At 55.7% G+C, this 57671-nt stretch carries 47 protein-coding genes and 12 pseudogenes (1 of these 59 running past the window's edge); 26 read left to right on the top strand and 33 right to left on the bottom strand.

Annotated features, from left to right (window positions below):
• The 5 genes and pseudogenes from CES87_RS23060 to CES87_RS23040 all read right to left on the bottom strand — a co-directional run.
• Positions 1-254, bottom strand: the 5' end (the start) of a protein-coding gene (locus CES87_RS23060; protein ID WP_128607907.1) for an efflux transporter outer membrane subunit. 1216 nt of this gene lie to the left of the window's left edge; only the first 254 of its 1470 coding nucleotides appear in the window; its start codon is at positions 252-254; its stop codon lies off the left edge, out of view.
• Positions 251-724 carry a MarR family winged helix-turn-helix transcriptional regulator gene (locus tag CES87_RS23055; RefSeq protein ID WP_128607906.1) on the bottom strand — a complete coding sequence of 158 codons (474 nt, stop codon included), beginning with the start codon at positions 722-724 and terminating at the stop codon, positions 251-253. Before CES87_RS23055 ends, CES87_RS23060 begins: the two co-directional genes overlap by 4 nt.
• Before the next feature lie 234 nt (positions 725-958).
• Positions 959-4585 (bottom strand): translocation/assembly module TamB domain-containing protein, encoded by a 3627-nt coding sequence (locus CES87_RS23050; protein ID WP_128607965.1) that lies wholly within the window; start codon positions 4583-4585, stop codon positions 959-961.
• 59 nt (positions 4586-4644) lie between these two features.
• Positions 4645-6371, bottom strand: a pseudogene (locus CES87_RS23045) (autotransporter assembly complex family protein).
• 78 nt (positions 6372-6449) lie between these two features.
• On the bottom strand, positions 6450-7100 hold the full coding sequence (locus CES87_RS23040; protein ID WP_128607905.1) for a GNAT family N-acetyltransferase: 651 nt from the start codon (positions 7098-7100) through the stop codon (positions 6450-6452).
• Positions 7101-7448: 348 nt separating this feature from the next.
• On the opposite strand from CES87_RS23040, the gene xthA reads away from it, so the two are divergent.
• Together xthA and CES87_RS23030 are read left to right on the top strand one after the other, a co-directional pair.
• Complete coding sequence (gene xthA / locus CES87_RS23035; RefSeq protein ID WP_128607904.1) at positions 7449-8261, top strand: exodeoxyribonuclease III; 813 nt, start codon at positions 7449-7451, stop codon at positions 8259-8261.
• Positions 8262-8448: 187 nt separating this feature from the next.
• Complete coding sequence (locus CES87_RS23030) at positions 8449-9789, top strand: substrate-binding domain-containing protein (RefSeq protein ID WP_128607903.1); 1341 nt, start codon at positions 8449-8451, stop codon at positions 9787-9789.
• A 129-nt stretch (positions 9790-9918) separates the two neighbouring features.
• On the opposite strand, the gene CES87_RS23025 is transcribed toward CES87_RS23030, so the two are convergent.
• Complete coding sequence (locus tag CES87_RS23025) at positions 9919-11148, bottom strand: acyl-CoA dehydrogenase (RefSeq protein WP_128607902.1); 1230 nt, start codon at positions 11146-11148, stop codon at positions 9919-9921.
• A gap of 164 nt (positions 11149-11312) precedes the next feature.
• Here CES87_RS23025 and CES87_RS23020 point away from each other — a divergent pair, with 164 nt between their 5' ends.
• From CES87_RS23020 to CES87_RS23005, 3 genes and pseudogenes are all read left to right on the top strand, one after another.
• Positions 11313-12242: a LysR family transcriptional regulator gene (locus tag CES87_RS23020; RefSeq protein WP_128607901.1), complete on the top strand. Its 930-nt coding sequence runs from the start codon at positions 11313-11315 to the stop codon at positions 12240-12242.
• Positions 12243-12420: 178 nt separating this feature from the next.
• Positions 12421-12821 (top strand): annotated as a pseudogene (locus tag CES87_RS23015) (MerR family DNA-binding transcriptional regulator).
• A gap of 139 nt (positions 12822-12960) precedes the next feature.
• On the top strand, positions 12961-13860 hold the full coding sequence (locus CES87_RS23005; protein ID WP_128607900.1) for a hydroxymethylglutaryl-CoA lyase: 900 nt from the start codon (positions 12961-12963) through the stop codon (positions 13858-13860).
• Between the two features lie 679 nt (positions 13861-14539).
• Here CES87_RS23005 and CES87_RS22995 read toward each other — a convergent pair.
• Entirely contained in the window at positions 14540-16237 is a 1698-nt protein-coding gene (locus CES87_RS22995; RefSeq protein WP_128607899.1) for an AMP-binding protein, read from the bottom strand.
• A gap of 249 nt (positions 16238-16486) precedes the next feature.
• Here CES87_RS22995 and CES87_RS22990 point away from each other — a divergent pair, with 249 nt between their 5' ends.
• The 4 genes and pseudogenes from CES87_RS22990 to CES87_RS22975 all read left to right on the top strand — a co-directional run bounded on the left by CES87_RS22990 (position 16487) and on the right by CES87_RS22975 (position 22176).
• Entirely contained in the window at positions 16487-17650 is a 1164-nt protein-coding gene (locus tag CES87_RS22990) for an isovaleryl-CoA dehydrogenase (RefSeq protein WP_046032531.1), read from the top strand.
• Between the two features lie 12 nt (positions 17651-17662).
• Entirely contained in the window at positions 17663-19270 is a 1608-nt protein-coding gene (locus CES87_RS22985) for a carboxyl transferase domain-containing protein (protein WP_128607898.1), read from the top strand.
• A gap of 136 nt (positions 19271-19406) precedes the next feature.
• Complete coding sequence (locus CES87_RS22980) at positions 19407-20222, top strand: gamma-carboxygeranoyl-CoA hydratase (protein WP_128607897.1); 816 nt, start codon at positions 19407-19409, stop codon at positions 20220-20222.
• Positions 20222-22176, top strand: a pseudogene (locus CES87_RS22975) (biotin carboxylase N-terminal domain-containing protein). Before CES87_RS22980 ends, CES87_RS22975 begins: the two are co-directional and overlap by 1 nt.
• A 42-nt stretch (positions 22177-22218) precedes the next feature.
• Here CES87_RS22975 and CES87_RS22970 read toward each other — a convergent pair.
• Complete coding sequence (locus tag CES87_RS22970) at positions 22219-22857, bottom strand: LexA family transcriptional regulator (RefSeq protein ID WP_128607896.1); 639 nt, start codon at positions 22855-22857, stop codon at positions 22219-22221.
• Between the two features lie 842 nt (positions 22858-23699).
• On the opposite strand from CES87_RS22970, the gene CES87_RS22965 reads away from it, so the two are divergent.
• The gene (locus tag CES87_RS22965; RefSeq protein ID WP_128607895.1) at positions 23700-23930 is read left to right on the top strand and encodes a hypothetical protein; all 231 of its coding nucleotides are present in this window, start codon (positions 23700-23702) and stop codon (positions 23928-23930) included.
• A 395-nt stretch (positions 23931-24325) separates the two neighbouring features.
• On the opposite strand, the gene CES87_RS22960 is transcribed toward CES87_RS22965, so the two are convergent.
• The 3 genes from CES87_RS22960 to CES87_RS32425 all read right to left on the bottom strand — a co-directional run bounded on the left by CES87_RS22960 (position 24326) and on the right by CES87_RS32425 (position 25819).
• Positions 24326-24547 (bottom strand): hypothetical protein, encoded by a 222-nt coding sequence (locus tag CES87_RS22960; RefSeq protein ID WP_128607894.1) that lies wholly within the window; start codon positions 24545-24547, stop codon positions 24326-24328.
• Positions 24548-24649: 102 nt separating this feature from the next.
• The gene (locus CES87_RS22955; RefSeq protein ID WP_128607893.1) at positions 24650-25549 is read right to left on the bottom strand and encodes a hypothetical protein; all 900 of its coding nucleotides are present in this window, start codon (positions 25547-25549) and stop codon (positions 24650-24652) included.
• A gap of 102 nt (positions 25550-25651) precedes the next feature.
• Positions 25652-25819, bottom strand: a complete 168-nt coding sequence (locus CES87_RS32425; RefSeq protein WP_178081471.1) for a hypothetical protein — start codon at positions 25817-25819, stop codon at positions 25652-25654.
• A gap of 11 nt (positions 25820-25830) precedes the next feature.
• Between CES87_RS32425 and CES87_RS22950 the strand changes: the two are divergent.
• From CES87_RS22950 to CES87_RS22940, 3 genes and pseudogenes are all read left to right on the top strand, one after another.
• Positions 25831-25935 (top strand): annotated as a pseudogene (locus tag CES87_RS22950) (integrase core domain-containing protein); the annotation flags it as partial.
• Positions 25936-26101: 166 nt separating this feature from the next.
• A complete protein-coding gene (locus tag CES87_RS22945; RefSeq protein WP_128607892.1) occupies positions 26102-26326 on the top strand; it encodes a hypothetical protein in 225 nt (74 codons plus the stop codon).
• A gap of 105 nt (positions 26327-26431) precedes the next feature.
• The gene (locus CES87_RS22940) at positions 26432-27172 is read left to right on the top strand and encodes a hypothetical protein (protein WP_128607891.1); all 741 of its coding nucleotides are present in this window, start codon (positions 26432-26434) and stop codon (positions 27170-27172) included.
• A gap of 600 nt (positions 27173-27772) precedes the next feature.
• Here CES87_RS22940 and CES87_RS22935 read toward each other — a convergent pair.
• From CES87_RS22935 to CES87_RS22925, 3 genes and pseudogenes are all read right to left on the bottom strand, one after another.
• The gene (locus CES87_RS22935) at positions 27773-27988 is read right to left on the bottom strand and encodes a hypothetical protein (protein ID WP_128607890.1); all 216 of its coding nucleotides are present in this window, start codon (positions 27986-27988) and stop codon (positions 27773-27775) included.
• A gap of 144 nt (positions 27989-28132) precedes the next feature.
• A pseudogene (locus CES87_RS33550) lies at positions 28133-28279 on the bottom strand (ParA family protein); the annotation flags it as partial.
• 128 nt (positions 28280-28407) lie between these two features.
• The gene (locus CES87_RS22925) at positions 28408-28881 is read right to left on the bottom strand and encodes a CBS domain-containing protein (protein ID WP_256591054.1); all 474 of its coding nucleotides are present in this window, start codon (positions 28879-28881) and stop codon (positions 28408-28410) included.
• An 832-nt stretch (positions 28882-29713) separates the two neighbouring features.
• Between CES87_RS22925 and CES87_RS22920 the strand changes: the two genes are divergently transcribed.
• Together CES87_RS22920 and CES87_RS22915 are read left to right on the top strand one after the other, a co-directional pair.
• Positions 29714-30034, top strand: coding sequence for a hypothetical protein (locus CES87_RS22920; RefSeq protein ID WP_128607889.1), 321 nt, complete (start codon positions 29714-29716; stop codon positions 30032-30034).
• Positions 30035-30346: 312 nt separating this feature from the next.
• Positions 30347-30781 carry a hypothetical protein gene (locus tag CES87_RS22915; protein ID WP_128607888.1) on the top strand — a complete coding sequence of 145 codons (435 nt, stop codon included), beginning with the start codon at positions 30347-30349 and terminating at the stop codon, positions 30779-30781.
• A 126-nt stretch (positions 30782-30907) separates the two neighbouring features.
• Here CES87_RS22915 and CES87_RS22910 read toward each other — a convergent pair whose 3' ends face one another.
• The 7 genes and pseudogenes from CES87_RS22910 to CES87_RS22870 all read right to left on the bottom strand — a co-directional run bounded on the left by CES87_RS22910 (position 30908) and on the right by CES87_RS22870 (position 39399).
• Entirely contained in the window at positions 30908-31147 is a 240-nt protein-coding gene (locus CES87_RS22910) for a DUF1652 domain-containing protein (RefSeq protein ID WP_128607887.1), read from the bottom strand.
• 819 nt (positions 31148-31966) lie between these two features.
• The gene (locus CES87_RS22895; RefSeq protein ID WP_322784173.1) at positions 31967-32164 is read right to left on the bottom strand and encodes a hypothetical protein; all 198 of its coding nucleotides are present in this window, start codon (positions 32162-32164) and stop codon (positions 31967-31969) included.
• A gap of 369 nt (positions 32165-32533) precedes the next feature.
• Positions 32534-33754 (bottom strand): annotated as a pseudogene (locus tag CES87_RS22890) (IS3 family transposase).
• A 327-nt stretch (positions 33755-34081) separates the two neighbouring features.
• Positions 34082-35851, bottom strand: coding sequence for an ABC transporter ATP-binding protein (locus CES87_RS22885; protein ID WP_128607885.1), 1770 nt, complete (start codon positions 35849-35851; stop codon positions 34082-34084).
• Positions 35841-36995, bottom strand: a pseudogene (locus CES87_RS22880) (beta-glucosidase). Before CES87_RS22880 ends, CES87_RS22885 begins: the two are co-directional and overlap by 11 nt.
• Entirely contained in the window at positions 36992-38236 is a 1245-nt protein-coding gene (gene glf / locus CES87_RS22875; protein ID WP_128607963.1) for a UDP-galactopyranose mutase, read from the bottom strand. Before glf ends, CES87_RS22880 begins: the two are co-directional and overlap by 4 nt.
• Complete coding sequence (locus CES87_RS22870; RefSeq protein ID WP_128607884.1) at positions 38224-39399, bottom strand: glycosyltransferase family 1 protein; 1176 nt, start codon at positions 39397-39399, stop codon at positions 38224-38226. The genes glf and CES87_RS22870 overlap by 13 nt, the downstream gene beginning before the upstream one ends.
• A gap of 281 nt (positions 39400-39680) precedes the next feature.
• Here CES87_RS22870 and galE point away from each other — a divergent pair, with 281 nt between their 5' ends.
• Positions 39681-40709, top strand: coding sequence for a UDP-glucose 4-epimerase GalE (galE, locus tag CES87_RS22865; protein ID WP_128607883.1), 1029 nt, complete (start codon positions 39681-39683; stop codon positions 40707-40709).
• On the opposite strand, the gene CES87_RS22860 is transcribed toward galE, so the two are convergent.
• The 3 genes from CES87_RS22860 to CES87_RS33545 form a co-directional block, all read right to left on the bottom strand.
• Entirely contained in the window at positions 40682-41215 is a 534-nt protein-coding gene (locus CES87_RS22860; protein WP_128607882.1) for a hypothetical protein, read from the bottom strand. The two genes, galE and CES87_RS22860, sit on opposite strands and share 28 nt — an antisense overlap.
• A gap of 529 nt (positions 41216-41744) precedes the next feature.
• Positions 41745-41966, bottom strand: a complete 222-nt coding sequence (locus tag CES87_RS22855; RefSeq protein ID WP_128607881.1) for a hypothetical protein — start codon at positions 41964-41966, stop codon at positions 41745-41747.
• 97 nt (positions 41967-42063) lie between these two features.
• Positions 42064-42357, bottom strand: coding sequence for a hypothetical protein (locus CES87_RS33545; RefSeq protein WP_128607880.1), 294 nt, complete (start codon positions 42355-42357; stop codon positions 42064-42066).
• Between the two features lie 376 nt (positions 42358-42733).
• Here CES87_RS33545 and CES87_RS34525 point away from each other — a divergent pair, with 376 nt between their 5' ends.
• Entirely contained in the window at positions 42734-42886 is a 153-nt protein-coding gene (locus tag CES87_RS34525; protein ID WP_128607879.1) for a DUF1652 domain-containing protein, read from the top strand.
• 237 nt (positions 42887-43123) lie between these two features.
• Positions 43124-43564, top strand: coding sequence for a hypothetical protein (locus tag CES87_RS22840; RefSeq protein WP_128607878.1), 441 nt, complete (start codon positions 43124-43126; stop codon positions 43562-43564).
• A gap of 276 nt (positions 43565-43840) precedes the next feature.
• On the opposite strand, the pseudogene CES87_RS33540 reads toward CES87_RS22840, so the two are convergent.
• A pseudogene (locus CES87_RS33540) lies at positions 43841-43933 on the bottom strand (LysR family transcriptional regulator); the annotation flags it as partial.
• Between the two features lie 343 nt (positions 43934-44276).
• Between CES87_RS33540 and CES87_RS22830 the strand changes: the two are divergent.
• The 6 genes and pseudogenes from CES87_RS22830 to CES87_RS22800 all read left to right on the top strand — a co-directional run bounded on the left by CES87_RS22830 (position 44277) and on the right by CES87_RS22800 (position 52874).
• Positions 44277-45752, top strand: a complete 1476-nt coding sequence (locus tag CES87_RS22830) for a HAMP domain-containing sensor histidine kinase (RefSeq protein WP_128607877.1) — start codon at positions 44277-44279, stop codon at positions 45750-45752.
• A gap of 502 nt (positions 45753-46254) precedes the next feature.
• Positions 46255-48438: pseudogene (locus CES87_RS22825) on the top strand (FdhF/YdeP family oxidoreductase).
• Between the two features lie 572 nt (positions 48439-49010).
• On the top strand, positions 49011-49685 hold the full coding sequence (locus CES87_RS22815; protein ID WP_128607876.1) for an HAD family phosphatase: 675 nt from the start codon (positions 49011-49013) through the stop codon (positions 49683-49685).
• Between the two features lie 74 nt (positions 49686-49759).
• Entirely contained in the window at positions 49760-50005 is a 246-nt protein-coding gene (locus tag CES87_RS22810) for a hypothetical protein (protein ID WP_128607875.1), read from the top strand.
• Between the two features lie 207 nt (positions 50006-50212).
• A pseudogene (locus CES87_RS22805) lies at positions 50213-51157 on the top strand (glycogen-debranching protein); the annotation flags it as partial.
• 418 nt (positions 51158-51575) lie between these two features.
• On the top strand, positions 51576-52874 hold the full coding sequence (locus CES87_RS22800) for an Nramp family divalent metal transporter (RefSeq protein ID WP_218196377.1): 1299 nt from the start codon (positions 51576-51578) through the stop codon (positions 52872-52874).
• A gap of 65 nt (positions 52875-52939) precedes the next feature.
• Here the strand turns inward: CES87_RS22800 and CES87_RS22795 are convergent, their stop codons facing one another.
• Positions 52940-53161 (bottom strand): hypothetical protein, encoded by a 222-nt coding sequence (locus tag CES87_RS22795; RefSeq protein ID WP_128607874.1) that lies wholly within the window; start codon positions 53159-53161, stop codon positions 52940-52942.
• Positions 53162-53464: 303 nt separating this feature from the next.
• On the opposite strand from CES87_RS22795, the gene CES87_RS22790 reads away from it, so the two are divergent.
• Positions 53465-54346 (top strand): manganese catalase family protein, encoded by an 882-nt coding sequence (locus tag CES87_RS22790; RefSeq protein WP_128607873.1) that lies wholly within the window; start codon positions 53465-53467, stop codon positions 54344-54346.
• Between the two features lie 54 nt (positions 54347-54400).
• Positions 54401-54727 (top strand): hypothetical protein, encoded by a 327-nt coding sequence (locus CES87_RS22785; protein WP_128607872.1) that lies wholly within the window; start codon positions 54401-54403, stop codon positions 54725-54727.
• Positions 54728-55068: 341 nt separating this feature from the next.
• Here the strand turns inward: CES87_RS22785 and CES87_RS22780 are convergent, their stop codons facing one another.
• The 7 genes and pseudogenes from CES87_RS22780 to CES87_RS22755 form a co-directional block, all read right to left on the bottom strand.
• Positions 55069-55215: a DUF2934 domain-containing protein gene (locus CES87_RS22780; RefSeq protein WP_128607871.1), complete on the bottom strand. Its 147-nt coding sequence runs from the start codon at positions 55213-55215 to the stop codon at positions 55069-55071.
• A gap of 153 nt (positions 55216-55368) precedes the next feature.
• Positions 55369-55596, bottom strand: coding sequence for a PLD nuclease N-terminal domain-containing protein (locus CES87_RS22775; RefSeq protein ID WP_128607870.1), 228 nt, complete (start codon positions 55594-55596; stop codon positions 55369-55371).
• Positions 55597-55687: 91 nt separating this feature from the next.
• A pseudogene (locus CES87_RS22770) lies at positions 55688-56133 on the bottom strand (DUF421 domain-containing protein).
• Positions 56134-56140: 7 nt separating this feature from the next.
• On the bottom strand, positions 56141-56350 hold the full coding sequence (locus CES87_RS34520; RefSeq protein WP_322784198.1) for a hypothetical protein: 210 nt from the start codon (positions 56348-56350) through the stop codon (positions 56141-56143).
• Positions 56351-56408: 58 nt separating this feature from the next.
• Complete coding sequence (locus CES87_RS34515) at positions 56409-56657, bottom strand: hypothetical protein (RefSeq protein WP_322784197.1); 249 nt, start codon at positions 56655-56657, stop codon at positions 56409-56411.
• A gap of 5 nt (positions 56658-56662) precedes the next feature.
• Positions 56663-57163 carry a CinA family protein gene (locus tag CES87_RS22760; RefSeq protein WP_128607869.1) on the bottom strand — a complete coding sequence of 167 codons (501 nt, stop codon included), beginning with the start codon at positions 57161-57163 and terminating at the stop codon, positions 56663-56665.
• Positions 57164-57303: 140 nt separating this feature from the next.
• Positions 57304-57551, bottom strand: a pseudogene (locus CES87_RS22755) (hypothetical protein).
• Positions 57552-57671: the final 120 nt, after the last annotated feature.

Here is a 57671-nt window from a genome sequence, read left to right as displayed (position 1 = left end):
TGCATGTCCGGGCTGTCGTGCAGGGCTTCGCGGATCAGACCGTCGAGCTGCGGATCGCCGAGGCTTTTCCACCAGTCGCTTTTCGGCCAGGCGGCCTGCGACAGCGTCACACCGCCGAGGGATTGCCCGGCCTTGAGGTTTTTCGCATCGAGGCTGACGCCTTCGGTGCTCAGACCGCTGTAACTGGCGCAACCGGCCAGGCTCATGGCCAACAGCACCAGGCTCAGGCCGGTGCGCAAGGTTTTGCTGCTCATTTGTCACCTACCCGCAGCAAGGTGATCGCATCACCGGCTGCCACCAAGATTTTCTTCAGGATCTGTTCCAGTGTTTTCAGCTCATCGGGGGTGATGCCGCCGGCCAGTTCATTCATGGCTTCGGCACCGATGTGCGGCAGACGATCGGCCAGTTTCTGGCCCTCCTGCGTCAACACAAGCTGAACCTGCCGGCGATCCGCTTCGGAGCGTTGGCGGGCGAGAAAACCTTTCTGTTCCAGACGATCGAGCATGCGGGTCATCGAACCGCTGTCCAGGGACAGGTGACGGCACAGCTCGCCCGGTGAATCGACGCCGAACTGGGCCATGATGATCAGCACTTTGAACTGCGCGGCAGTGATGCCGTGGGGTTCCATGTGCGTATCGATGATCCGGTCCTTGAGCAGCGCGGCGCGTCCGAGCAACAGACCAAGATGGCAATTGTGGAAATCGTCTGGGGTGAAATGCTTCATCTGATCACCAGTTAGCTGCCTAGGCAGTGAATGTATGACGAGATGTTACTGCCTAGGCAGCGAATGTCAACGTAATAGTTAGCATGCTTGCTAAATAGTTGACCAATGGTGTCGGGATTTGTGGCGGCAACGCGGACGCCTTCGCTGGCAAGCCAGCTCCTACAGGGATCACACGGACCTGTAGGAGCTGGCTTGCCAGCGAAGGCCGCGACTCGGTTTTGGAAAGAGCGGGACTTAGAAATCCCGCTTGTAGAAGATGTCCAGCGAACTGGCCACGCCGCCAGCGGCTTCGAGGTAGACTTTTTTGCTCAGCTTGTAGCGCAAGGCAATGGTGTTCGCCGGTTCAAACACGCCGACGCCATAGCGCAGGCTGAGCTTCTCGGAGAGGTTGCCGCTGGCGACCACGCTGGTGGTGTTGCCGCTGCCCTGGGTATCGAGCTGGAAATCCTCGATGCCCAGGTTCTTCGCCAGGCCGCCGGTCACCCCGGAACTGCCCATCAGACCCAACCCGAGTGCCGCCTGGGCGAGCATGTTGTTGTCCTCGCCGTTGGTGCTCAGCGGACGTCCCAATACCAGGTAGGACAACGCCTGCTCCTGGCTCATGGCCGGTTCGGAGAAGATCTGTGTGGTCGGTTGCTCGGCGCTGCCGCTCAAGCGAATCCCGGCAATCACGTCGTCGGTCTGGCGGACGGCTTCGATATCCAGATACGGCTGGTCGATGGGACCTGCAAACAGCAGACGTGCACGACGCACCGTCAGGCGCTGGCCGTAGGCACGATAACGCCCATCGTTGAGCCAGAGTTCGCCGCGGGTATCCAGGTTGTCGCCGATGTGCACATGCCCCTTCAGGTTCGCCGTAAGACCAAACCCGGCAAAACTCAGTTTTTCATCACCCACCACCACATCAATGTCCATGACCGTGGCCATCGGCGGTTTGCCCTGCTCGGTCTGCTGGCCGACGATCACCGTGTCACCGGAAACCTTGACCGTCGACGGCGGCAACTCGCGAATAGTGATGTCACCCTTGGGCACCAGTACTTTGCCGGCGACCGCCAGCTTGTCGTCCTTGATCGAGATTTTCAGGTCAGGCGCCACTTCGAGCTTGGCGTAAGGCTCGACGGTGACCGGCAACTGCGAGCCCTTGAGCGCCAGGTCCACCACCAGTGCCTGGCCCCAGGCGATATTGCCGTTGAGGCTGCCCTGCCCGGTCTTGCCGCTTTTCCAATCGCCATTGAGCTGCACGGTTTCACCAGCGATCACCGCCCGCAGTTGCAAGGCTTGAATCTCCAGCGGCAACTCAGGCCCGGAAACCTCGCCGTCGCTGAGCAGCAGGTTGCCGTTGACCTGCGGTGCCAGCAGCGTACCTGCAATCGTGCCGCTGCCGTTCAAACGCCCGGTCAGTTTCTCGACCATGGGCACGAACGGACGTGCCACCGACAGGTCCAGGCCGCTCAAGCGGAATGAGCCAGTCAGGGGTTTGTTTTTTGGCAGCGGATTGATCTGGGTCTGCACCATCAATTCACCGAGTTTGCCGCCGACAAAGTTCAGGTCGGTGTCGATGCGCTTGGGCGTGAGTTTGCTGGTGAGTTTCAGCGTCTGGTAGGGAAACTCCAGCCACTGGTCCTTTTCCTTGACCCGCAACGTGCCGCCGCTGGCATCGATGCTGATCTGACCATTCGGGCCGCTGGCCGGTACGTCCAGTTGCACGTCAGCATTGAGTCGGCCCTGCCAGGCGAAATCCTTCGGCAGCCACTGGGCAAGGCTGTCGATCGGGAATTGCTTGAGGTGATAACGCAGCTTCGGTTCAGGCATCAGCCGCTGATCTTCACCGCACAAACTGGCCGGGCCGGACATCCAGCAATGGGCGCCGAAGTTGATTTTGCCGTCCGCCAGTCGCTCAAGTTTTGCCGGGCCTTGCAGCTTCCAATCCTGGCCACCGGCCTGGATATCGCCGCTGGCCAGACGTCCGCGCCAGCTGCCCTTGTCCAGCGCGCCCTCCAGCCCGAGGGCCAGTTTCAGCTTCGGCCCTTGCAAGTCGAGGCTCAGCTTCTGGTTCTTGATATCACCCTGGCCGCTGGCGGTCAGGGTGCCGAGCGACGTATCACCGGCCTGGATGCCGCTGCCCTTGAGATCAATTTTCGCCCGTTGCGCACTGTCGAGGGTGGCGTCCAGGTTCAGGCTTTGCAGGCGATTGTCGGCGAACGCCAGTTGTGTACCTTGCAGTCCGAGCTTGCCTTGGGGGGCCTTGAGCGTGCCAGCGACATCGACCCGACCATTGATCTGGCCGCGCAATTGCGGCCAGAGCTGGGCCAGACGCGGCAATTTGATGTCGATCTGCCCGGCGAGCTTCTGTTGCAGGCTGCCCTTGCCATTGATGCTGTTGTCACCGAGACGGATTTGCAGCGCATTCAGGTTCCATTGCTCGCCGGCGCCATCGGCCTTGGCTTGCAGGACGGCCGGTTGGCCACGCAGTTTGCCCTTCAGATCGAGGTCGGCCGTCAGACTGAACTTCTCATTCTTCAACTCGCCTTTACTGCGCAACGGTCCGGCAAGAATGCCCGGTAGCTCGGCAACCCAGTACGCCGGGTTGATCGCAGAAAGATCCAGCGCGGTGTCCCAGGCAACGCCATCGGCGAATTGCAGGTTCAGGTGCCCTTCCGCCTTGCCCTGCCCGGCGGTGAGTTGAATCTGTTGCAGGTAGATTTTCGTCAGGTCGCCGGCGAACGGGCTGGTCAGGCTGAATGCGCCCGCCGGGCCATCCAGCGCAGCATCGAAGTGGCCGAGGTATTTGCCGTCGGTGTAGGAGACTTCGCCTTTGAAGTTACGCAAGGCCACTTCCGGTTCGTCGATCAACGGATAGAGACGGTGCCAGGGGAAGTCCAGCCAATCGACTTTCGCCTCAGCACTCAAGCCTTTGCTCCAGTCCAGAAGCCCTGTGAGTTTGAGGCTTTGCTTGTCGTTGGCCGTCAGGTCCAGCGCGGCGATCTGCGCGCCGTTGGCGTCGACCTTGCCCTGCAGCAGCAGCGCGACCGGGCCTTGTTCGGCAGGCAATGTGGCTTTTCCGAGCAACTGATAACCGTTTTTCAGATCGCCATCGCCGGTGAGCTCCAGTTGATTGAGTTGCAAAGTGTCCGGCAGATCGGCGCTAGGCTTGAAGCCATCAGCGGTGATGCGCACCTTGGCCGGCAGGTGTTCCACCAACGGTTGCAGTTCGCCGGTCAGTTGCCCGTTCAGGTAACCGCTGCTGTCGGCTTTCAGATTCAGGGTTTTCAGCAGGTCGCCATCAACTGTCAGGGCCAGCGCCCATGGCTCGGTGCCCGGCGCAGGCAAGGTCAGTTTGCCTTCAGCCTTGAGCGGCCAGTTACCGGTCGGCTGCAGCAGGCCGGACAGATTCAGGCTCAACTCATCGCGCTGCAATTTCAGCGAGTCGATCTGCAAGCCGTTGACCGTCCAGTGCGCCGCCAGTTGTAGGCCCTTGAACTGCTCACTGCCGTTGAACAGCAGGCTGCCGACCTGAACGTCGCCCAGTTCCAGAGCCACAGGCAGCTGCAAATCCGGCAGGCTGATCGGCCCGCTGCTTGCTTCTTCAGCACTCGGCGGGAATTGCAGGCTGACTTGATCGGCCTTCAATTGCTCGATGCACAAGGTCATGCGCGTCAGGCACAACGGCGACCAGGCGAATATCACCTTGTTCAGCTCGACCCGGCTGCTGTCCTGCTGCCAGAGCACATGGTCAGCGCTCCACTGTCCACCTAAATGCCCCTGGAAATTCTCCAGGCTCAAACCCGGCACAAACCCGAGCGCCCAGCGACTGCCATTCGTCGTACCCAGCACCGTGGCCAGCGTCAGGAGCACCAGCATCAGCAGCGCCAGAATCGCCAGCAGCGTTATTGTCAAGCCACGCTTTACAAAACCAGGCTTCACAGTTCAGGCCCCATGGAAAAGTGCAATCGAATGCCGCCATCGTCGTCCAGCGCATGGGCCAGGTCGAGGCGGATCGGCCCTACTGGCGAGACCCAGCGCACGCCGATACCGACCCCGGTCTTGAGGTTCGGCAATTCAAGGGTATTGAAGGAGTTGCCCTGGTCGACGAAGGTCGCGACCCGCCATTTTTCGGCAATGGAGTACTGATACTCGACGCTGCCGGCAACCATGTAGCGGCCGCCGATGCGGTCACCTTCGTTGTTTTCCGGGGACAGGCTTTGATAATCGTAACCGCGCACGCTCTGGTCGCCACCGGCGAAGAAGCGCAGCGACGGCGGGATCGAGTTGAAGCCGTTGGTGGCACTGCCGCCGACCTGCACGCGACCGAGGAAACGGTGTTTATCGAAGACCGTCGTCAGGCCTTTGACCAGCGCCGTGCCGTACACCAGGTTGTTGTCCGAACCCAAACCCTCCTTGGCCACTTTGGTTTCGAATGCCAGGCGATAACCGTTGTGCGGATCGATGCGGTTGTCGCTCTTGAGGTACGAATAACTCACGCCCGGCATCAACAACGTACTGAGTCCGGAGTCATCGCCAAGCCGATATTCCTCGCGCTGCCACTTGAGCGAGACCACTCGCTGCCAGCCGCTGGGCAACTTGCTGTGCCACTCGGGGCCCAGGGTCAGCATCTTGCTGAGGCTGTCCTTGTCGGCGATTTCTTCGTTCTGATAGCCGCCGGCAAAGCGCAGTTTGTCGGTCAGCGGCGGGTCCAGGGGAATGTCGTAGAACACTCCGACGTTTTGCCGTGGCGCCGAGACTTCGGTCTCCCAGCCATAGCTGTGACCCTGCGGGTTGACCCAGTGCCGGGTCCAGTTGGCCTTGACCCGTGGGCCGACGTCGGTGGAATAGCCAAGACCCAGGCCCATGGTGCGCGGCTTGCGGGTTTCCAGTTTGACATCCACCGGGATCACGTCATTTTTCGATGCCGTGGGCGCAGCATCGACCCGCACGCCCTCGAAATAACCGCTCGATTGCAGCGCCTGGTTAAGTTCGGCGATCAGTTCCGAGTCATACGGCGTGCCGGCCTTGAACGGCACCATGCGTTGCAGCAGGTCTTCGTCGAACGGCGTGTCGCCTTCGAAACTGACCTTGCCCAACGAGTAACGCGGGCCGCTGTCGTAGATCAGTTCGATATCGGCCACGCCGGCTCGCGGGTCGACCGACAGTTTCGAACGGGTGAAACGGCCGCTAAAAAGCCGTAGCGCGAGGCCTGATTCTGGATCAGCCGCTTGGCATCTTCGTATTGACCATGGTTAAGCACGGCACCGGTTTGCAGTGCATGGCTCTTGGGTACATGAAAGGATTTGAGAGTGGCCGCCGGGCCGTCGACGCGGATGGTGACGTTGCGCAAATGCACCGGCTCGCCGGGGTCGATGGTGAGTATCAGGCGCGGCGACTTGCCGCCCTTCACGTCGCTGTCGATCTGCGGCTGGTAATAACCCAAGGCCTGGGCGGCTTTGCGCGCCTGTTCCTCGGCGCCACGACTGAAGCGCAACAAGGCTGCTTCGTCACGATCGCCGAGGCTGCCAATATAGCCCTCTATATTGGCCTTGAGTTCATCGTTGGACGGTTTGATCCGCACATCCAATTCACTTTGGGCCAGTGCCGCACAGCTGGTAATCAGCATGAGCACGCCACTGGTAATTCTTCCTGGAAACTTCATAGGCGCGGATGCTATCACGAGCTGGTTCGTAAACATTGGGAGCGTGATAGAGCGTGGCGCGCCCCGAAAGTTCGTCGCTCAGGCCGTGGCGGTTTGTACCACCTGGGGGTTGGCGTGGAAAAACACGTGTTCACGTATCGGTCCTACAGCCACCTCGCCGATTTCCTCATAGCCCTGACGCTTGTAGAACTCCAGGTAACGCGGATCCCCGGTATCAAGAATTACGCCCTGAGAGCTCTCATCCACCGCGCACCAGTTATGCACCGCTTGCAGCAACTGCTCGCCGAAATGCTTGCCTTGAAATTGCGGATGAATCCCCAGTAACGGCAGGACATGCACCGCATCGGACGGCGCACATGCCGCGACCGCATCGTGATACTCAAGGTAGCGGCGCGTGCAGCGAAAACCGGTGCTTAACACCATCCGCAAACGCCAGGCCCAACTTTCGGTGATACCCAGCCGACGTTGCGGCGGTGCGATCAGGGCGATGCCGATCAAACGGTCGTTGACCAGCAGGCCGATGGCCGGCAAGTCCTGCAAAAAGTGTTGCTTGACCAGCTCCCGCACAGTCGCGCGCACCCGCTGTTCATAGCCGGGACGTTCTGCTTCGAACAGGTAACCGAACGTCGGCTCGTGCCGGTAAGCCTGGTACAACAAGGAACGCGCTTCGCGGGAATAGCCGCTGTCGAGCATGTGGATATCGGCGATGGCGGTGGAGTTTTCGGGCATGACGGTTGATCTCCCCGGCACAGCTCGGGTGGCTGCGCTCTTGTTGGTACGAGCCTCTGGGTGGCAACACAGTTCCCCCACAGGTATAGACCAGACTCATTCATTGTGGGAGCAAGTTGGCTCCGGGAATACATCAGTCAGTCAATTATGAGGCCGGCTGCACTGGCCTCTTCGCGGGCAAGCCTCGCTCCTACGGGGATCGTAATTTCTTGTAGGAGCGAGGCTTGCCCGCGAAGAGGCCCGAAATGCCAATAAAGATCTGACAGCACACAATGAATCCCCTCACCCCAACACTGGCCCCATTCCGACATGTCAGCTAGCATCGCCCTTTTGCCAGGACTGCCGACCATGAAGATTGTCTCCTTCAACATCAATGGGCTGCGCGCGCGTCCTCATCAGCTGGCGGCGCTGATCGAAAAGCACCAGCCCGATGTGATCGGCTTGCAGGAAACCAAGGTCCACGACGACCAGTTCCCCCTCGAAGAAGTCAGAGCCCTGGGCTACCACGTGTATTTCCACGGGCAAAAAGGTCATTACGGCGTCGCCCTGCTCTCGCGCCAGGAACCGATTGCTTTGCACAAAGGTTTCGCTACCGATGAAGAAGACGCGCAACGTCGCTTTATCTGGGGCACATTCGCCGATGCCAATGGCGTGCCGGTGACCATCATGAACGGCTATTTCCCACAAGGTGAAAGCCGCGACCACCCAACCAAATTCCCGGCCAAGCAACGCTTTTACAGCGACTTGCAGCAACTGCTGGAAAGCCAGTTCAAGAACGACCACTCCCTTGTCGTCATGGGCGACGTGAACATTTCGCCGGAAGACTGCGACATCGGTATCGGCCCGGACAACATGAAGCGCTGGTTGAAAACCGGCAAATGCAGCTTCCTGCCGGAAGAACGCGAGTGGATGGCCCGTTTGAAAAACTGGGGCCTGGTGGACAGCTTCCGCCACCTCAACCCGGATGTGGCCGATCGCTTCAGCTGGTTCGACTACCGCAGCCGCGGATTCGAAGACGAGCCCAAGCGTGGATTGCGCATTGACTTGATCATGGCGTCCCATGGGCTGTTGCCACGGGTCAAGGATGCGGGTGTGGACTACGAACTGCGTGGCATGGAAAAACCATCGGATCATGCGCCGATCTGGCTTGAATTGAGCTGATCAAACTCTACACAAATCCAATGTGGGAGCGGGCTTGCTCGCGAAGGCGGAGTGTCAGGCGACATTCATTTATCTGACACACCGCTTTCGCGAGCAAGCCCGCTCCCACATTGGAAAACTGTCATCTTTTAGAAACCTTACTGACTTAATCTCCCGGCACCTCCTTTTGGCTATATAAGGTGCTGGCATGACGCTGCGCGGTCTGTTCCTGTTGATGCTCTGCGCGTGGCTGCCGCTTACGGCTTCGGCTGGCGACTTACCTGCGCCCGAACAAGGCCCGGTGCTGCGCATCCAGGGTTCCAACACCATCGGCGCGGCATTGGGCCCGGCGCTGGTCGAAGGCTTGTTGCGCCAACAAGGCCTTATCAAAGTACACAGCGAAACCCCGGACAAGGCCAATGAACTGCGCATCGTTGGTGAAACCGGCCAGGGACGCCGGGTCGAGGTGGAGCTGGCGGCCCATGGTTCCAGCACCGGCTTCAGCGCGCTGAAAACCGGTAGCGCCGATCTCGCTGCTTCATCACGCCCGATCAAGGACCGCGAGTTGGCTGACCTCCAGGCGCTGGGTGATCTGAAAAGCCCCGGTGCCGAACAGGTCATCGCGATCGACGGACTGGCAATCATCCTTCACCCACAAAATCCGCTGAACCAACTCGACACCGTGCAATTGGCGCGCATTTTCAGTGGCGAAGTCAAAACCTGGGAAGAAGTCGGCGGCAGCGGTGGGACGATTCATCTGTATGCGCGGGATGATCAGTCCGGCACCTACGACACCTTCAAGGAATTGGTCCTCAGCGGTCGTGGGAAAAACCTGAGCGGCGCTGCGAAACGGTTCGAATCCAGCGAGCAGTTGTCCGACGCGGTCAGCCTCGACCCGCAAGGCATCGGTTTCATTGGCCTGCCCTATGTGCGCCAGGCCAAAGCCGTGGCGATTGTTGATGGCCAATCCCAAGCGATGCTGCCGCTCAGCAGCCTGATTGCCACCGAAGACTATCCGTTGTCCCGCCGGCTGTTCTTTTACCTGCCGCCTGAGGGGAAAAACCCCTGGGCCGAGGCGCTGGTCGCGTTCGCCCAAAGCAGCGAGGGCCAGGCGATTGTTGCCGCCAACGGCTTTATCGCCCAAACCGTGCAGGCCATGGCCGTCACACCGAACGCGCTGATGCCCGAGGGCTACCAGGGACTCAGTCGTCACGCCCAGCGCCTGACGGTGAACTTCCGTTTCGAAGAAGGCAGCGCCAGCCTCGACAACAAGGCCCGACAAGACCTGTCGCGGGTACTCGACTATATAAAGCTGCATGACAAAACCGATCGGCAGGTGACGCTGGTGGGATTTGGTGATGCCAAGAGCGACCCGGCGCGCGCCGACCTGTTGTCGAAACTGCGGGCCATGGCGGTACGGCGGGAGCTGGTGAAAAGCGGCGTGGTGATGCGCGAGGTACGCGGCTTCGGCGCCGTAATGCCGGTGGCGGCCAATAGCGCGGATGAGGGGCGGATCAAGAATCGGCGGGTTGAGGTTTGGGTGTATTGAATCTGATGTTGCTGTGGTGAATGTGATGACGCCTTCGCGAGCAAGCCCGCTCCCACAGGGGAATGCATTCCAAATGTGGGAGCGGCGGTGCGGCGATCCGACTTGCTCGCGAAGAACGATAACGCGGACTTATTGGCTGCTACGCAGCATCTCTTTCGGCACGTACTTGCCGATCTCGAACTTGCCGATCGCCGCGCGGTGCACTTCATCCGGGCCGTCGGCCAGGCGAAGGGTGCGCTGCATGGCATACATGTAGGCCAGCGGGAAATCATTGGAAACCCCGGCCCCGCCATGAATCTGGATCGCCCGGTCGATCACCCGCAAGGCCACGTTCGGCGCTACCACCTTGATCTGCGCGATTTCGCTCTTCGCCACTTTATTGCCGACGGTGTCCATCATGTACGCCGCCTTCAACGTCAGCAGGCGTGCCATGTCGATTTCCATCCGCGAGTCGGCAATTTTGTCGATGTTGCCGCCCAGTCGTGCCAGGGGTTTACCGAACGCCGTGCGGTTTACCGAGCGTTTGCACATCAGTTCCAGTGCGCGTTCAGCCATGCCGATCGAGCGCATGCAGTGGTGAATCCGGCCAGGGCCAAGCCGACCTTGCGCAATCTCGAAGCCGCGCCCTTCGCCCAACAGGACGTTTTCGTACGGCACACGCACGTTGTCGAACAGCACTTCGGCGTGGCCGTGTGGTGCATCGTCATAACCGAACACCGGCAGCGGACGCACAATCTTCACGCCGGGGGTATCGATCGGTACCAGAATCATCGAGTGCTGGGCATGGCGTGGCGCGTCGGGGTTGCTCAGGCCCATGAAGATCAGGATCTTGCAGCGCGGATCACACGCGCCGGAGGTCCACCATTTCTTGCCGTTGATCACCCACTCGTCGCCATCACGCACCGCACGGGCGGCCATGTTGGTGGCGTCGGAGGACGCTACGTCCGGTTCGGTCATGGCGAACGCCGAGCGGATCTCGCCGCGCAGCAGCGGTTCCAGCCAGCGTTGTTTCTGCTCTTCATTGGCGTAGCGCACCAGCACTTCCATGTTGCCGGTGTCCGGCGCCGAGCAGTTGAACGGCTCCGGGCCCAGCAGCGAGCGGCCCATGATTTCAGCCAGAGGCGCGTATTCGAGGTTGGTCAGGCCGGCGCCGAGTTCCGACTCAGGCAGAAACAAATTCCACAGGCCTTCGGCCTTGGCCTTGAGTTTGAGTTCTTCCATGATCGCCGTCGGCTGCCAACGGTCACCTTCTGCGACCTGGCGCTCGAACACGGCTTCGGCGGGATAAACGTAGGTGTCCATGAACGCGGTCACGCGCTCACGCAGTTCCTGAACCTTGGGCGAATAAGCGAAATCCATGGGCAGCTACCTTCTTGCGGGAGGTTGTTTAGGTCATGCAATCGATGCTAGAACAGCGTTGATAATTTACCTAGCCTATTCTCGGCGTGTATTAACATTCATCACCGATATATGATCGACTGATAGCCAAGGCTACCCGTCCACACAATAAGAGAGCCGCGTAAATGAATCTGAGCAAGGTCGACCTCAACCTTTTCATCGTCTTCGACGCGATCTACACCGAAGCCAATCTGACCCGCGCCGGGCAGATTGTCGGCATTACCCAACCGGCGGTGTCGAACGCCCTGGCCCGTCTGCGCGAGACCTTCAACGATCCGTTGTTCGTACGCACCGCCCAAGGCATGGTGCCCACGCCGATGGCACAGAACATCATCGGCCCGGTGCGCAACGCCCTCTCGCTGCTGCGGGTATCGGTGCAGGAAAGCCGCATTTTCAACCCGCTGCAGGCGGTCAAGACCTATCGCATCAGCATGACCGACCTTACCGAAGCGGTGATTCTGCCGCCGCTGTTCCAGCGCCTGCGCCGCCTCGCGCCGACGGTGATCATTGAGAGTTTCCTGTCCAAGCGTCGCGAAACCACCAAGGAACTGGCGGCCGGTCGCCTCGATTTCGCCGTGGATGCGCCACTCAACACCGACCCGCAGGTGCGCCACGTCAAGCTGATGGAAGACCGCTACGTCTGTGCGATGCGCAAGGGGCATCCGCTGGCGACCAAGGATAAATTCACCCTGGATGATTACCTGGGCCTGACCCACATCCATATTTCCAGCCGTCGCAGCGGTCTCGGCCATGTCGATCTGGCTTTGGGCAAGATGGGTATCCAGCGCAAGATCGCATTGCGCTCCCAGCATTACCTGATGGCCTCACAAGTGTTGCAGCAGACCGACATGGTGATGACCGTGCCGGAGCGCTTCGCCCGCCGTAACGATCTGCATGCCTTCAGTTTGCCGGTCAACGATGTGCCGCCGGTGGAAACCCACCTCTATTGGCACGAAAGCACCGACCAGGACCCGGCCAACCGCTGGATGCGCGAGCAGATGATCGAGTTGTGCCAGCAGGTTACGGCGCATGAGAAGAAGCTCGAGAAGGTGTAGGGCTCTACACCGCATTATCGTTCTTCGCGGGCAAGCCTCGCTCCTACAGACGGTGGGGATCTTGTAGGAGCGAGGCTTGCCCGCGAAGAGGCGCGCAATGACGATGAAAACCCCCGCCCCTTGACGTAAACGTCAACCTGCCATTAGCTTAGCGCCATGACCTTTTGCGAGCGCTTCCATGAGCAGCCAGACCTACAGCATTTCCGACCTCGCCCGCGAGCTCGACATCACCACCCGGGCCATCCGCTTTTATGAAGAGCAAGGCCTGCTCAGCCCCGAACGCCGTGGTCAGGAACGCATCTATTCACCCCGTGACAAGGTCAGCCTGAAGCTGATCCTGCGGGCAAGCGCATCGGCTTTTCGCTGGCCGAATGCCGTGAGCTGATCGAGCTCTACGACCCATCCAGCGGTAACACCAAGCAACTACACAGCATGCTGGCAAAAATCAGCGAACGCCGGGAACAGCTGGAACAGCAGCTGCTGGACATTGAACAGATGAAACTGGAACTTGATACCGCCGAAGAGCGCTGTGTGCAAGCGCTGGAACAGACCATCAAGAGCCAGCAGGCCATTCAATAATCAACGCCCCCTGTAGGAGCGAGCATGCTCGCGATGGTCGTGAACGATGACGCGGGCCGTCTGAATGCCCGCGTTGTCCGGACGTTTTTCGCGAGCTTGCTCGCTCCTACAGGGGTCTTAACTACACAGGTCGAATCCCATGTCCCTCCCCACCCAAGTACGCATTGTCGAAGTCGGCCCCCGCGATGGTCTGCAAAATGAAGCACAACCCATCAGCGTCGCCGACAAGGTGCAACTGGTCGACGCACTCACGGCCGCTGGCCTGGGATATATAGAAGTCGGCAGTTTCGTTTCGCCCAAGTGGGTGCCGCAGATGGCGGGTTCCGCCGAGGTCTTCGCGCAGATCCAGCGCAAACCGGGCGTCACCTACGGCGCACTCGCGCCCAACCTGCGCGGCTTTGAAGACGCCCTCGCCTCTGGGGTCAAGGAAGTCGCGGTGTTCGCCGCAGCGTCCGAAGCGTTTTCCCAGCGCAATATCAATTGCTCGATCAGCGAAAGCCTGGAGCGTTTCGTACCCATCATGGACGCCGCCAGACAACACGGCGTGAGTGTGCGCGGTTACGTGTCCTGTGTGCTGGGCTGCCCTTATGAAGGTCACGTCGCACCCGAGCAAGTCGCCCGGGTCGCCCGTGAGCTCTACGCCATGGGCTGCTATGAAGTCTCGCTGGGCGACACCATCGGCACCGGCACCGCTGGCGCGACCCGCAGAATGTTCGAGGTGGTATCGGCCGATGTGCCGCGAGCAAAACTGGCCGGGCATTTCCACGACACTTACGGCCAGGCCATGGCCAACATCTACGCCAGCCTGCTGGAAGGGATCTCGGTGTTCGACAGTTCCATCGCCGGCCTCGGTGGCTGCCCTTACGCCAAGGGCGCCAGCGGTAACGTCGCCACCGAAGACGTGGTTTACCTGCTCAACGGCCTCGGCATCGAAACTGGAATCGACCTGGACGCCCTGATCCTGGCCGGCCAGCAAATTTGCAATGTGCTGGGGCGCCCGACGGGTTCGCGCGTGGCGAAGGCTCGTAGCGCACAGTGAGTGTGCGGGTGTGTCCGGGTGTTACCGCAAAAGCCGGATCGTGGGGCGAAAGCGAGTAACACGGAAACAAATTGTCAGGGATTCCCTGAGAGAGAAATCCTAAAAAATATTAAGCCATTGAATTTTAAGGGTTTTTAAAAGTTGGCACAGCTCCTGCTATCTCTATGGCATAACAAGAATAAAAAAACGCGACACACCCAATAAAAACAAGACGTAACGACTCTGACATAACAAAAACAACACGGCAGAGACGCAGCTAACAGATTTTTTTGGAGAAGGTGTGCTTTTCAGGGTGCTTTTCGGAGTAACCCGCAACCGGGCAGAGAACAATAAAACTACCCTCAGGTAGCTCCCGAACTGGTTGGATCGCTCAGCGAGAAAGTAGATCAGCGCTCAAAAAAATACGTTTGCTCTTGATCCCGGATGGGGATCGCCAAAAACAGCGGTAAAGGGCAACGGTTGCCAAAAACAAAAACAGACCGACCCTCAATAATAAAAAAAGAGCACGCGCAACGACAAAATTAAAGGGGAGCTTCGGCTCCCCTTTGTGCTGTCTGGCATTCAGCAAAACCGGTATCTGTGTAGGAGCGAGGCTTGCCCGCGAAGGGAACGCCGCGGTCTCACAAGAATTCCGCTTCATCGTTCTTCGCGGGCAAGCCTCGCTCCTACAGGGGAATTGTCAGGCCTTGTTGATGCGCAACTCCTCGATACTGATCTCGCGCATGCGAAATTTCTGGATCTTGCCAGTCACAGTCATCGGGAACTCCTCCACGAACTTGAAGTAACGCGGCGTCTTGAAGTGCGCGATGCGCTCCTTGCACCAGGCTTGCAGCTCTTGCTCGGTAGCGCTGTGGCCGGGGTGGAACTTGATCCAGGCGACGATCTCTTCGCCATAGCGCGAGCATGGAATGCCGATCACCTGCACGTCCGCCACGGCCGGGTGGGTAAAGAAGAACTCTTCCAGCTCTCGTGGGTAAACATTCTCACCGCCACGGATGATCATGTCCTTGTTGCGTCCGGCAATGCACACATAACCTTCGTCGTTCATGCTCGCCAGATCACCGGTGTGCATCCATCCCGCCTGATCGATCGCTTCGGCAGTGCCTTGCGGGTTGTTCCAGTAGCCGAGCATCACGCTGTAGCCGCGGGTACACAGTTCGCCAATGGTGCCACGCGGCACCAGATTGCCCGCCTCGTCGATGATTTTGCTTTCCAGCTGCGGCTGAGTGCGGCCGACGGTGGTGACGCGCAACTCCAGATCGTCCGACGGACCGGTCTGCAACGACACCGGACTGGTTTCCGTCATGCCGTAGGCAATCTGCACTTCGCTCATGTGCATTTCATTGATGACCCGGCGCATCACCTCGATAGGGCATGTCGCCCCGGCCATGATCCCGGTGCGCAGGCTCGACAGGTCGAATTCGGCGCGTTGCGGTTGATCGAGCATGGCGATGAACATGGTCGGCACGCCGTAGAGCGCAGTGGCTTTTTCTTCTGCAACGGTGCTCAGGGTCAGCAATGGATCGAAGGCATCGTTGGGGTAAATCATGGTGCTGCCGTGGGTGATGCAACCCAGATTGCCCATGACCATGCCGAAGCAGTGATACAACGGCACCGGGATCACCAGGCGATCAGCGGCAGTCAGGCCGAGACTTTCGCCGACCATGTAACCGTTGTTGAGAATATTGTAGTGACTGAGGGTCGCGCCCTTGGGGAAACCGGTGGTGCCGGAGGTGTACTGAATGTTCACCGCCTGATCGAAATGCAGGCTGCCCTGACGTTCGTGCAGTTGCTCGACCGACACGCTGCCGGCCAGATCGGCCAGTTGCGACCACGGCAGGAAACCGCTTGGCGGTTGCGCGTCCAGACTGATGACACCACGCAACTCGGGCAGGCGCTCGCTGTGCAACTTGCCAATGGACTGCTCCGCCAGCTCCGGCACCAGGCCTTGCAACATGGCGTGATAGTTGGACGTCTTGAAGGCCCCGGCGCACACCAGCCACTGGCAGCCGGACTGCTTCAACACGTATTCGAGTTCGGAGCTGCGGTAGGCCGGGTTGATGTTGACCAGGATCACGCCGATTTTCGCGCTGGCGATCTGACTGATGCACCACTGGGCGCAATTCGGCGCCCAGATGCCGAGACGGTCACCGGTCTGCAGACCCAGCGCCAGCAGTGCCCTGGCGTGCAGGTCCGCAGTCTCCGCCAGTTGCCGCCAGGTGTAGCGCAACTGTTGATGGCGCACGACCAGCGCCTCCCCGGTCGGATACTGAGCTACCGTGTTATCGAACGCTTGGCCGATGGTCATCGCCAACAAGGCTTTGTCCTGGGAACCACGGGTGTAGCTGCGCTGCGGATTTACACTGGGTTGATCCATGACGACCCCTATTGTCTTTATTCTGTAGGAGCGAGCTTGCTCGCGATGAACGTCAGGACACCGCATTTCTTCAGACGGTACGCGTCATCGTTAACGTCCATCGCGAGCAAGCTCAGCTCCTACAGAATCACCTAAGTTGACGTTAACGTAAAGGGTGATTGACAGCCATTCGTCACAGGCTTACGTTAACGTAAAGGTGAGAGCCGATTGACTGTCTCACCAACCGACAAAAAAGCCAAAAGGTGACCCATGAGCTACCCATCCCTGAATTTTGCCCTCGGTGAAACCATCGACATGCTGCGCGATCAGGTTCAGTCCTTCGTCGCCAAAGAGATCGCCCCCCGCGCCGCTCAGATCGACATCGACAACCTGTTCCCCGCCGACCTGTGGCGCAAATTCGGCGACATGGGCCTGCTGGGCGTTACCGTGCCGGAAGAATACGGTGGCGCTGGCCTGGGTTACTTGGCGCACGTGGTGATCATGGAAGAAATCAGCCGTGGTTCGGCGTCTGTCGCCTTGTCCTACGGCGCGCACTCCAACCTCTGCGTCAACCAGATCAACCGCAACGGCAATCACGAACAGAAATCCAAATACCTGCCGAAGCTGATCAGCGGCGAGCACATCGGCGCCCTGGCCATGAGCGAGCCGAACGCCGGTTCAGACGTGGTATCGATGAAATTGCGCGCCGATAAACGCGGTGACAAATACGTTCTGAACGGCAGCAAGACCTGGATCACCAACGGTCCGGACGCCAACACCTATGTGATCTACGCCAAGACCGACCTGGAAAAAGGCCCGCACGGGATCACCGCTTTCATCGTCGAGCGCGACTGGAAAGGCTTCAGCCGCAGCAACAAGTTCGACAAGCTCGGCATGCGTGGTTCGAACACCTGCGAACTGTTCTTCGATGACGTCGAAGTGCCGGAAGAAAACATCCTCGGCGTGCTCAATGGCGGTGTGAAGGTGCTGATGAGCGGCCTCGACTACGAGCGCGTCGTGCTCTCGGGCGGCCCGACCGGGATCATGCAGGCCTGCATGGACCTGATCGTGCCGTACATCCACGACCGCAAGCAGTTCGGCCAAAGCATCGGCGAGTTCCAGCTGATCCAGGGCAAGGTCGCCGACATGTACACCCAACTCAACGCCAGCCGCGCCTACCTGTATGCCGTGGCCCAGGCCTGCGAGCGCGGCGAAACCACGCGCAAGGATGCAGCCGGCGTGATCCTCTACAGCGCCGAACGCGCCACGCAAATGGCCCTCGACGCGATCCAGATTCTCGGCGGCAACGGTTACATCAATGAATTCCCGGCCGGTCGTCTGCTGCGTGACGCCAAGCTGTACGAAATCGGTGCAGGCACCAGTGAGATCCGTCGCATGCTGATCGGTCGCGAACTGTTCAACGAAACCCGCTAAACGGAGCTGCCCATGGCTATCCTGCATACCCAGCTCAACCCCCGCTCAGCGGAGTTCGCCGCCAACAGCGCGGCGATGCTCAAACAGGTCGACGCGCTGCACACCCTGCTCGCCCAAGTGCAGCAAGGTGGCGGTCTGAAAGCACAAGAACGCCATACCTCGCGGGGCAAACTACTGCCTCGTGAGCGGATCAATCGCCTGCTCGACCCAGGTTCGCCGTTTCTCGAGATCAGCCAGTTGGCGGCTTACGAGGTTTATGGCGAAGACGTTCCGGCCGCCGGCGTGATTGCCGGGATTGGCCGCGTGGAAGGCGTCGAATGCATGATCGTCGCCAACGATGCCACGGTAAAAGGTGGCTCGTACTACCCACTGACCGTGAAAAAACACCTGCGCGCCCAGACCATCGCCCAGCAGAACCGCCTGCCGTGCATTTATCTGGTGGACTCTGGTGGCGCCAACCTGCCGCGTCAGGATGAAGTGTTTCCGGACCGTGAGCACTTCGGCCGGATCTTCTTCAACCAGGCCAACATGAGCGCCATGGGCATTCCGCAAATCGCCGTGGTCATGGGCTCCTGCACCGCTGGCGGCGCTTATGTGCCGGCGATGGCCGACGAAGCGATCATGGTCCGCGAGCAAGCGACGATTTTCCTCGCCGGCCCGCCGCTGGTGAAAGCCGCGACCGGTGAAGTGGTCAGCGCCGAAGACCTTGGCGGGGCCGATGTGCACTGCAAAATTTCCGGCGTGGCCGACCACTATGCCGAGAGCGATGAACACGCCCTGGCCATTGCCCGACGCAGCATCGCCAACCTCAATTGGCGCAAGCTTGGTGAAGTGCAGCAACGCACGCCAATCGCCCCGCTCTACAGCAGCGACGAGTTGTACGGCGTGGTGTCGGCCGATGCCAAGCAGCCGTTTGACGTGCGTGAAGTGATTTCACGGTTGGTGGATGGCTCGGTGTTCGACGAGTTCAAGGCCTTGTTCGGGACCACGCTGGTATGTGGCTTTTCCTACCTGCACGGTTACCCGATCGCGATCCTGGCCAACAATGGCATCCTCTTCGCCGAAGCGGCGCAGAAAGGCGCGCACTTTATCGAGCTGGCCTGTCAGCGCGGCATCCCGTTGCTGTTCCTGCAAAACATCACCGGCTTCATGGTCGGCCAGAAATACGAGGCCGGCGGCATCGCCAAGCACGGCGCAAAACTGGTGACCGCCGTGGCGTGCGCCAAAGTGCCGAAGTTCACCGTGATCATCGGCGGCAGTTTCGGTGCCGGTAACTACGGCATGTGCGGTCGCGCCTACGATCCGCGCTTCCTGTGGATGTGGCCGAATGCGCGGATTGGCGTGATGGGTGCCGAACAGGCGGCCGGCGTACTGGTACAGGTCAAGCGCGAGCAGGCCGAGCGAAGTGGCCAGGGTTTCAGCGCCGAGCAGGAAGCCGAGATCAAGCAACCGATCCTCGACCAGTATGAGGAACAGGGCCACCCTTATTACTCCAGCGCTCGCTTGTGGGACGACGGCGTCATTGACCCGGCACAAACCCGCGATGTCCTGGGTCTGGCCTTGTCGGCGTCGCTGAATGCGCCAATCGAACCGAGCCGCTTCGGCGTGTTCCGGATGTGATCCGACCTTTGTAGGAGCGAGCTCGCTCGCGATGGACGTTAACGATGATGCGGGCTTTCTGAATGAACGCGCCGCCCTTTAGTTCATCGCGAGCGAGCTCGCTCCTACACAGAATAGAGATGTGGAGACGGACAATATGAGCGACTTCAACACCCTCGAACTGCTGAGCGATCCAAGAGGTTTCGCGACCCTGTGGCTCAGCCGCGAAGAAAAGAACAACGCGTTCAACGCCCAAATGATCCGCGAACTGATCCTCGCCCTGGACCAGGTGTCGAGCGATGCCAGCCTGCGTTTCCTGCTGGTACGCGGCCGTGGCAAGCATTTCAGCGCTGGCGCTGACCTTGCGTGGATGCAGCAATCGGCTGAACTCGATTACCACACCAACCTCGACGACGCCCGGGAACTGGCGGAGCTGATGTACAACCTGGCCAAACTGAAAATCCCGACCCTGGCCGTGGTGCAAGGAGCGGCCTTTGGCGGTGCGTTGGGCTTGATCAGTTGCTGTGACATGGCCATCGGCGTCGATGACGCGCAGTTCTGCCTGTCGGAAGTGCGCATCGGATTGGCTCCGGCCGTGATCAGCCCGTTCGTGGTGCAAGCCATCGGCGAACGCGCCACCCGGCGCTATGCCTTGACCGCTGAACGCTTCGGCGGGCAACGGGCACGGGAACTGGGTCTGTTGTCGGAGAGCTATCCATCCTCTGAACTGGAACAGCGAGTCGAACAATGGATCGATAATCTGCTGCTCAATAGCCCGGCGGCCATGCGTGCCAGCAAAGACTTGTTGCGTGAAGTCGGCGACGGCTCATTGACCCCGGCATTGCGCCGCTACACCGAAAACGCCATTGCCCGCATCCGCGTCAGCCCCGAAGGCCAGGAAGGCCTGCGCGCCTTTCTGCAAAAACGCCCGCCGAGCTGGCAAGCCGAAATCACTCCCAAGGAGCCGCGTTGATGAGCGCACCTGTCCTCACCACCCTGCTGGTGGCCAACCGCGGCGAAATCGCTTGCCGGGTGATGCGCACCGCCAAGGCCCTGGGCCTGACCACCGTGGCCGTGCACAGCGCAACCGATCGTGATGCCAGGCACAGCCGCGAAGCCGATATCCGCGTCGACCTCGGTGGCAGCAAAGCCGCTGACAGCTATTTGCAAATCGACAAACTGATCGCCGCCGCCAAAGCCAGCGGCGCCCAGGCGATCCATCCCGGTTATGGCTTTCTTTCGGAGAACGCCGGATTCGCCCGCGCCATTGAAAACGCTGGCCTGATTTTCCTCGGCCCACCCGCCTCGGCCATTGACGCCATGGGCAGTAAGTCCGCGGCCAAAGCCCTGATGGAAACCGCCGGCGTGCCGCTGGTGCCGGGCTATCACGGCGAAGCGCAAGACCTCGACACCTTCCGCGATGCTTGCGAACGCATCGGCTACCCGGTGCTGCTCAAGGCTACGGCTGGCGGCGGCGGTAAGGGCATGAAAGTGGTCGAGGAAGTCGGCCAACTCGCCGAAGCCCTGGCCTCGGCCCAGCGCGAAGCCCTGTCTTCGTTCGGCGATTCGCGGATGCTGGTGGAAAAATACCTGCTCAAACCACGCCATGTGGAAATCCAGGTGTTTGCCGATCAACACGGCAATTGCCTGTACCTCAACGAACGCGACTGCTCGATTCAGCGCCGGCACCAGAAAGTCGTCGAAGAAGCACCCGCCCCCGGCCTGAGCCCTGAACTGCGTCGTGCCATGGGCGAAGCCGCCGTGCGTTCGGCGCAAGCCATCGGGTACGTCGGTGCCGGCACCGTGGAGTTTTGCTGGACGCTCGTGGCGAGTTCTTCTTCATGGAGATGAACACGCGCTTGCAGGTCGAACACCCGGTCACCGAAGCCATCACCGGCCTCGACCTGGTGGCGTGGCAGATTCGTGTGGCCCGTGGCGAAGCATTGCCGATGACCCAGGCTCAGGTGCCGCTGATCGGCCATGCGATTGAAGTACGGCTGTATGCCGAAGATCCGGGCAATGACTTCCTGCCGGCTACCGGTCGCCTGGAGCTTTATCGCGAGTCCGCGCCGGGCGAAGGTCGTCGGGTAGACAGCGGTGTCGAAGAAGGCGATGAGATTTCGCCATTCTATGACCCGATGCTCGGCAAACTGATTGCCTGGGGCGAGGATCGTGAGCAGGCGCGTTTGCGGTTGCTGAGCATGCTCGATGAGTTCGCCATCGGTGGCCTCAAGACCAATATCAGCTTCCTGCGCCGGATCATCGGCCATCCGGCATTTGCCGCCGCCGAACTGGATACCGGGTTTATCCCGCGCTATCAGGAACAACTGCTGCCGGCCCCTTCCGAGCTCAGCGATGAATTCTGGCAAGCCGCCGCCCAAGCGTTTGTGCAGAGCCAGCAAAGTACACCACGTAGCGATGACCTGAGTTCGCCGTGGGCCATCGGCAACGGTTTGCGCGTCGGATTGCCATCGGAAATAACCCTGCACCTGAGTTGTGAAGGCCAGGACCGCGCATTGACGTTGGGCGCCCCCAATACCCACAGCGCAAAACTCAAGGGCGAACAGTTGCTGACCGAACACGACGGCATGCGCCGCCAGCACCGGGCGATTCGCCGTGGCGACTTCGTTTACTTGCAATGGGAAGGTGAGCTGCGCCGCATCGAGTCCTACGACCCGATCAGTGCCGTGGAAGCCAGTCACAGCCATCACGGCGGACTGACCGCGCCCATGAACGGCAGCATCGTGCGGGTGCTGGTGGAAACCGGGCAATCGGTCGAAGCCGGAGCGCAACTGGTGGTGCTGGAAGCGATGAAGATGGAGCACAGCATTCGCGCGCCCCACGCCGGGGTGATCAAGGCGCTGTATTGCCAGGAAGGCGAGATGGTCAGCGAAGGCAGTGCGCTGGTCGAGCTGGAAGAGGCTTGAAATGAAGATCGGTCCTACGCCCCCTCCCCAGGACCGATCTGATTAGAATTTGGCTGTCGCCTGAACCACCACGCCGATAATTCGGCACTCTTGAGTGTAAAGGGCTTTCGGATACGTCGGATTGAGCGGGACCAGGTAACGCTGCCCGCCCTCTTCGATCAACTTGCGGAATATCGCCTCGCTGCTGTCCGGCCATTGCGCGATGACCAATTTGCCAGGCTCGGCTTCTACGTCCGGGTCCACCAGAATCAACATGCCCTCGGCGATGCTCAGACCACTCGGTGCAGTCATCGCGTCCCCCACGACCGTCAGCCAGAAGGCTGCGCCCTGAGCGTGATAATCGGACAGTTCGAAGCGGTACGGTGCCTGTTCGCCATCGCGGACTTCTCCTGTTTCCCGCCAGTCGCTGACCGGGTAGCGGAAGTACGGGTTGTACTTCTGCGTCAGGGAAATTTCGTCGCCTGGCGCGTCTTCAGGCTCGCGAATCACCAGTGCCACCTCGAGAAAATCCATTCCAAGCGCCTTCAACACACGGTTCATGTTGTCGACGCCAGGTTCGCGACGCTTATTCAGCCAATGGCCAACGCCACCCTGGGACATCCCGAGGCGCTCGGCGAGTATCTCTTGAGTGATTTTGAGTTCACTCATCTTGGCCTTGACCAATTCAATCCATTTATCCATGTGCGGCACGATACGTGGACGTCTCCAGCCATCAAAACACAAAATGTAGTATTTAATTTATGGTCACAAATACAGATTGTACTAGGCGACGAGTACCATTAAAAGTTGAAACAGAATCATCAAAAACTGAATCGCTTCGAAGTTTTTAAGCCCTACTACATCTGATGCTTCCAATTACGACAGGCAACTATGGCCGATTCTGTTGAAAAAGTCGGCCATGGTTTCCATTGAAGAAAAGTAGGCGCTTTAGATTCAAATTTTTACGTTTAGCAGAGGGTTCCTGGCTCAGATTTCGCGTAGCTGCGCGCAAAATAGCCGTTTCTAGCAGTCAGTAGACGGGCAGTCTGAAAGGACCGACGTTGAACAAAATCGACCCAATATGCCGGTGACGACATGTAGAACTCGGCCAGATGTGGTCACTCCTCGAATCAACAGCTGCGGGCGTGGTGCGGGAGCCGATGGATGACACGGGGGCTGAAAACAAGCTTTGGGGCGAGAGTTGCAAGTATTTAGCGCGTTTCACACAGCCTGGACCCATTGCAGTCGGTCCTCTTGCATGCCTCATGCATGCCCACTGAAAACTATTGTCAGAAAATTTAGCACCGTAAATGGAGCTGTAATCAGTTTCAAGGGCGCATCAGTTTGTTTCAATCGAAGTGATGACCAGCGTGTTGCCGCTGACCAAAACACTTCCGCGAGTAAGTACCGAAATTAGCCTTCATGTCAAAAATTGAGACAGCCATCGCTGGAAGAATGGTATGGACAAGTTGTAGAGAACCTCGACCAATTGAATAAGGATATACAAACGATGAAACACGATCAGCAGATCGAGGCGTTTCTCGATGTTCTGGGGTGCCAGTCATATGCGAAAGACACAAGCGATACTTGCCCAGGCGCGTAGGACAGCTACCGTTGCCGATTATGAAAAAGCCACTCAAAAATTCAATGCTGAAGCCCGCAAGGTCTGGATGATGTTTCTGATCCCCTCCGTGATCACTGGTGTGCTGGCTGCCATCATGCTAGTAGGGTTCTTTTCCAAGGAGCTGGTCTGCACTGCTCGGGTATGTAACTAGCCCGCTAATCAGTCACCACGGTGCTGGTGTTTCTCTTGATACCGAATGCTGGTGCATTTTGGATAAGTTGCGCAGCGGTAGATTGTTCTTCCGATCCCGTAGCGTTGCGGGCGCTTCACCATAGTGACGCCGCAGTCCGGGCATAGGTGCGGCTCGCCACTGACGCCTGTTGGTGGGGGCTGGTCGCTGGTGGATTTCGCCCCGAGCAGCCTAGCGAAAAAACTGTACGCCAGTGCCAGTGCAACGAGCCCGCCGATAACCAGAAGGGCTGTATCAGTGGGGGCGCCTCCATGTCCTCGCACACCTCTGGCAGACGCTTCTACTATGGATAGCATGGTGACGAAAGCTGTCAGCACCGTTCTTTTGCTCATTGTCCCCCCAGAACTCTGTCCGCTTTAATCGCCCCGATGCTGCAGCACCAGCTTGGCCAGGCCCTGCCGGATGTGCCCCTCGTTCTCACCTATCGCTTGCAGGGCGCCACGGACGCTCTCGCCGGCCTCTATGTGGCCCTGCTGTTCGACCAGCAGCGTCAGCTCCATGATCGCAGCTTCCAGCGCCAGCTGGTTGTTGTAGATGCGTTCGAGGGTGTCAGGCAGAGAGTATTCGAGTGCGGGCATGGCTTCGACTCCATTCGAGGAAACCGGAAGCGTAGCAGCGGTGCGCGAGGGGAGCTAGGCGCAAACGGCAGGCAAGGGCGCCACGGAGAGCGCCCTTTGTTTTTAAGACATATCTTGATGCATGTGATCCGCGGTTGGCTCGCCGAAGGTCCGAACCATGAAGCGGTTAAATGACTTCACAAGATCCTCCAGCCACACCTCGATAAAACGCATCTCATTCAAGCGGCCTCTCGGCACATGCACAGTATTTACGGTTAGATGCTCCGCGCCAATCATGCCGAAAGCCGCAGCGACAGGGAAGTGGTGAGCAAACGAGTTTCGGATGTCAGTGAGCACCTTGAAAAAAACCGGGTCTTCCTCTCGCATATTTATCAAATGCGTTTTGGTCAGTCCAGCTGGTAGTTTGTCGATGTCCTGCATTTCACACACCCTAATGATGCGCTCGTCAGCAAATTGCAGACCTCCGCCCTCAAGAAGAATCCATTCATTCATGAAAACCTCATCGATAACCCGTTTCATTTGAAATACCAGATTTTCGGTGGCGAGCTTTTCGTAGAAGTTGACGTTGGGGTCAATCAAATCAAAGCGGCGGCTGTAGAGGTAAATAATCTCTTCGACTCGCGTCTGCATGTAGGCCAGCCGACCGGAAAGTGCCATTGCGAAAATAAATGGTTCCATCACTCTAGGGATGCCTGGGTACTTTAGGAGTCCGCCAAATGGGTGATATTGGATGATGCTGAACTCTCCAGTCACGGGGTTGCCAAGCTCTGGTTGGTCACGGTGCTCAGGTGGTTGCCAGAAATCTCTGGCGGCCATCATCCAGCCTATTTCTTCGCTGACAAACACAGCTATTTGCTCGCCCTCGGTTTCGAATGAAGGCGGTGCTTGTAACGTAGCAGAGCCAGGTATTAGTGATTCACCTGTGATTGCGCAGATGTCTGCATCAGTAACACCACGGTAGAATTTATCGGTTCGATCGAAGTGATAAACAAGAGTCGTCATTGGGAATTAGCCGTCCTAGCATTCAGTCTCCGGCATAGTAATCCGCCGACCACCAGCACAACGAGCGCGAGCTGCATGCCGCGCCCGATCCATTCGAACCAATCAATTTTCATGATCGGACACCTCGGCTTTCGGGCCGTCGTCGGCCTGCACGGTGAACAGTCGAACGCCTGTGTTCAGGTGCTCAACACGCTGCGCGGGTGTGGCTGCTTTCCACTGCTCGGCATTGCGGTGCAGGTAAACCCGTAGGACCGGGGTTCTCTCCGCCATCTTGAGGGTTTTCCCTGCCAATTGCCTTCGAGCATTACAATGAGCAGCATCCGCACAGCGCGCTGAACTATCGCTCACCTAGGGAATTCAGGCGTTTGGCAGCGGCATCAATTTAACGGGGAGTTGGTGTCCGGTTTTATAGGGGCAAGTCCATGTTCCAGGTAGCCACTCTCGTGGCTTGCGATCAATTGAACGACACTTACCCATAACCATGAAGGTAAAACGCTAGAATCGTTTATCGTTGGCGATGAGAAGGATGTTGAGGCATATCCTGACTTTCTTATGACTTCCGCCCATAAGTTAAAAGGGCTGGAATCCCCTGATTTCATTCTGCACGAAGACTTCCCAGATGTTCTTGATCCACAAATGCCGTCTTCTAAGCAGGAGGACGAACTAAACTTTTTTTATGTAGCTGTGACCCGTACGATGCGAAATCTAGTGCTCAGCGCGACAGTTAAGCTTGTATTAAAAAATGCATATGAAAAGCAAAAGAAGTTGGCCGGGTAAGGAAAGCTAAGATTGGATTGCCAACGGCGGTTTCTTGCTCAGCTCTTGATCTCTCAAGCCAATATGTGAAAATTAACAACTTTTACGAATCGAAGGGATGCGATCATGACACTGAGAAAGCTTTTTTCGTTGAGCGTACTTTCGATGACGCTTGTAGGTTGCGCATCTATGCCGCATGAAGAAGCTCCCTCTCGCGCAATGCAGATCACGAATGAGGCGGGGATTCAGGGGGTGCGTGACGTGTCTTATAAGAAGGTTCAACAAGGTGATGGTCGCAACCAAGTCGCGTCTAAAACACGAGTGTTTGACAGCGCGCTCGATTATTACGCCATCGGTTGGGCAGGCGGGATTTCCGGTCTGATTGGTCCAGCCGTTTCCGGTCGTTATGGCCAGTTCGTAGCCTGGGTCCCCGAGTCTGAGGCATCCAGTGGTGAAGAAGCGGTCGCAAAGACCAAAGCTCTACTGGAAAATCGCGCCTTCTGGCCAGAACTTGAGAACAACCTAAAGCACAAGTGGAATTGGCAAGCACAGCCAAGACGGATGCCTTATGGCGATAATCAGATGAACACATTGTTAAACCCGGTAAAGTCTTTTGTCTTCACTCCCCCGCCGTTGGTTGACGCTCCGGCATTTGTGGGTGGCAAGGCGTATGGCCCAATCTATTTTTTGGCACCGAACATCCCCGACTGGAACAAAAAGAAAACAAACATCGAAAATTTTTCAAGAATTTCAAGCGCCCTTCCCGACTGGATCTATCTGTACCAGCCCGTACTGGAATCTGATAAGTTAGTTCCAGCAATGTATAACAAGGGAGAAATACTTGTGTTCGTAACGCAGCCGAAGTAGTTACAAAGCGGCGGTCCACACGCGTTCACCACCCAACAGCAGAATTGAGGCCACTTTATAGCTATTTGCCTGAAGTGGCCTTTGGGCTTCTGAATTCCAAATGGAAAGGCGTGTTTACAGCTTAGCAGAGGTCAAGGGGTAAGCGTCCGCCCAACTTACCTTGTGTACGTCAGGAAGGCATCCACTGATGCGGCAGCAGTTGGTCGATATCGCTTGTCCGCTGCGTCGGCATCATCGCCTATGTGCCCAATCCGATGACCTCTGGAGCCAAAACATAACGAACGTGGTCAGGACACTACCAGCGTCGTTTTGATATTTCACTACAATTTTGGATAAACGTGTTCGATCAGCAAAGCATCAGGGAGAACGTTGGATACGTGCGTCCTTTAACCGATTGCAGCAGGGTTCAGGCTTGCAAGCGATCAGTTGGCCACAGAGATGAAAAGAAAAGATGTGACTCGCAGGCCAAGCGAGCCGGACTCGTCGATTTATGGTGAGATGCGACCAGCATCATCCGGCCTAGCTTCCTGCAGCAGAAAACAAGGTTTTAGCCGGGCCTCGTTGGCCCGAAGGCGCGACGAATAAACGTCTCCGAGACGATCACGCGAGCTTTATGGCTCCGCCCTGAATATCGTCACGCGCCATTCGCAAATCATGGGCGTCCTGGTTGAGCCTGTGAATCATGTTAAGCAACCGTTGACGAAGCACCTCGTCTTGAAGCTGCTCTGCTGCGCGCATCACATCGAGCGCCGCTACCTCATTATTTGTTGCAACGGAGTCGAGCAGCTTGCGCATGCTTCTTGATGGCCGATTCATCTCCAATCCCTTAGGTTTCGATGGCGCGAATCATATGGCTGAAATGTTTCGTCAGTGTTTCAGCAGCAAAAACGGATGTTTAGTCGCCGGTGCTGGCTCATTTGGCGCGCTCAGGAGGGGACGGCCTTAAGAGCCGATAAATAGTTAAGCGGCCCGTTCCAAGGCATCCAACAATCCCCAAAAAGCCCCTGATAGCTTATGCCGAGGCGCCAAATGAATGATAGGGACTGAAGCCTCGTGAGATCCGCGCATCTTGACGGAACTGCTTAAGTAAACCGGAAGCAGAGGCAAACTTTCGCCCACTCGCGACGCCTTACTTGGCCATATCAAATGCTCCCTGATTAATACCTGCTCTACGAGCATCCCATTTGAGAACTTCATGTGCCCGTGACTCCTACATCCGCAGCAATTTCGGTCGCTTAATGTCCGCGAATATAGTGTTCCAGTTGTCGGATCAGGTCCGCCTGCTCGACGATGGCTTCTTTCACCAGATCACCAATCGACAAGAGGCCAATCAGTTGATTACCTTCCACAACCGGTAAATGGCGCAGATGACTATCGGTCATGACCGTCATGCAACGCTCTATGCTTTGCTGACTGTCTGCCGTCACGACGGGAGCGCTCATGATGGCCCGGACTGGAGTACCGACCGAAGATCGCCCCTGTAGAACGACCTTGCGGGCATAGTCGCGCTCGCTTATTACGCCAACCACCTGTCCACCCTCTATCACCGGTAGAGCACCTACATTCTTTTCAGCCATCATCTTCAGCGCTTCATACACCATCTGATCCGGCGCGATGCTATGCACCTGCTGGTTTTTTGTGCGGCTGTTTTCATGAACGGCTCCGATGCAAATTACGAATAAAAAGAGCAAAAAAAAGCCTGAAACCATTCGGTTCCAAGCGCCTTTGCCTGTTTTTCTGCAGTGTTAAAGCCAGAGTTCTCTGTCTGAGGCACGAATGCTATTCATGGCCTGTTCGGCCCATCGATCATCATTGACCGAGTGAGGTGCCCAGAGGAATACGCGGTAGGTAAACCTGATTTGATCCTGCAGCCTTTGTGCCAGCCGGGAGCAGAGACACTCCATCCCATGTGGAAGTCCAAGCTCCTGAGCTATAGATGGTTTGACGGTGGCATCGATCCAACCGAGGTTCAGCGGGTCGAGCAGACGTCCCACTAAAGCGAATCGCCGAGGTCAACAAACGGATGAGGTTGAGCTATGGGAGGCGAAAGTCCATCGCGCTGCTTTCGACTGGTGCACGTTCTTATGCACGGAGCTTTACAACAGTGCATGTCCTAGTTGACGCCTTGGTTTTAATGACGGGCAAACGAAGTGTTGAACATGCAGCCCACACTCATATACAAATCCCCCTTCGACAATCACCAAATCGTGAGCCAGGCCTTGCCTGAAGGGTCGAGCCCAAATGACGGCTGCTTCCTTTATCAACCTCGTAACTGAGCTATGAGCATGCCAGTGACTTGAACCGATTGGACACAATCTCCCTCTCACCGCTGATGATGTCTACCAGGTACTGAAGGACGTCGTGCTTGGGCAGGCTCCTCCTCATTCGGGCGGACGCATCGATGCTCATTTGGTTGCAATTGAAACCATAGCAATCCTCTACCACCATAGGAATAAAATTCCGAAACGTTCCCCGCAAAATGACAGGAGTTGTCTAGTCTGGAGTTAGACCATAAACCGGTTCCGAGCAGGAGTTTTTCAAATGCCTATTAAAGGGTTCGACGCACTCACTCAAAGACTTAAACAATTAGCTGAAGACGCAGAGGCTTTTGACGGAACGCAGTCCGTGCCTCTCTCGGAAGCCCTTACGCATAGCTTTCTCTCGGAGCACAGTCGTTTTACCAGCGCCGATGATTTTCTCGCAACCGGTGGTTTTGAACTCGAATCGGTCGATGACTTTAAAGCTATGCCCGAGGAAATGCTGGACGCTTATGTCCAATCGGAAACCTCTTTTTCTTCTTGGAAGGAGATGTTAGGTGCTGCAATGCAGCTTTGGACGAAGAAACGACTTGGGCTTTTGTAGCGATCGCGCTGTCCTCTTCTAAAACGAACTCACTTAAGCTTGGGAAAGCGGACAGTCTGGCAAAATGAGGTAGCCGCAATGCGCTTCCTTGAAGCAGTCACGGAAGGCAAAACTGTGGAGCGACTCGCCCAAAGGTAATCACGTAAAAACGTGAGCTCGAGCCGGGGCCCTTGAAGTTTGGTAGCGCTACGGCCAAAACAATCCGAGCGTTAGTGGGCTAGAAACACATCTCGGTATGATTTTCTCACAGAGGCTATAGGCCTCTACGGATGAGCTACCATAGCGTGACCGTGTTTTTTTCAGGAGAAGATTATGCATCGATTGGTGAAGCCGTCGGATTATGTTCTTCAGACTGTAATGGACAAAGCGGTTTACATCCTTCCTTGGGAACGACGACATTGTCCGGGAAATCCTACGGATGAACCCGAAAAAGGCGCCCTGCTCTATAACAAATACATCCGGAATTTCGTACATGGTTTAACACAGCGAACACCAGGCGAACGACTAAATGAAATTGCGCAATCGTGTCTGACGTTAACCGGAGAGCCCGCTAAGGCGTTGGCAGATGATTTGTCTGCGGCCTACCTGGGCCGATACAGCTTTGCGCTCGCTGACATTTCAAAATACGATGCTGACTCGAAAGAGTTTCGAGGCGAATTAGCGATTTGCTCTGACGAAATTAAAAAGCTGCCAGCGAATATCGTGATGGCTTTGCGAGCACGAGCTGCAGGTCTCTTGTTACGCTGACGTCTGGGATATCTTACATCGGGGACAGGACTACGATTAGTTAGGTCTTTACCTGCTCCCCCTCATGCGCCGCCCCTTGTTGGCCTGTTAGCTCTGATGCTCCGAGTCCATCATTTGCCATGGCACTTACGCACAGCTCGTTTTGCGCGCCGCCATATCAATCCTGAGTCTGCCGATCAAATTTGAAATTGCCCGACTAGACGTGAGATCCGATGCCAACACGTCGGGGACAAACAGTTCTACACGGCCAGAAACAGGCTCAACCATCTTGATCAAAATTGACCCTTTGGGGTTCACGGAGCACGTGCAGGAGCGAGGTAATAACGCGCTCTCAATAATATGTCGGAGCTCAAGAGCGGAAATCATAAGGTTCGTCCGAATGAGAAATTTCTTCTCATTCTTGACTATGAAACCAAGTAGTCAAGAAACGCACCGAAGCTGATTCACGACCAATTGTTTCCCCTACCCCTGGCATCGAGCTGTCGCAGTAGATCCTCTTGCTTTGTGTACTGCATCTCCCCAGTTCGATGGTGTGGGTGCAATGGCGCAGGACATCGGTCGTGAAGAAGTGCGAGCAATCTTGGTAGATACAGTCCCCCGCGTGTTTATTGATCGCGTCGCTCAGAGTTGCTCGACGAGGCTCGAAAGACATTCGCCTCATTCGGCCTCGGTGAACGCTACATCATTGAGTCGGGCGGCAAGTGTTATCTGATCAGCTGGATAGATGATCATGACAATGATCACTGCGCCTGTTGCTCACCGGGTGGGGGGATGGAAGTCACGACGCGCTGTCATAAATTGTCGCAGCTCAGCCTTGCATAATTGTTGAAATCATGGAGTCATATCGGTACTCCTAGGACACTAATTTTTTGCAGGGAATGCACCATGCACGCAAGATTCAGGGTCATCGAGACCACCAGACGGGACGATGGCATTAAGCAATATCGGGTTGTAGATCTCGTTGAGGGTGGCTCAGTTAGCAATCATGGTGTGTTCAAGGTCAGGGTGGAGGCAGACGATGTTTGTTCGCTCCTGAACGCTGAACATCCACGTCAGATTGGCGTAGGTCGTGCGCTGGGCCTATGATCCACTGGTTCAGCAATGCCAGGCGCCGGATATCTTTGTAAGACTGCTGAATGCCTATAGCGTTCATGGACTCCCGCTCCGAAGTACGTTTTGAAGGCGCTACAGGTTAAGCCGCTGACACTCAGCCTCGGCTTCTTCTCTGTTTTGATAGGTAGTCTTTAGGCGATGCTTTTCCTCATTATCGTAGAGGTTGAAGCCTATTGGAGCGGTCTGAGAGTAGAAGCGCGATCCGTCACGCATGGATCCTGTTTCTGTAGGGATTGCAGGCACAATTACAAATCTCGAAATCATCTTCATGCCCTCTCCTGAAACCTTACTATTCGCGGCTACACGGCATCGCAGTAAGCGATCTTCATTTTTCCGATAACCAACACGAGGCCTAGGAACGGTTCGCATCTTTTGTAGAAGCGCAGCTGAAAAAAGCGCGGATCAGCTAACGTTGCACAGAACGTTCGTGGTGCATTAGTGACCATCAGCAGGAACGAAGAGTTCATCAAATTGACTCTCGCGGTGCTTATGGCGGCGGGATAAGCCGCATTCAAGGATATGGCGCAACTCGAGTGTCAAACTTTTGGTGGGACATCCTAAGGGCAAGTGCTCATTCAGTCTCGCCATTAAATAATACTCGATGGACTTGCCCCTTAAAAACCGGACACCAACTCCCCGTTAAATTGATGCCACTGCCAAGCGCCTGAACTCCTTCGGTGAACGGTAGTTCAAGGCGCTGTGCGGATGCTGCTCGTTGTAATGCTCGAAGGCAATGGCCAGGTTGCGCAGCGCCGTTTCTCTATCCGGCTTGGGCATGTGCGCCACGTAATCCCGCTTGATCGTCTTCACGAAGCTCTCTGCCATGCCGTTACTCTGTGGGCTGCGCACCGGTGTGGTCACCGGCTGCAAGCCGATCTGTCGAGCAAACAGGCGCGTCTGTTCGGCGGTGTAGGCCGAACCGTTATCGCTGAGCCACTGCACCGGCGTTGCAGGCAGTTGATCACCGAAGCGCTTCTCCACGCTTTCCAACATCAAGTCGCGGATGTCATCGCCGCTGTACCCGGTTGGGCTCGCGACCCAGCCGATGGCTTCGCGATCACAGCAGTCCAGGGCGAAGGTCACGCTCAGTTTGGCGCCGTCCTCGCAACGGAATTCAAAGCCGTCCGAGCACCAACGCGTATCGCTGGTTTGCACCGCAATACGGCCTTCGTGCCGACGCGGCACGCCGGGTTGTTTTGATCCGGCGCTCAAGCAGCAGGTTGTGATCACGCATCACCCGGTAAACGCGCTTCACGTTGATCGCGGGTAGCAACTGGGTTTCACGGGCGCGACGCAGCAATCCCCAGACTCGACGGTAGCCATAGCTGGGCAGTTCGCTGACCTGTTGCTGGATTTCGGCCACCAACTCAGCGTCGTTCACAGGCCTGCTTCGCCGTGTCTTGGGCGATACCGATTGCTTGATTCGAACCGTTAATTGCGAGCGCGCCACACCGAGACATTCGCTGACCAGCTTCACTGGTCGTCCCCCGGCAACAAGGGTGAGTGCGCAATCCATTTTCGCGACCGGGCGATCTCCACGGCTTCTTTGAGGATTTCCGCTTCCATCGTTTTCTTGCCCAACATCCGTTGCAGTTCACGGATCTGCTTGAGCGCATCGCTCAGCTCGGAGGCCGGCACCACGGCTTCGCCCGCGCTGACCGCCGACAGGCTGCCGTCCTGATACAGCTTGCGCCACAGGAATAATTGGTTGGCATTGATACCGTTGCGCCGAGCGACGACCGACACACTTTGCCCTGGCTCAAGGCTCTCGCGAACCATGGCCAACTTTTGCTCTGGGCTCCAGCGGCGCCGCCGCTCCTGGCCCAAAAGCTCCCCACTCTTATCGTTGCTGTTAGTCATAAACATAACCGTTTGCCTATCCCTTATCGTAAGGGGGAAACGGTGTCCTGTCTTTCATGGGGCTCGTTCACTCGACAAGGAGCGTGCTGAAGCATTCACAACCAGTTCTTTCTAACCCGAAGCAAGCCCGCTTCGTAACAGGCACCGGTGGAGGGTGGCGGATCTTTCACTTTCTAGCTAAGCGTCAGATGTGCTTGGAGACAATCGACGATGATGTCGTGGCATGGCAAGTCTTGATCGAGACAGCGTCGCGCTATTCGCACAGCCCTACCCTGGCAGGCACGTTGCACGTGACGACCCGCGCTGTGGGACTCGACCTCCGTTTTTTTACGAGCTATGAGATGCCAACGCCTGCGCTTGCCATAACGTCTTGAACGGCCCATCGCGCTTGAGTAAATCTTCAGGAATACCGTCCTCGACGATCTGCCCTTCGTGAAGAACGATGATGCGGTCAAAACTCACCACGGTTGAAAGACGGTGAGCAATCGCGACCACCGTCCGCCCGCGCATCAATGCCGTCAATGCAGTCCGGATGACCGACTCTGTTTGGGAATCCAGCGCTGACGTCGCTTCGTCCAACACCAGAATCGGTGCGTTTTTAAGAAAGGCCCGAGCCAGGCCGAGACGTTGACGCTGACCACCGGAAAGCCGCGCGCCACGCTCACCAATCAATGTTCCGTATCCATGGGGCAAGGCACGAATAAACACATCGCAATAGGCTTGCCGGGCTGCGCCGAAGACATCGTGGTCAGCGGCTTGTGGTTGACCATAGGCGATGTTCTCGAAAATGCTGCGATTGAACAGCGCCGCTTCCTGCGGAACGACGGCAATTTGCCGTCGGAGGCTGTCCTGGCTGACCGAGCGAATGTCGCGGTCGTCAATCAGGATGATTCCACTGCGCACATCATCCAGGCGTTGCAGCAAATGGATCAATGTCGATTTGCCTGCGCCGGATGCTCCGACCACCCCAACGGTTTGGCCCGCCGGGATGTCCAGAAACAAGTGCTTGAACACGTCGCGGCCATCGGAATAGCTGTAACTGACATCGATGAATTTGATACTCCCGCGCGGGGCCTGCATTTCTTCCGGCGTGTCGGACAAGGCATGAGGCTGAACGATGATGCGTAATGTCTCGGCGATATCCCCTAGTTGCTGCGAGGTGTCGACCAGCGCCAGTGCCAGATCCCGAGAGCCATGCAAAATGCGGAAAGTAAGTGCGCTGATCATCACCACATCACCGGCGGTGATGCCTGTGTCGCGCCAGAGGCTAATCGCCCAGATGAGCATGCCGCCAGCCATGAATGATAGAAAAATATCGTGCAACAGACGGGCTTTTTCCAGATAGATCCAGCTGCGACGCTGGGCTCTAGCTTCGACGCCGATGGCGCGCTCAAGCCTCTGACGCTCCCGGTTACGAGCGGAGAATGCCTTGATCGTCCAGACGTTGGAGACCAAATCGACAATCTCTCCCCCGACCCGCGCCGATTGCGAAGCAAAGTCGATATGCCGCGCGCGCCCACGGATACCAAAAAAGGTAATCATCAGGCCTACAACAATCACGCATGCGATCAACGCGCCAGCCATGCCGATGCTTACCGTACACAGCACGATCACTGCACCGAGGAAATCGACACATGGCGGGATAATCTTCCACGCCAACCCACCGTAGATCGAACCTGCCGCCGCACCCGCCGATGAGATTCTATTAGCCAGTGCGCCGGCGAAATGCTGGGAAAAATAGCGCATGGGGTGGCCCGTGAGATGGCTGAATAGATCTACACGCAGATCAGCGCAACTAGCGACCACTGTACGACATCCCAGCCAGCCGCCTAGCCGCCAGAAGATGTTTTCCAGGACAATCAAACCGATGAATAGACTGAAAGGCCACCAGAGATGAGCGCTGGCCCGGTCACCCAGAGTCATCACATCCACCAGCAATTTCATGCCGTATTGCACGGCCACTGCGCAGCTGGCTGCACCAACCACCAGAAACAGCATCACGGAGAAATGCCAGGGACGCCGACGAACATAGCGCCAGAGAAACGCAACTGGCTGATCGGCTAGCGGCTCCTCTTCGATCACGTCTTCACGTTCCATGGGAATCCGTACCAAATGCAGTTTGCGCTCCGGGTCTACTGAAGCGTTGCGTCAGCACATGCATGGCCACACGCAGCGGATGGCACGGCGCACGTAGCCCTTCGCCGTCGGAATAGCCGAATAGTCCGGCGGGACAATAGCGGTCATCATCCCAACCCGGATAGTCGAGTATGGGATACCAACAGATACCCTCGATCGGCACGCCACGCCGCATCGACTGCTCGACCTGATCGCTGATATAAGCAAGCCACGGTACGCGTTCACCAGCTTCCGCACCGGTTTCCGACAGGAGCATCGGCCGCTCGTAACGCTGGTAAACCTCGCTGAGCATGCCCGCCAACGGGCGGTAGTCACGGGCGCCCCGAGGTATTTTCGGGCCGTTGTGAAACCATTGGTTATGCGGGTAGAAATTAACGCCGACAATGTCCAGATAGGATTCTTGTCCGCCCAGCCCGGCCACTGTCTGCCGGTCAGCAGATCCCATGCGTCGAACTGGGACTGTCGGTAATTTTCGGCGGCATTGACCTGGTCGACACGGTGAGAACCGGCGATGACGTTAATCAATGGTTCGCCCTGAATAAACCGTGCTGACGGTACCTGTTCACGGATGGCCTCTATCGCCGCAATGCTCGCCCGTACCAACTGATGCTTGAGTTCGAGTCCACGTCCCTTGACTGATGGATTGAAATACCCGACCGCCCCACCCGCCCAGCTCCAAAACGAAATTTCATTGAGGGGCGAATAAAATGGATGTTCAATCCCTCCTCTCGGATCAGCCTGGCAACGGCAGCGCAGAACTTTGCGAAACGCTCGACGAACGCCGGCCTCCATATATCAAGATCGTCAGGGTAACCGTAATGGCAAAGATCCAGATCACTTGCAGATCACAGGCCTGCGCGGCGCGCAGCATGGGCAGGAAACTGCTCCAGTCATAATGACCCGGACGCGTCTCGATCAAATGCCAACGTAGTCCATCTCTGATGCTGCGGATGCCCATTGCCGACATCTGCTGATAATCACGGGTCACCCAGCGCTCATGGCCTGTGGCATTTAACAAGTCGAGGCGCCGGCCATCATTGCGTCGGTGCGACGAACACTCAAAACCGGCTAGCAAAAAACTGTCGAAAATATCCTGCCTTTTCATGGCGCCGAAACCGGGCCTGCAGTTTTCACCCTGCTGCCATTGTTCGGCTCGGCTTCCCAGCCCGATACGTGTGCGTCGCTGGCAGCCTCGGCAATACGTTGGTAAAGGGCCAGTGCCTGGCCCACTACCTGATCCATGTTGTAATACTTGTACGTCCCTAATCGGCCAACAAATGTGACATCCGATGTGCTTTCGGCCAGTGTCCGGTAGCGTTTGTACAACTCGGCGTTTTCCGGGCGAGGAACAGGGTAATAGGGATCGCCATCCGAACAGGGAAATTCATAGCTGATGCTGGACAGTGGATGTGTCTGTCCGGTGAGATGCTTGTATTCGGTGATGCGCGTATACGGCACTGCTTCGTCGGGATAATTGACCACCGCCACGGGCTGAAACTGCGGCTGGTTTATTGTCTCGTGCTGAAATCGTAAAGACCGATAAGGAAGTTTGCCAAAGCAGTAATCGAAATACTCATCGATCGGCCCGCTGTAGACCAGGTGACCATAACGCACACAATGACGCACAGCCTTGAAATCGGTCTCTAGCAGAATGTCGATGCGTGGGTGATCGAGCATGCGCTCGAACATGCGTGTATAGCCATCGCGCGGCATCATCTGAAAAGTATCGCTAAAGTAGCGGTCGTCACTGTTGGTTCGGGTCGGCACACGAGAGGTGACGGATTTATCGAGCTCTGACGGATCGAGTCCCCACTGTTTTCTGGTGTAGCCTCGAAAAAACATTTCGTAGAGTTCACGACCCACCTGGCTGACAACAACGTCTTCCGACGTGCGGACAGTGGCCACCGGCTGCGCACGGCTGGCCAGGAAGTCAGCTGCTTGCGGTTCCGTCATGGTCAATCCATACAATGTGTTCAGCGTAGTCAGGTTGATAGGAATGGGTACGCAATGCTCATCGACTTGCGCCAGTACCCGATGCTCGTACGCACGCCACTCAGTGAATCGCGAAAGGTATTGAACAATGCGCTCGGCGTTGGTGTGAAAGATATGTGGGCCATAACGATGAACCCACACACCCGCTTCATCCATATGATCAAAGGCGTTGCCGCCGATATGCTCGCGACGGTCGATCAGCAGCACGCGCTTGTCTAACCCTGCGCTCAGTCGTTCGGCCAACACGCTGCCGGCAAACCCGGCACCGACAATCAGGTAGTCGTAGAAAGGCGAAGCGCTGTCGCTATCCTGGGATGAACCGCCAGTGGCAGTCTCCAATGTTATCTGAGGCATTCGATCTGCTCCTTCATAACGGCGCAGGTTTTGTCCCATGACATCCCGTCAAGCACGGCATCGACACGCCGGGTAAAGGCAGCAGAGTCATGACTGCGATCGAGATTGCCTTGAATGGCGGCAATAAACTCATCGACCGATGCAGCGATCGCCACCACACCTGCGTGGCCATATACACGAACCACATCAACGATGGGCGAAGAAACCACGGGGCACCCGCCCGCCAAATATTCGGGAGTCTTGGTGGGACTTATGAAGCGCGTCGATTCGTTGAGGGCGAAGGGCATCAAGGCGACGTCCCAACCTGCGAGATAAGCAGGCAGCTGTGAATAGTCCTTACAACCCAAGTAGTGGATGTTGGGATAGCGTGGCAGAGCTGCCGGATCGATTTTGACCACAGGGCCGATCAGAACAATTTGCCATTCAGGGCGCTGGCGCGCCACCTCGCTGACCAGCGCTACGTCAAAACGCTCATCGATTACGCCGAAAAATCCAAGACGGGGGTGCGCAATCGCAACCTGATCCAACGGCTGCGGCAGTGGTTGCCGCGCGGCAGCAAAATGGTTGAGGTCAACGCTGCTGGGAACTGCATGCGCGTTGTCATGGAGCTTGCTCTTGGCCTCCCAGAGGCTGAAGCCCCCCGTAAAGACGACGTCAGCCCGATGCATCAATTGTTGCTCCTTCTCCACCAACTCCTTGGGTGCTCCCTTGAACGCGGATAGTTCATCCATGCAATCAAAGATGGTGACTTGTCCTTCAAGGTGCGAGGTGAAGTCCAGACTCATAGGGGTGAAATACCAGAGCAATAATTGCGAGGGCGCATGCATCGCCAGGTATGCATCCAGCAGCTCTCGCTGAGCAGTGATGGTTTGGGTTTGTTCAAGGCCTGCCGGAAGACGAGGCACCAGCACCGTCACGCCCTCCGTGGGTTGGATCTGCTCCAGCCAAGGGTTGTCAATGTCGTCGTGCAATGGCTCCTCAAAAAACAGCACATCATAGTCTTTGGCCAAGCGCGACATCACATGCTGCGGTCTTTGATACACGAAACCCCAGCGCAAATGCGACAGGCACAAGAGCGTAGGACGAACGGATTGAGCGGCTTTTTTGTTAGCGTTCAGAAAGGCGGGCGTCAACTGCGAGTCGGGTTGCTCTACAAGGTTCATGTGCTTTCCCTCGGTCATTATCGGTACGAAATCCAAAGCGCAGTAACAACCTGGCTTCAACACCAATTCATGCTTTCGAAGAGCGACCCGGTGATCCGATACCACGTTCTGCGCGCTTCTAGGGTGTTGGAGGAGCTGTTGCTCAAATCCGTTCAAAGACGTTTGATCCCAAGTCGATGAAGTGCATTACCGGTCGGGTAAATTCCCTGAACTACCCATCGCCTGTGACCCCATAACAAGGAAGCGGCGCAATTTTGCTCGGCTTGGGATGAGGGCGCATCATGATCTTGGTGACCGGAGGTGCGGGGTATATCGGGGCGCATATCTGCGTCGAACTGCTGCGCGATGGTAGCGACGTTTTAATACTGGACAATCTCTGCAACAGCTCGCGAACATCCATCGAGCGGATTACCGTACTGGGAGGTGTTCGTCCAGGCTTCATCACAGGAGATATGCGCAATCGCGCGCTCCTGGATCGTATATTCGATGATTATCCGATTGACGCTGTCGTCCATTGCGCCGGGCTGAAAGCCGTTGGCGAAAGTGTGCGCGAGCCATTGCGATACTTCGAGACAAACGTCAGCGGCAGCGTGAACTTATGCCAAGCGATGGCCGATGCCGGCGTCAACACCTTGTTATTCAGCTCTTCGGCCACTGTTTATGGTGAAAGCGTACAGATGCCAATCGACGAATCTTGCGCCTACGGGCAACCCACCAATCCGTACGGCCATTCCAAACTAATGGCGGAAAATGTCATGACAAGCATCGCCCGATCAGACCCGCGCTGGTCGGTGGGCTTGTTGCGCTATTTCAATCCGATCGGCGCGCATCCTTCCGGGTGGCTGGGTGAAGCGCCCACCACGGCGCCGAACAATCTACTGCCTTATTTGTTGCAAGTGGCTAATAAGGAGCGTGAGGATTTAAATGTTTTCGGTACCGATTATCCGACACCCGACGGCACCGGGGTGCGCGATTACATTCACGTAATGGATCTGGCCGAAGGGCATCTGAAGGCACTGGATTACCTGCAGCGCAAATCGGGCGTGCACATTTGGAACCTGGGGACAGGTCGTGGTTACTCTGTTCTTGAAGTGGTTAGTGCATTCGAGCGTATTTCAGGAGTACCTATAGCGCTAAAAAACAGTCCACGTCGTAGCGGCGACATCGCTCAATGCTGGGCCGATCCGAGTAAGGCAGAGCGTGAGTTAGGTTGGCGCGCAGACAGAAATTTGGACGATATGCTGAGAGACGCATGGCGTTGGCAATGCCAGAATCCCCACGGTTATGAAACGGATAAGCTGGTCAGTTGATCGACTGATGGTTTCTCGCCGCATTCTTGAGCTACTTGGGCAATGTCAATCAATGACCGATAGATATCTGGATCATCTGTTGGGCTGTAAGTGATGCCGCTGACGGTACGCCCGGTTTCTATCAGTTCGAAATGCTGCCCATCAGGTAGTTTCAGCGTTAGCCCTACGCTTAGGGCGATGACTCCAGGTGGACTTAAGGCGAGGTTCGCTCCGTCTGCGTCCCGATAAACCTTACCGTCGTAGGAAGTTTTCGTACCCCCCATCCAATGTGTTGCGTAGTGGAAAATGGATCGCCCGATTGTCCTCCACAAATCTAAGGCGCCACATTTCACGACGTTGTAGGCCGACGCATCGACTTGCTGCCCGAGAGAATTAACCTGAGATAACAACTGCGCCGCGACAGGTAATCGACAAGGGCCCTTCAGCCCGAGGATCGTTTCGCACGCCGCTTTTCCCGTTGATGGAGGACGCTCTGCTACGGATGGCTCAAAAATTTTGAACGACAACCGCACTCTTTTATCTCAATAGTGAGCATGTCACGGCCATTGGCATGCTGTAGCGGTAATCTTTTGCAAATTTTTGCTCGTCAACTTGCTTCAGATAGTCAACTCATCGTTCGCCTGCCGGCGTGCAGTTTTCTTCCCATTTTAAAGTGAGGAATTGCCATGATTTCGAAACGTAGAAATTTTAGCGCTGAGTCCCCCTCGGACTTCTCACGTTTGTTCACGGTCACGGCGGATTCGTTCGAGCGGGACGCTCAGCGTCTGTCGCAACACGTGCTGCTCGCCTTACTACAATTCCCGACTCCGCGCATATAGATAAGGCTCTTGACCATTCAAATAGCGGGATGAGCGGTGTGCCCGCTTCAGAAATCCGAAAAAAAGCCCGCGCATCGCGCGGGCAACAGGAGGTTTGCATGAGCGGCTCGTCTGGCGACGACGGCCTATTATTGAGAGCCAGGGTGGACAGCTGTAGTTCGATTTTTTTACCAAAGCCCGTCGGAAGTGCGCTTCCGACAATTAAGGTTTTCCGTCGCTAGGTGCCCTCGCCTACACCCGCAACCGATTGCGCGTAGAAAACCGTTGCCTTCTCGATGAGCGCTCTTCGTTCTTCAGGACTGATAATTCCGTCTTCTTCAAAATCATCCGCGAGCCGCAACAGCGCTTCATACTGCTCTTCGGCGTCCATCCGAATTTCGGGTTGGTTGAACAATCTTTCCCACGCCTTCAATGCTAGGCTTTTACGATGGTCGTTCATGACAAAGGCCACTCAGGTGTATGCCTCGATAGATACCTGCGGATTTTGTGAAGTTCGAAGAAGAGGACAATCGGTAAAGGAGGTGTTTAACAGGAGCCTACTGCTCATCTATGCCTTTGTGCCGTGCCGTCTCGGTAGCCACACGACGAGCGCGCCCAACTCCCCAAGCTAGGGCCCGCGTCATTGATTCGCCAAGGCGGCATTCACGGATTTCTTCGAAAATGTGCATGCCGCTAGATGCGTAAACTCCGATGAACATTTGAGTGCTACCGGCGCTGGAGAGCCTTACTTGTACATCGATGATCGTTCCATCATCGAGCGTTTCATCATGCGTTCTGCAGTGCAGCGACGGATCTGCCCATGACCAATATCGTTCGCCCCGTTGTCTCATTTCGCGCCTCTACATTTTTGTTAGTCGCTTGAATATAGCCGCGCGAACACTCTTTTGTCGGGCGCCCATCGATCGCTACGACAGTTACCGACGAAGCGTGAGCATCACGAAGCCCATCCAATAGATTCTCTCGTAGGGATGCCATGTCACTGTCCTCATGGGTGAAGGTAATTAATAGAAATTCGACTTTGCAGCGGGTTCAGTCAATTTGACCAAGGCCTTTAATCCGAGCGCGCAGGGATGTGAGCGTTCAGCAGCTCAAATTTCAGCCCATTCCAATATTGCGGATTTGCGCCGCCTCACCTCGCTGTGCCCATACCGTTCGGCTTGAGGCTGGGACACCACTTTCAGAGGCTCCCGTCCGAGACAAGCCTTCATGCTATGTACTTTAGAAATTCGTCCCTTAGGAGAACAAAGTTTTCAGCCCACTCGTTGCGAATGCACAGTCGATCCGGGATCCGCTCTGACGGTACGATTTTTCCACGACACGTCGAATCAAGAAATTCTTGTCGTCACCGATATTCGTTAGCTCAACTGGGCAACGGGTATGCGGTCGCAAGTCTTGTTGCAGGGGCTACGACAGGATCTTGAACTCGTCTCTTCTGCTCCAGGCTATACAGTCAGTGATCCAGTTCCCAGGTTGAACGATCAGCGACATGAGGTTGACTGCCACTTAAACCGACGCCAAATGCTACGCTTGATTTATCCGAAATGAGATGAAGCGCCTTCCATCGAAACCTCACTACTCAGACATTTGAGAGTCACCATGAAGCGGATCCTGATCGGCGTTATCACCCTTGCGACAATCGGTACGACGACCTATGGACTGCTCCAATGGAGAGCTGTCGAAAAGCAACATCAAGACGTTTTGTGTGGTGACGCTAAGCACACATTAGAAGAAGTGGAAATTCGCGCGCGCGCGTTGGCTGCCGGGATGACCGTAGATGCATACGCTAAAGCTGAAGAAGAGGAAGTGGCAAAACTAATCCGTGCGCTCGAAGGTGCGGCAAGCGACGAGGATGTTGATTCGGTCATGGCGAGTCAAGCTGACTCCATAAAAACGGAGAACGCCGCTGTTGAGGCACAGGTGGACGCTAAAGGCGATCAATCATTCCTCGAACAACGATTAATCAAACAACGGATACCCGTCGAGGTTAAACAACAACTCAAACGCGCCGCGAAGGCAGTCAGTCTCATTTGTAGCTAGCTCTCAGCGATAACAAGCTCTCCCCTGAAAGCTGTCCGACCCAGATTTCCCCTCCCTAGCCAAATCCGCATAGGGGACGACCTCAACAGGCCACTCCTGCCACACCATTCGGCATGCGAGTACGAACTGTAGTGTTCTAATGAAACCGGACACTCATTTAGGCGAGAATGCCCGCCAGATCGAGGTGTCAGATGACCTAACAACACCGCTCCTTTACTCCTGAATTCAAGCCCGAGGCTTTGGACGAAATGCCCTGAGCACTTCAACCAGTTCTCAGCTTGCGAGGAATGACTCAACCGTAATTCCAAGAGTTTGAACCATGCAGGAGCCTGCAACACCGCATTGAACGAAGGCATTCGACTCATTCATCTATCTGCTAACGTGGATCGCACAACAGGCATGATCTTCCTTCTGTTCGCAGCTCGGTTGGCTCTCCGCAAGCGGTGAATGAGTCATTCCCTGTTTTCAAGTCAGCTTTCCCCATAACTGGGGTATTTAACCCATGTCCACGATCAAACGATTACCAGCGAATTAGCCACAGAATCAGAATGCACCGCCTCAAGCGCGACGCAATCTCAATTTCGGTCATCTCAACCAGGAACAGGAAGCCTCCAAATTCTGGCATAAAGAATGCTGTGCTCCCCTCTACGCACTATTGAGCGGTTGAAGCTGCTACAACAGCATTTAGCAGCACACCCACGGGGCAATTGCTATGCTCGTAACCGCTGCATTGTTCAAGCGCCTGCGCCGGAGAAGCGCTGATTCGATTGCGCCCACCAAGCAATTCAACTTACTACAATGGTTTTCAATCGTCAGTTTCCTTCTCATTAGCGTGATTGCTTTTGGGCTCGGCTCTTTGTCAACACGGTTCCTGGCAACGGAAAGTCTTGAGCGCGATGCCCTGATGTCAGCGCAATTCATCCAGACCATCGCGAAAGGTGAGATTCGTCACCATGGACTGACCGGAATGCAGCCCGCCGATACTGCGGCACTCACTGAAAACGGGACGGTGTCGGAGGAAATGTCGAAAAACAGGCAACGTTTGACTTCCGAGTTTCTGGATTACCTTTCGCGCCTGCCCGACTCGCTCCTGGTCAACATCTTTTCCCCACTTCGGACGGTGGTCTGGTCTACCAACCCGCAGCTAATCGGAAAGAAAATTCTGAATGATGAGCTTGAGGAGGCATTCAGCGCCAAAGACCGGGTCTCCACCAAGTACAACGAAGTGGATGCTGACCGGATAGAACAGAAATTTTTTCGCTCTCCCAAAATATTTTTCATCGAGAGCTACATCCCTCTCGTGGATGACCAGGGGAACATCCTGGCGGTGGTTGAAGTTTATAGGGAGCCGCTCGACCTGATTGCACGCCTTAATCGCGGACACTGGATCATCTGGTTGTCCACAATGGGCGGTCTAGTTCTTTATTTCGGGGTCTACTGGATTGCACGACGAGCATCGATCTCGCTGGCATCACAAGAGGCCCAGCTCGTTGCCAACAAGACGTATGTTGGCTTAGGCGAAATGTCCACTGCGGTCGCTCATTGCATGCGCAACCCGCTCGCCTGCATCCGCTCAAGTGCAGAACTGGCGAAAGACATGGATGGCCAACCCGCGAAGAAAAACATCGATGATATTGTCACTCAAGTAGATCGGATGTCGCGGTGGGTGAATGAATTGCTCCTGTGTTTGAGTCCGATCCGAGGAGTGGCAGAACTGGTCGAGCCGACGGAAATTATACTGGCCACACTTAACAGCTTCAGTGCGCAACTGAGCCAGTCAAAAATCCAGATCGAGTTCAAGAATGTACCCATCCCACGGATAATCAGTAATTCGCTTTTGCTTTCTCAGATTCTGAATAGCATCGTTTCCAATGCCATGGAGGCGATGCCGGCAGGAGGAAAACTGACCATTCAGGCTAGCGTAGATGAAGACCAGCAGTGGCTTGATCTGATCATTGGCGACACCGGGAGGGCAGCGTTAAGGCAGCAAGAAATGATGGCTTTCAAATCCTTCTACACCAATAGGCATGGCAAGTTAGGCATCGGATTGATCATGGTGAAGCAGATCATGGAAAGTTTCGGTGGAGAAGCCAGCCTCACCAGCAACGAGCAGCAGGAACATCATTGCACTTGCGTTTCAGAGTTTCGGATAGAAGAACCAATGGATAACACTCCAGCATTCCGGTGAGTCGTCACCATGCGCACTGAGTCGATAAATCATACCTCGGTACTCATCCTCCGCATTTTCGCCATGGGCTTAGCTTTAACGCTTATCTGCCTGTTCGGCAGATAAAGAAGTCTTGTAAAGCTACCGAGACGCGTGGCGCTAATCGCTACACCGGGCATCAACTGGGTTGATTGACGACGTGTAATCGATCTGCTCACCCAGCCGCTGGATTGATACAAGCCCTTCGATAACGACATTGCTCGCTCTTACCAGACGCATCGTTACCTTATCTCCATGAACCATGGATCAAGCTGCTCCGGCGCCGTTCCATATTTCTCAAAGGGAATAAAATGGAATGGGGTATGCAAGTTAAAATCCTGATTTGGCCTCAACAGCCTGCGTTTTGTTGAGAGCTATCTTGGCGGCTCTAGCCATAGGACGATTTTAACCGATCCACTCGAACCTATTACCGCGCATGTTCGTCCTAGCTTTATCACCCCCGATAAAGTCTCAGGAGCCGCCAATGCTCATTCATCCAAAGGCCCATTTCCATCCGTACACCCATGCGAGCGGCGGTTGGGGTTCAGCAGGCTCGGTAATGAAAATCCTTTGGCGAGAACAGGCATTCGCCAAAGCCCCCGGCGCACTTCTGAAACAGAACAAGCCTGATGGTTTCGCCTGCGTCAGCTGTGCCTGGGCCAAGCCTGGGCATCCCCATGCGCTGGAATTTTGCGAGAACGGTGCCAAGGCCACTGCCTGGGAGCTGACATCCAGGAAAACCGACCCGGCGTTTTTTGCTGAACACACCCTTACCGAACTAAGGCAGTGGGCGGATTTTGATCTGGAGCAACAGGGTCGGATCACCCATCCACTGCGTTATGACGCTGCCAGTGATCGATATCGCGAGACGACTTGGGAAGAGGCTTACCGTGATATCGGCGTGCAATTGAAAACGATGGTGCCCGACAGCGTGGTGTTTTATGCCTCCGGTCGCGCCTCCCTGGAAACCTCGTTCATGTATCAGTTGTTCGCCAGGGCCTATGGCACGAACAACTTGCCCGACAGTTCGAACATGTGCCACGAGAGTACCTCGGTAGGTTTGCAGGAGAGCATCGGGGTTCCAGTCGGGACGGTGACGCTGGACGATTTCAACCACACCGACTGCGTATTTTTCTTTGGTCAAAACGTGGGAAGCAACGCTCCCAGAATGCTTCATCAATTGCAGGACGTACGCAAACGCAATGTTCCCATTATCACCTTCAACCCCTTGCGTGAGCGTGGACTTGAGCGATTTGTTAATCCGCAATCACCCATAGAAATGCTCACGCCGGAATCGACCATCATCAGCACTCAATATCACCAGGTCGCCATTGGCGGTGACACGGCAGCGATGATCGGCATCGCCAAGGCGTTGCTGGAACTGGACGACAAGGCGCGAAGCAACGGTGAACAAGCGATTCTCGATGACGATTTCATTGCCCGGCACACTGAAGGATTCGAGGCGTTCGCGAAGTCCGTTCGCGGGCATCACTGGCAGCGTGTTGAACGTAAATCCGGTCTGACTCGTGGTGCACTTGAAGCGGCAGCTACGACGTATGCCAACAGCAAACGGGTGATGATCATTTATGGGATGGGCCTTACTCAGCATCGGCACGGAGTGGAAACGTACAAATGGTGGTAAACCTTTTGTTGATGCGCGGCAACATTGGCAAGCTAGGCGCCGGTGTCTGCCCTGTTCGCGGGCACTCTAATGTTCAGGGCCAGCGCACAGTGGGGATTACCGAAGATCCCAAGAAAGTGCCAAGCAATTTAATCGAGCAGCATTTTGGTTTCAAAGTCCCGCAGCATCTTGGTCTGTGCACCGTTGATGCATGTGAAGGTATTCTTGCCAGAAAGGTACCGAACCCACCTGCTACCCGTGAAAAATCAATGGCTCTTGCCATGCTTGGGCCGTATCGAAATTGATCGGCAGAACGGCATTCAGCAAACGTATTCAACCGAAGACAGCACCGGATGCATTCACGGCTGGCACGGCCACGCGGAGCCGGTCGGGCCGAACGTTCGCGCGGAGGCTAGCATTGTCGCCGGTCTGGCCCTGGCTACCCTTCCCTCTGGTCTCTCAATCGACTGGCAGGGCTGGCGCGATGATTACTCAAAAATCAGAGTGGCCATGGGTCTTATCTACCCGGACATTTTTCACGACATGGAATCACGCATGGTTGAGCCGGGCGGCTTCCATCGCCCCATTGCCGCCGCCAAGCGCGAGTGGCTGACCGAGGGCGGCAAAGCGCAATTCATAGTGCCCTGCACCCTTGATGAAGATGATGACGTAGCCACCACCGACGAACCTCGCGACGTATTGCAGTTGATGACGCTGCGCAGCAACGATCAGTTCAACACGACGATCTACGGGTATCACGACCGTTTTCGCGGCATTACCGGCACCCGCGAAGTGATATTCATGCATCGTAACGACATCGTACGGTTGGGTTTTGAAGTCGGTGAGCGTGTGATGGTTACCACAGCTATCGAACCTGAGGTCGAGCGTCAGGTTGGGCCCTTGGAGATCATCGCCTACGACATCCCAGAGGGTTGTACCGCTGCTTATTACCCGGAATGCAATCCGCTCGTGCCGCTCTGGCACCATGCCGAACGCAGTAAGGTGCCGGCGGCCAAATCGGTGCCTGTTCGACTGAGTCGCATTTGAAGATCGCGTCTTAAAAGAACATTAGTTTTGAAGAGAATGCGCCAAGTGGGGTTAAGCCGTAACTCAGGCGGGCTGAACCATATGCGGAGAGGCTTCGTCATGGCTGCCTTATGGGATACCAGTGCCCTAGAGATGCGGAATCCACGACCATCCGGACACCCATTCCACCAACATCAGATAGCCAATCTGTGCATGCACGACCAATTATCAGCTGGCGTATTCAAAACACTGAACGCTGAGTCCTCTTCCGTTTCAAAAAAACAAGCCCTCATTTCAGGGGCACGGGAGAAGATGATGGGTAAGCGCCAAGCCACAGAGGTAGATCAAACCTCTTCAAATGAATCCAAAATTCCCGATCTTACTAAGTGCTCAGATGCCGGCCTGACTGACGACCAGCGAGTCAGTCGTGAGGAGTCTTCAGTGGATGGCGTACGAGTGAAGCTTGGCCCTGCTGACGTAGAAAGGATTCGAGATAAGTAATCTGAACATTTTGAAAGCATGGCGTTAGTTGGTACGCCTCACCAGATAAGGGAGGTCGTCGATTGATGGCGATCTGGATAGTGGAGTGAAAAATGCGACCGCAAACCTCATTCATTTTTGACCTGGATGGCACTCTGACTGACAGCGTTTATCAAAACGTAACAGCTTGGAAGGAAGCCCTCGACTCGGAAAACATCCCACTAGCGATGTGGCGGATTCATCGCAAGATCGGTATGAGCGGCGGGTTGATGCTTAAAACTTTATCCCGCGAGACAGGGCTGGACATCACTGATGAGCAAGCTGATCGGCTTAGCAAAAAGCATGCAGAAGCCTATAAGGCCATGCGCAGCCAAATTATGCCGTTGCCTGGTGCTATAGAGCTGTTATCGATGCTCACCAGCGAGCGGTTGCGTTGGAGCATTGCAACCAGTGGCGGCATTGAAACTGCTGAAATTAATCTCAAGGCGTTAGGCCTTGAGGTAAACCAAATCAACCTTATCACCCGCGATGATGTGCAGTACGGCAAACCTGATCCCGATCTCTTCTTGGCGGCGGCGAGAAAGATGGATGTTCCTATAGAGAATTGCCTGGTAATTGGCGATGCGGTCTGGGACATGCTTGCCGCAAGACGCTGCAAAGCGACCGGTATTGGCTTGCTATCAGGAGGCTATGACACTGGCGAGCTCGAGCGTGCTGGAGCGCTCAGGGTGTACGAGGATCCACTGAGCTTAAGTCTCCACTTGGACGAGATCGCCTCCCGACCGTAAATCGTGTTGAGTAGAAAGTAGGAGTCCATTGTCGTGCGACTCGCTACGTTCGATTGAACAGAGGTTTCAACGTCATGAGCGCATTTACTTTTGAACACATGAATGACTTGGATGCTGAGATAACTCGGTCTACCGCGCTGTTCTTTGAAGCAGATGAATTGGAAACTCTCGCTTACGGGATTTTAGATGCGGAAGTCAGAACCGATGAAGTTCTGAAAAAATTTTCGAAGGCAAAGGCTATCGCGGATGCAAAGCGAGCCGAAGCAACTCAGATATGGGTTCGCGCAAGACGGTTAATGAGTCAGGAGTCTCTTGGTTAACTGCGTTAAAACCGCAAATTACCATCGATCTGGCAGCGAACCGAATACATCGGAATGATGCCGCGCAAACGGGCAGTCATATTAAGGCCCACGACTGCCTGAAGGGCTTCATCAGCCCGGAACCAGCAATCATGGTCACTCGCTGAATGACAATGGCATTCGCGCGCAAAGAAATGGGGCTGCAAATCCCTTTGGGATTTGGGAGATACAGGCAACACACTCAACATGAGTCATCCTTGCGTATTGCAAATGGTGACCGACTCCTTGAGGTACTGGGGCTCGGAGATGGGTGTAGATGGATTTCGATTCGACCTGGCCACGATTCTCGGTCGTGAGCCTGAGGGATTCAGTGAGGGCGGCGGTTTCCTCGATGCTTGTCGTCAGGATCCTGTCCTGGCGAAGGTGAAGCTTATCGCCGAGCCATGGGACTGTGGCCCAGGCGGCTATCAGGTCGGCAATTTCCCTCCAGGCTGGATGGAGTGGAACGACAAGTTCAGAGACGTCTCTCGCGCTTTCTGGAAAGGTGACGACGAAATGCTGGGCGAGTTCGCCAAGATTTTTCTTGGTTCTGGTGAGCAATTCAATCTACGCGGCCGTAAGCCTGCTTCATCGGTCAACTTCATCACCGCCCATGACGGCTTCACCTTGAATGACCTCGTCTCCTACAACGACAAACACAACGAGGCCAATGGCGAGGACAACCGTGATGGCCATTCTGATAACCGCTCGTGGAATTGCGGTGTGGAGGGGCCGACCGAAGACCCTGCCATCATCGAGCTGAGGTATCGGCAGATGCGCAATCTTGTGGCCACGCTGTTCTTGGCCCAAGGCACACCGATGCTTCTGGCGGGTGACGAGTTTGCTCGTACCCAAGGCGGGAGCAACAACGCCTATTGTCAGGACAGCGAGATCGGCTGGGTGGATTGGAATGTCAGTGAAAAAAGTAGCGAACTACAGGAGTTCGTCAGATACCTGATCGAGCTACGCAAACGCCACCCTCTGCTTCGTCGCACCCGCTTCTTCACTGGCGAGTACGATGAAAGCCTCGGCGTTAAGGACGTGAGCTGGATCCAGCCAAGTGGCGATGAAATGGGCATGGAGCAGTGGCAGGACGGCAGTAACCGCTGCATGGGCATACTGCTAGATGGTCGTACCATTTGCCTTCGGCGATGAATACCAGGTTACCGGGCGCTCAGTACTGATGTTCGAATTGAAAAAGCCTGCTAAGAGAAAACGTCAGTAAATGATGAAGAACACCGCCGTCGCAATCGTGCACTGCGGTGTTCTCGAATCTTTCTCAAGCACACGTCCAATCTGGCTCATTTGGCTAAGGCGCGCTCATGCATTGACGTGAGAGGATAGTGGCGACTCCATCGTAATACCTCCATTTGTCAGTGCGCCGCTCATCGTTATCAAACATTTTTGCCTGAACACTCCGGCGAAGCCCGAACTCAAACCCTCGTGGTATTCCATCTCGCGCGGGAGTTAAACAGTGCTGGAGCCCCAACGCCCTACTAATTGCCCTTTGAATAGCGGCGACTCCTCCTCGTTTGGGCAAGGTGTCGGAGGCATTCAGCCCAGCCTAGGCAATTTAAATGGTAGCGTAAGCTTACCGCGTCAAGGCGGGTGGCTTCGAAATTTGCTTGCGTTCACAGGCCCTGGATACATGGTAGCCGTGGGCTATATGGATCCTGGTAACTGGGCCACTGATCTAGCTGGTGGGTCGCAATTTGGTTACATGCTGCTCTCGGTCATATTACTGTCGAACCTAATGGCCATCGTGCTTCAAGCGCTGGCTGCCCGCTTGGGCATCGCTACCGGGTTGGACTTGGCTCAGGCTTGCCGCGCACATTACAGTGCGCCAATGCGCATCTTCCTCTGGCTGACTTGCGAGCTGGCGATCATTGCTTGTGATTTGGCAGAGGTCATCGGCACTGCGATAGCGCTAAAGTTGCTCTTCGATATTCCGATGCTGTGGGGTGCAATCCTATGCGCCGCCGACGTTTTCCTGATCCTTCTTCTTATGCGTTGGGGTTTCCGATGGCTCGAAGCATTTGTGGTCGCCTTGCTCATGCTGATTTCCGTCTGCTTTACCGCACAGATAGTAATGTCCAAACCCTCCTTAGGAGCAGTCTTGCTAGGATTCGTACCTCAAACGGAAATCGTCACGAACCCAGCAGCACTTTACATAGCCATTGGCATCATGGGTGCGACCGTCATGCCGCATAACCTTTACTTGCACTCGTCGATTGTCCAAACCAGGGCTTTCGAGCGCAGCGATGCCGGCAAGCGACGGGGGCTGCGATGGGCAGTGACCGACAGTACGATTGCTCTTAGCCTGGCGCTGTTCGTCAACGCCGCTATCTTGATCACCGCCGCGACTGTATTTCATGCAGCCGGCCGTACAGACGTAGTAGCAATCGAGGAGGCTTATGAGCTGCTGTCGCCAATGTTGGGGGTCGGCATCGCTTCAACGCTGTTTGCGATTGCACTACTCGCGTCCGGAGTGAACTCCACGGTCACCGCAACGCTTGCTGGACAGATTGTAATGGAGGGATTTTTGCACTTGCGGATCCCAGGCTGGTTGCGCCGGTTGACCACACGCGGCTTGGCCATAATCCCAGTGGTCATTGTGACTGCACTCTACGGAGAGCACGGTACCTCGCAGCTCCTGGTATTGAGCCAGGTCGTACTGTCCATGCAGTTGCCACTGGCGATAATCCCGCTGGTGCGCTTCGTCACCGATCCTTCTCTAATGGCCTCGTTGGTGGTTGGCCGCTGGCTGGCAGCGCTTGCCTGGGTTATCTCAGCAATTATCGTGATGCTGAATATGAAGTTGCTAATTGGTGTTGTGCAGCAATGGTTGTAAAGCTGAACCCGCCGCGCAATGAGTGTGGCTACGCCTCCTCATCTCACGACATTGAATCGATGCACCTATGTGCCTTCTCCAACCCCCGTTACGGCTTGGGCATACCGCCGGGTCGCCTCGGTGACCAAAACCTTACGCTCGTCACGGTCAATAAAACCTTGCTTTAAATATTCCTCGGCAAGCCGGAGTAATTCTTCATATTGCTCTTGAGCAGTCATTCGGATTTCAGGCCTGGCCAGCAATGAATGCCACGTCGCGAGCGCTTGCTCTTTCCGATCTTCGTACATGATGATTTCCAAGGAATGTGTTGCGGTAGAGCTGCATCAGCATTGCAATGTTCACTAGGAACGACGTATGGCAAGTGCCAGGTTTTTGCATATACGCCCCATACCGCTCGACTTCATGGCACCCCGTTCCGGACATTTATGGATGACCTTTTCGCTGAACCTGATTGAACTATCTGAACAGTACCGTCGGTCTCGACCAAAAATAATATACGAAATTCTTCCCTGCTCTGCGCCTCAGAAACTATGCAGGCGCCATCGCCCGTAGTGATGAATGCGCCTTTAGCAAAGCCAGAGGAATTCGACATGTTCTTACATAACAAACGACTTCAGTACACCGTGCGTGTGGCCCAACCCAATCCTGGTTTGGCCAATCTTTTACTTGAGCAGTTCGGCGGAGCGCAAGGCGAGTTAGCCGCTGCTTCAAGATATTTCACCCAAGCATTGGCTGAAGAAGATCCAGGAAGGAAAGATTTGCTGATGGACATTGCTACCGAGGAGCTCAGTCACCTTGAAATCGTGGGCTCGATTATTGTAATGCTGAATAAAGGTGCGAAAGGCCAGCTGGCTGAAGGCGTGGAAGAAGAAGGCGAACTGTATCGGGCCATTAACGGTGCCGGTAACGATTCGCACATCACCAGCTTGTTGTATGGTGCCGGTGCGCCGCTTACCAACTCCGCCGGCGTGCCATGGTCGGCAGCCTACGTCGACACCATTGGTGAGCCTACCGCCGATATGCGCTCCAACATTGCAGCCGAGGCTCGAGCGAAAATCGTCTACGAGCGATTGATGAATCTCACCGACGATCCAGGCGTGAAAGAAGCACTCGGATTTCTCATGACACGAGAGATTGCCCATCAGCTCTCCTTCGAAAAAGCTTTGCACTCGATTCAACCAAACTTCCCACAAGGCAAGCTGCCAGGAATACCAGAGTTCACCAACAAGTATTTCAATATGTCGGGCGAGCCGAATGTACGCGGCCCATGGAATGAAGGTGGAGAATGGGAATACGTTGAAAGTCCGGAGCCGGCAGTTGATGGGGGTGATGGCCTGGCCACCGTCAACCTTTCGCCAGAAGATCGCGATGTGTTGGAAGCGATGAAAACCCGCACCGCTTCTGACCCGTCTAGTGAACCTATTACAGGTGCGGATCTGGGATCAGGTTTTGTTCAGGGGAAAGATGCTTGATGTCCTCAAAGCGGCCCCTACTTGGGGCCGATCTCACGCACAGGAGTAATGGAAATGGGTAAAAAATCATCCAATCCACCAGACTTCGATTTCTTTAAAAGCCTAATGGACGAGGCAAGTGCGGGTTTTGAACTCGACTGCAGACAAACGTGCAGAGGCATGAAGGTCAGTCTGGCAGTCAATGTTTTCGGCATAGGCACTGTTCTCCCGAACAATTTGGCCGACCAACAAAATGATTACCAATGGATTGAAAGTCGGACTAAACCCGAGACAGGTCATAGCGACGAACCAAAACTGACTACCAAATTCACGAGGGTTTCGGGTACCGCTGAGAGGGCAAAAAACGGCGCTCGGGGTATCGCTGAGCACCTTATCCAATAACAGGAGATACAGAAAATGTCATTTCAAAGAAACACGAATTCTGGATCACTCGCTAGCCTATTTTCACATCCGTCATTTTTGTTAGGCTCCGCGATCTATGCATTTGGCGTGGTAATTATCACTGCAGAAATATTGGAGAGTGTGTTTTAGATACATCCAAAAATGCACGAGGCATGTCACTTCGAAATCGGTGCGTACGCTACAAATGATAGAAACTCGAAACTCAGTATCCGAAGCGTACTATCGAAGTGATCCTGTTTTCGCGTAGATAGCGTCGCTACGTATCCTAGATTCGAGTGGTATAGTTACCTGATGGAGTTCGCTTTTAATGCCAAACTCCATTACGCAAATATTGGTCTTTTTGGTCGTACTTGGGCTTCCAGTTGTGCGCGATCCAGATGCCAATAAAATCCCGCAGCTCCTTCGGGGCTGGCATCCTTTTCCCACAGCGCATAGGCACGTTCTCGAATGGTTGATTCGTCGATCATTCCCGTCCTCCATTAAGCTCTCGGTCACTTTGGGCATTTTCTGATAGAACATGGCACTTCTCGACCATTAGCACCTCTTGATTCGAGACACACCAGCCGTATCCAGTCCCCTGATTTTCTGGCACTGGCGTAGAGATGACGAAGAGTCGTAAATCATCCCTTGCTGTGTTCAGGTGATGTCGGCCCTTCCTTGATGCCACGAGGGCCCGCAATTCCCCACACAATCAAGCCCAGCACAGGAAAGATGATGAGGCCGATGGCCCAGCCTCCTTTGACACCTACCGGCTTGTCGCTGCGGAACACACTGATCATTGCCCATAGATCGACAAGCAAGATGATACCCGCCATAGCAATCGCGAAATAACTGGTTGCTTCCGACATGATTCGACCTCCAAAGGCTAATGAACCTTAGAATTCGCTATTACACCGGTGTTCAAATTAATTCGGTGCAGCGTGCGAAGCGGTGCAAATATCAGGTTTCACGTGGAATGATCGATATCTTGCCGTTACGTTCGATGATCGCAAACTTGATTTCGTCCAGGGTCTCGATGCCTTGACTGGAGCGCGCCGCCTCCATGACATCGGCCTCCACTAAACGGGCAAGACGCATTCGTCGTTGAAGTAGCTTGCCATTTTCGACGATGACCGTAGGCTCACCGTCGATTAGTCGTGACACCCATCCCGAACGCTGCTTGAGCAAGGACAACCCGACATCAATGGCAATGAGGGTCACGATAACCAACATAGAGTTAGTCAACGAAAATCGTCACCCAGTAACGCTTGTTGGGTCGCCTCACCAATGATCATTAACAGAATGAAATCAAAGGTCGTCAGCTCCGCTAACGAGCGTCGACCGGCAATCTTGAACAGCACCATCAGCGCCAAATACATTGCCGCAGCCCGCAGTACCGAATCCATAGGTCACCTAAGGGAAAATGAATTGATCGAGCTTCACGCTGTTTGAGCCGGACGAGGAGATGCTGCTGTGGAACAGGCCCAATCCGTCGCCACGCAGGGTGAAATAAACAATGGCTTGACCTTGGGTGTCGGCTTGCACCCACAAGCGAACGCCCTTTGAGGAACTGCGGGCACGCACAGGCTCAGGTTGCACAGTCTCGATACTGAAGCCTTCCAAAAGCTCACCAGCCAACTCCAGTTCGAGCGTGGTATCTGGGGGCCGCGCAGACTAATTTTCATCGAATTGGTCGAGCCGTTACGGTGAAAATTTCGTACTCCACCCTGAGATTGTCATCTTCGCTACGCACATCCCTTGAGCTAAGTAAGCCCCGGGAAAATAAACCCGCCAGAGCTAGTACCATAAGCAGCACCAGTAAGTACCAGCCGCACCTTTCAAAGCGCCACACCTTCAACTGGTAAGGCATGTCTTCGCGTATAGGATATTCGCGACTGCGCAACTCCGAATGCTCGGCGTCGTGGTTCATCAGGCCTAACCTCGTTCGCCGTGCAGTACTCGACGATGAAAATGGGGAAGCCACTGCAAAGCGTATTCCGAGGCCTCTGCTTGCACCTGGCAACGTGAGCCAGAGAACCTTTGCTCTCGACTGAACAAGAACTGCTCGTTGCCTGACTGAAACGCCCAGGCAAAGCAGATTGTGCCGGCTGGAATGCCGTCGATGTCCTCCGGGCCTAGAATGCCCGTGGTGGCAACGGCGACGTTGGCAGTGCTATCTCGCAAGGCTCCCGCCGCCATCTCGCGTGCAACTTCAACGCTCGTGAGGTTGAATGTCTCAATAGTGGACAGTTTGACGTGCAGGAGACGTTGTTTGGCTTGAGGCGAGTAGACCACATAGCCAGATTCGATGAATTCGCCACTGCCTTCGACCTCGGACAACATTGTCACGATTTTTCCGGCAGTGCAGGATTCGGCAGTGCTCAGCATTAAGGCATGCCCACGCAAGTACTGAACTGTAACGTCTGCGATGGACATAGGACGCACCTCAATTAGTGTTACTCGGTTGAGTTCGGGTGTCGTTGATCATTCCCGATCCTGAAGCACAAAACGCGCGGCATGAGTCTAGGTTCAACGATTAAGTCCCTTATCAAGAGTACAAAATGCCAGTGCGAGGTTCAGTGGTAGTCGCCACCGGCGATAGCACGCAAATACGCTTGATCTGCCGCACATCTCAGATCTCGCCATTCGGCCCAAGTCACAATCCCCTTGCGATCCATTTCATCGGATTGTCGAAGCAGTTCTTCGTGATAGGCATCTGGACAGTTCATCCGCAATCTCCTGTCTTCAAAGTGCGATGCCAGCTATCCAACGCCCGAAGTCGGTTTTCCTCTTCCAGCGTGAACAGGTCTTTGAAAACTTTCATCGAAAAAATGCCCTTGGTTTCCAAGGTTGAAAACATTCAATGCAATCCGTTCACGCAATCTGACGAAGGGAAGTCGAGATGCTGTTCAATAGGATGCCCTGAGTCTGTACCTGATCATGG

The organism is Pseudomonas sp. ERMR1:02 (assembly GCF_002277815.1).
GTDB lineage: Bacteria > Pseudomonadota > Gammaproteobacteria > Pseudomonadales > Pseudomonadaceae > Aquipseudomonas.
The sequence above is the reverse complement of the archived record's forward strand: the minus strand, read 5'-3'. Positions and strand labels throughout refer to the sequence as shown.

Excerpts from the sequence above, each read along its gene's own strand:
- CES87_RS22885 (WP_128607885.1), bottom strand. The coding sequence starts at position 35,851 with ATGGAACGTGAAGACGTGATCGAAGAGGAGCCGCTAGCCGATCAGCCA.
- CES87_RS22775 (WP_128607870.1), bottom strand. The coding sequence starts at position 55,596 with ATGTCGGAAGCAACCAGTTATTTCGCGATTGCTATGGCGGGTATCATC.
- CES87_RS34515 (WP_322784197.1), bottom strand. The coding sequence starts at position 56,657 with ATGAACCACGACGCCGAGCATTCGGAGTTGCGCAGTCGCGAATATCCT.
- CES87_RS22990 (WP_046032531.1), top strand. The coding sequence starts at position 16,487 with ATGAGCTACCCATCCCTGAATTTTGCCCTCGGTGAAACCATCGACATG.
- CES87_RS22855 (WP_128607881.1), bottom strand. The coding sequence starts at position 41,966 with ATGAACGACCATCGTAAAAGCCTAGCATTGAAGGCGTGGGAAAGATTG.
- CES87_RS34525 (WP_128607879.1), top strand. The coding sequence starts at position 42,734 with ATGCTATGTACTTTAGAAATTCGTCCCTTAGGAGAACAAAGTTTTCAG.
- CES87_RS22965 (WP_128607895.1), top strand. The coding sequence starts at position 23,700 with ATGTTCTGGGGTGCCAGTCATATGCGAAAGACACAAGCGATACTTGCC.
- CES87_RS23040 (WP_128607905.1), bottom strand. The coding sequence starts at position 7,100 with ATGCCCGAAAACTCCACCGCCATCGCCGATATCCACATGCTCGACAGC.
- CES87_RS22910 (WP_128607887.1), bottom strand. The coding sequence starts at position 31,147 with ATGATTTCCGCTCTTGAGCTCCGACATATTATTGAGAGCGCGTTATTA.
- CES87_RS22945 (WP_128607892.1), top strand. The coding sequence starts at position 26,102 with ATGACTTCCGCCCATAAGTTAAAAGGGCTGGAATCCCCTGATTTCATT.
- CES87_RS33545 (WP_128607880.1), bottom strand. The coding sequence starts at position 42,357 with ATGAGACAACGGGGCGAACGATATTGGTCATGGGCAGATCCGTCGCTG.
- CES87_RS22995 (WP_128607899.1), bottom strand. The coding sequence starts at position 16,237 with ATGGATCAACCCAGTGTAAATCCGCAGCGCAGCTACACCCGTGGTTCC.
- CES87_RS22780 (WP_128607871.1), bottom strand. The coding sequence starts at position 55,215 with ATGATCGACGAATCAACCATTCGAGAACGTGCCTATGCGCTGTGGGAA.
- CES87_RS22795 (WP_128607874.1), bottom strand. The coding sequence starts at position 53,161 with ATGTACGAAGATCGGAAAGAGCAAGCGCTCGCGACGTGGCATTCATTG.
- CES87_RS22955 (WP_128607893.1), bottom strand. The coding sequence starts at position 25,549 with ATGACGACTCTTGTTTATCACTTCGATCGAACCGATAAATTCTACCGT.
- CES87_RS22925 (WP_256591054.1), bottom strand. The coding sequence starts at position 28,881 with ATGGTTTCAGGCTTTTTTTTGCTCTTTTTATTCGTAATTTGCATCGGA.
- CES87_RS22985 (WP_128607898.1), top strand. The coding sequence starts at position 17,663 with ATGGCTATCCTGCATACCCAGCTCAACCCCCGCTCAGCGGAGTTCGCC.
- CES87_RS22980 (WP_128607897.1), top strand. The coding sequence starts at position 19,407 with ATGAGCGACTTCAACACCCTCGAACTGCTGAGCGATCCAAGAGGTTTC.
- CES87_RS22785 (WP_128607872.1), top strand. The coding sequence starts at position 54,401 with ATGGGTAAAAAATCATCCAATCCACCAGACTTCGATTTCTTTAAAAGC.
- glf (WP_128607963.1), bottom strand. The coding sequence starts at position 38,236 with ATGCCTCAGATAACATTGGAGACTGCCACTGGCGGTTCATCCCAGGAT.
- CES87_RS23055 (WP_128607906.1), bottom strand. The coding sequence starts at position 724 with ATGAAGCATTTCACCCCAGACGATTTCCACAATTGCCATCTTGGTCTG.
- CES87_RS22960 (WP_128607894.1), bottom strand. The coding sequence starts at position 24,547 with ATGCCCGCACTCGAATACTCTCTGCCTGACACCCTCGAACGCATCTAC.
- CES87_RS22830 (WP_128607877.1), top strand. The coding sequence starts at position 44,277 with ATGCTCGTAACCGCTGCATTGTTCAAGCGCCTGCGCCGGAGAAGCGCT.
- CES87_RS22810 (WP_128607875.1), top strand. The coding sequence starts at position 49,760 with ATGAGCGCATTTACTTTTGAACACATGAATGACTTGGATGCTGAGATA.
- CES87_RS32425 (WP_178081471.1), bottom strand. The coding sequence starts at position 25,819 with ATGGCGGAGAGAACCCCGGTCCTACGGGTTTACCTGCACCGCAATGCC.
- CES87_RS22915 (WP_128607888.1), top strand. The coding sequence starts at position 30,347 with ATGCATCGATTGGTGAAGCCGTCGGATTATGTTCTTCAGACTGTAATG.
- CES87_RS22895 (WP_322784173.1), bottom strand. The coding sequence starts at position 32,164 with ATGAAGATGATTTCGAGATTTGTAATTGTGCCTGCAATCCCTACAGAA.
- CES87_RS22840 (WP_128607878.1), top strand. The coding sequence starts at position 43,124 with ATGAAGCGGATCCTGATCGGCGTTATCACCCTTGCGACAATCGGTACG.
- CES87_RS23020 (WP_128607901.1), top strand. The coding sequence starts at position 11,313 with ATGAATCTGAGCAAGGTCGACCTCAACCTTTTCATCGTCTTCGACGCG.
- CES87_RS23050 (WP_128607965.1), bottom strand. The coding sequence starts at position 4,585 with ATGCTGGTGCTCCTGACGCTGGCCACGGTGCTGGGTACGACGAATGGC.
- galE (WP_128607883.1), top strand. The coding sequence starts at position 39,681 with ATGATCTTGGTGACCGGAGGTGCGGGGTATATCGGGGCGCATATCTGC.
- CES87_RS23005 (WP_128607900.1), top strand. The coding sequence starts at position 12,961 with ATGTCCCTCCCCACCCAAGTACGCATTGTCGAAGTCGGCCCCCGCGAT.
- CES87_RS22760 (WP_128607869.1), bottom strand. The coding sequence starts at position 57,163 with ATGTCCATCGCAGACGTTACAGTTCAGTACTTGCGTGGGCATGCCTTA.
- CES87_RS23025 (WP_128607902.1), bottom strand. The coding sequence starts at position 11,148 with ATGGATTTCGCTTATTCGCCCAAGGTTCAGGAACTGCGTGAGCGCGTG.
- CES87_RS23030 (WP_128607903.1), top strand. The coding sequence starts at position 8,449 with ATGACGCTGCGCGGTCTGTTCCTGTTGATGCTCTGCGCGTGGCTGCCG.
- CES87_RS22940 (WP_128607891.1), top strand. The coding sequence starts at position 26,432 with ATGACACTGAGAAAGCTTTTTTCGTTGAGCGTACTTTCGATGACGCTT.
- CES87_RS22815 (WP_128607876.1), top strand. The coding sequence starts at position 49,011 with ATGCGACCGCAAACCTCATTCATTTTTGACCTGGATGGCACTCTGACT.
- CES87_RS22970 (WP_128607896.1), bottom strand. The coding sequence starts at position 22,857 with ATGGATAAATGGATTGAATTGGTCAAGGCCAAGATGAGTGAACTCAAA.
- CES87_RS22870 (WP_128607884.1), bottom strand. The coding sequence starts at position 39,399 with ATGAACCTTGTAGAGCAACCCGACTCGCAGTTGACGCCCGCCTTTCTG.
- CES87_RS22790 (WP_128607873.1), top strand. The coding sequence starts at position 53,465 with ATGTTCTTACATAACAAACGACTTCAGTACACCGTGCGTGTGGCCCAA.
- xthA (WP_128607904.1), top strand. The coding sequence starts at position 7,449 with ATGAAGATTGTCTCCTTCAACATCAATGGGCTGCGCGCGCGTCCTCAT.
- CES87_RS22920 (WP_128607889.1), top strand. The coding sequence starts at position 29,714 with ATGCCTATTAAAGGGTTCGACGCACTCACTCAAAGACTTAAACAATTA.
- CES87_RS22935 (WP_128607890.1), bottom strand. The coding sequence starts at position 27,988 with ATGAATCGGCCATCAAGAAGCATGCGCAAGCTGCTCGACTCCGTTGCA.